This is a genomic window from Ignatzschineria sp. F8392, assembly GCF_002252045.1.
In the GTDB taxonomy this organism is placed as follows: Bacteria; Pseudomonadota; Gammaproteobacteria; order Cardiobacteriales; family Wohlfahrtiimonadaceae; genus Ignatzschineria.
Window position 1 is genome coordinate 57672 of sequence record NZ_NEFF01000006.1, and the last position, 41380, is coordinate 99051.

The 41380-nt window shown below is 42.3% G+C and carries 35 protein-coding genes, 2 tRNA genes, 2 pseudogenes and 2 riboswitches (1 of these 41 running past the window's edge); of the genes and pseudogenes, 20 read left to right on the top strand and 19 right to left on the bottom strand.

Going from position 1 to position 41380, the window contains the following annotated elements; all coding sequences use genetic code 11:
• Nucleotides 1-101 (top strand): annotated as a pseudogene (locus B9T19_RS10940) (ATP-binding protein) (its annotated part extends 283 nt beyond the left edge of the window); the annotation flags it as partial.
• Between the two features lie 665 nt (nt 102-766).
• On the opposite strand, the gene B9T19_RS10945 reads toward B9T19_RS10940, so the two are convergent.
• The 3 genes from B9T19_RS10945 to B9T19_RS09190 form a co-directional block, all read right to left on the bottom strand.
• Nucleotides 767-1261, bottom strand: coding sequence for a pentapeptide repeat-containing protein (locus tag B9T19_RS10945; RefSeq protein WP_369828094.1), 495 nt, complete (start codon nt 1259-1261; stop codon nt 767-769).
• Between the two features lie 537 nt (nt 1262-1798).
• The gene (gene metH / locus B9T19_RS09185) at nt 1799-5467 is read right to left on the bottom strand and encodes a methionine synthase (RefSeq protein ID WP_094568338.1); all 3669 of its coding nucleotides are present in this window, start codon (nt 5465-5467) and stop codon (nt 1799-1801) included.
• A gap of 356 nt (nt 5468-5823) precedes the next feature.
• Nucleotides 5824-6333 (bottom strand): hypothetical protein, encoded by a 510-nt coding sequence (locus B9T19_RS09190; protein ID WP_094568339.1) that lies wholly within the window; start codon nt 6331-6333, stop codon nt 5824-5826.
• 85 nt (nt 6334-6418) lie between these two features.
• Nucleotides 6419-6516: riboswitch (SAM riboswitch) on the bottom strand.
• Nucleotides 6517-6752: 236 nt separating this feature from the next.
• Nucleotides 6753-6862: riboswitch (SAM riboswitch) on the top strand.
• Nucleotides 6863-6985: 123 nt separating this feature from the next.
• Here B9T19_RS09190 and metF point away from each other — a divergent pair.
• On the top strand, nt 6986-7882 hold the full coding sequence (metF, locus tag B9T19_RS09195; RefSeq protein ID WP_094568340.1) for a methylenetetrahydrofolate reductase: 897 nt from the start codon (nt 6986-6988) through the stop codon (nt 7880-7882).
• 102 nt (nt 7883-7984) lie between these two features.
• On the opposite strand, the gene B9T19_RS09200 is transcribed toward metF, so the two are convergent.
• A complete protein-coding gene (locus B9T19_RS09200; protein ID WP_094568341.1) occupies nt 7985-9148 on the bottom strand; it encodes an alpha-hydroxy acid oxidase in 1164 nt (387 codons plus the stop codon).
• A 446-nt stretch (nt 9149-9594) separates the two neighbouring features.
• On the opposite strand from B9T19_RS09200, the gene B9T19_RS09205 reads away from it, so the two are divergent.
• Both B9T19_RS09205 and B9T19_RS09210 read left to right on the top strand, forming a co-directional pair.
• The gene (locus B9T19_RS09205; RefSeq protein WP_094568342.1) at nt 9595-10608 is read left to right on the top strand and encodes an isopenicillin N synthase family oxygenase; all 1014 of its coding nucleotides are present in this window, start codon (nt 9595-9597) and stop codon (nt 10606-10608) included.
• 291 nt (nt 10609-10899) lie between these two features.
• Nucleotides 10900-11802 (top strand): MetQ/NlpA family ABC transporter substrate-binding protein, encoded by a 903-nt coding sequence (locus B9T19_RS09210; protein WP_233146839.1) that lies wholly within the window; start codon nt 10900-10902, stop codon nt 11800-11802.
• Between the two features lie 263 nt (nt 11803-12065).
• Here the strand turns inward: B9T19_RS09210 and B9T19_RS09215 are convergent, their stop codons facing one another.
• Nucleotides 12066-12686 (bottom strand): hemolysin III family protein, encoded by a 621-nt coding sequence (locus B9T19_RS09215; protein ID WP_094568343.1) that lies wholly within the window; start codon nt 12684-12686, stop codon nt 12066-12068.
• 587 nt (nt 12687-13273) lie between these two features.
• On the opposite strand from B9T19_RS09215, the gene B9T19_RS09220 reads away from it, so the two are divergent.
• Nucleotides 13274-13927 carry a DUF1190 domain-containing protein gene (locus tag B9T19_RS09220; protein WP_094568344.1) on the top strand — a complete coding sequence of 218 codons (654 nt, stop codon included), beginning with the start codon at nt 13274-13276 and terminating at the stop codon, nt 13925-13927.
• 2 nt (nt 13928-13929) lie between these two features.
• On the top strand, nt 13930-15093 hold the full coding sequence (locus tag B9T19_RS09225; protein WP_094568345.1) for a glutathionylspermidine synthase family protein: 1164 nt from the start codon (nt 13930-13932) through the stop codon (nt 15091-15093).
• Between the two features lie 165 nt (nt 15094-15258).
• Here the strand turns inward: B9T19_RS09225 and B9T19_RS09230 are convergent, their stop codons facing one another.
• The gene (locus B9T19_RS09230; protein WP_094568346.1) at nt 15259-15699 is read right to left on the bottom strand and encodes an Rrf2 family transcriptional regulator; all 441 of its coding nucleotides are present in this window, start codon (nt 15697-15699) and stop codon (nt 15259-15261) included.
• Between the two features lie 183 nt (nt 15700-15882).
• Here B9T19_RS09230 and cysK point away from each other — a divergent pair, with 183 nt between their 5' ends.
• Nucleotides 15883-16818 carry a cysteine synthase A gene (cysK, locus tag B9T19_RS09235; protein ID WP_094568347.1) on the top strand — a complete coding sequence of 312 codons (936 nt, stop codon included), beginning with the start codon at nt 15883-15885 and terminating at the stop codon, nt 16816-16818.
• A gap of 416 nt (nt 16819-17234) precedes the next feature.
• On the opposite strand, the gene B9T19_RS09240 is transcribed toward cysK, so the two are convergent.
• The 4 genes from B9T19_RS09240 to B9T19_RS09255 all read right to left on the bottom strand — a co-directional run bounded on the left by B9T19_RS09240 (nt 17235) and on the right by B9T19_RS09255 (nt 21629).
• Entirely contained in the window at nt 17235-18269 is a 1035-nt protein-coding gene (locus tag B9T19_RS09240; RefSeq protein WP_094568348.1) for an ATP-binding protein, read from the bottom strand.
• An 11-nt stretch (nt 18270-18280) separates the two neighbouring features.
• A complete protein-coding gene (locus B9T19_RS09245; RefSeq protein ID WP_094568349.1) occupies nt 18281-18982 on the bottom strand; it encodes a response regulator in 702 nt (233 codons plus the stop codon).
• Nucleotides 18979-20697 (bottom strand): phosphoethanolamine transferase, encoded by a 1719-nt coding sequence (locus B9T19_RS09250; RefSeq protein ID WP_094568350.1) that lies wholly within the window; start codon nt 20695-20697, stop codon nt 18979-18981. Before B9T19_RS09250 ends, B9T19_RS09245 begins: the two co-directional genes overlap by 4 nt.
• Before the next feature lie 284 nt (nt 20698-20981).
• Nucleotides 20982-21629 (bottom strand): MarC family NAAT transporter, encoded by a 648-nt coding sequence (locus B9T19_RS09255; RefSeq protein WP_094568351.1) that lies wholly within the window; start codon nt 21627-21629, stop codon nt 20982-20984.
• 233 nt (nt 21630-21862) lie between these two features.
• On the opposite strand from B9T19_RS09255, the gene B9T19_RS09260 reads away from it, so the two are divergent.
• The 4 genes from B9T19_RS09260 to B9T19_RS09275 all read left to right on the top strand — a co-directional run bounded on the left by B9T19_RS09260 (nt 21863) and on the right by B9T19_RS09275 (nt 25345).
• On the top strand, nt 21863-22789 hold the full coding sequence (locus B9T19_RS09260; protein ID WP_158214394.1) for a tyrosine-protein phosphatase: 927 nt from the start codon (nt 21863-21865) through the stop codon (nt 22787-22789).
• A gap of 198 nt (nt 22790-22987) precedes the next feature.
• Complete coding sequence (modA, locus tag B9T19_RS09265; RefSeq protein WP_094568353.1) at nt 22988-23803, top strand: molybdate ABC transporter substrate-binding protein; 816 nt, start codon at nt 22988-22990, stop codon at nt 23801-23803.
• Between the two features lie 83 nt (nt 23804-23886).
• Nucleotides 23887-24660 (top strand): ABC transporter permease, encoded by a 774-nt coding sequence (locus B9T19_RS09270; RefSeq protein WP_233146840.1) that lies wholly within the window; start codon nt 23887-23889, stop codon nt 24658-24660.
• Nucleotides 24647-25345, top strand: a complete 699-nt coding sequence (locus B9T19_RS09275) for an ABC transporter ATP-binding protein (RefSeq protein ID WP_094568354.1) — start codon at nt 24647-24649, stop codon at nt 25343-25345. The genes B9T19_RS09270 and B9T19_RS09275 overlap by 14 nt, the downstream gene beginning before the upstream one ends.
• A gap of 337 nt (nt 25346-25682) precedes the next feature.
• On the opposite strand, the gene B9T19_RS10950 is transcribed toward B9T19_RS09275, so the two are convergent.
• Complete coding sequence (locus B9T19_RS10950) at nt 25683-25796, bottom strand: transposase (protein ID WP_094568372.1); 114 nt, start codon at nt 25794-25796, stop codon at nt 25683-25685.
• 300 nt (nt 25797-26096) lie between these two features.
• On the opposite strand from B9T19_RS10950, the gene B9T19_RS09285 reads away from it, so the two are divergent.
• Complete coding sequence (locus B9T19_RS09285) at nt 26097-26846, top strand: hypothetical protein (RefSeq protein ID WP_094568355.1); 750 nt, start codon at nt 26097-26099, stop codon at nt 26844-26846.
• 87 nt (nt 26847-26933) lie between these two features.
• On the opposite strand, the gene B9T19_RS09290 is transcribed toward B9T19_RS09285, so the two are convergent.
• The 3 genes from B9T19_RS09290 to B9T19_RS09300 all read right to left on the bottom strand — a co-directional run bounded on the left by B9T19_RS09290 (nt 26934) and on the right by B9T19_RS09300 (nt 28714).
• Nucleotides 26934-27386 (bottom strand): hypothetical protein, encoded by a 453-nt coding sequence (locus B9T19_RS09290; protein WP_094568356.1) that lies wholly within the window; start codon nt 27384-27386, stop codon nt 26934-26936.
• Between the two features lie 162 nt (nt 27387-27548).
• On the bottom strand, nt 27549-28493 hold the full coding sequence (locus B9T19_RS09295) for an NYN domain-containing protein (protein ID WP_094568357.1): 945 nt from the start codon (nt 28491-28493) through the stop codon (nt 27549-27551).
• Nucleotides 28494-28624: 131 nt separating this feature from the next.
• A tRNA-Ser gene (locus tag B9T19_RS09300) sits at nt 28625-28714 on the bottom strand.
• A gap of 252 nt (nt 28715-28966) precedes the next feature.
• On the opposite strand from B9T19_RS09300, the pseudogene B9T19_RS09305 reads away from it, so the two are divergent.
• Nucleotides 28967-29125 (top strand): annotated as a pseudogene (locus B9T19_RS09305) (restriction endonuclease subunit S); the annotation flags it as partial.
• A 70-nt stretch (nt 29126-29195) separates the two neighbouring features.
• On the opposite strand, the gene panD reads toward B9T19_RS09305, so the two are convergent.
• Complete coding sequence (panD, locus tag B9T19_RS09310) at nt 29196-29591, bottom strand: aspartate 1-decarboxylase (protein WP_094568359.1); 396 nt, start codon at nt 29589-29591, stop codon at nt 29196-29198.
• 446 nt (nt 29592-30037) lie between these two features.
• Between panD and B9T19_RS10640 the strand changes: the two genes are divergently transcribed.
• Nucleotides 30038-30184: a hypothetical protein gene (locus B9T19_RS10640; protein WP_157953516.1), complete on the top strand. Its 147-nt coding sequence runs from the start codon at nt 30038-30040 to the stop codon at nt 30182-30184.
• Nucleotides 30185-30266: 82 nt separating this feature from the next.
• Here the strand turns inward: B9T19_RS10640 and abaF are convergent, their stop codons facing one another.
• Nucleotides 30267-31574: a fosfomycin efflux MFS transporter AbaF gene (gene abaF, locus B9T19_RS09315; protein WP_094568360.1), complete on the bottom strand. Its 1308-nt coding sequence runs from the start codon at nt 31572-31574 to the stop codon at nt 30267-30269.
• A gap of 453 nt (nt 31575-32027) precedes the next feature.
• Here abaF and B9T19_RS10510 point away from each other — a divergent pair, with 453 nt between their 5' ends.
• On the top strand, nt 32028-32531 hold the full coding sequence (locus B9T19_RS10510) for a hypothetical protein (RefSeq protein WP_143436881.1): 504 nt from the start codon (nt 32028-32030) through the stop codon (nt 32529-32531).
• Nucleotides 32532-32705: 174 nt separating this feature from the next.
• Here the strand turns inward: B9T19_RS10510 and B9T19_RS09325 are convergent.
• Together B9T19_RS09325 and pyk are read right to left on the bottom strand one after the other, a co-directional pair.
• A tRNA-Ser gene (locus tag B9T19_RS09325) sits at nt 32706-32795 on the bottom strand.
• Between the two features lie 80 nt (nt 32796-32875).
• The gene (gene pyk, locus B9T19_RS09330) at nt 32876-34315 is read right to left on the bottom strand and encodes a pyruvate kinase (RefSeq protein WP_094568361.1); all 1440 of its coding nucleotides are present in this window, start codon (nt 34313-34315) and stop codon (nt 32876-32878) included.
• Between the two features lie 317 nt (nt 34316-34632).
• Here pyk and hemN point away from each other — a divergent pair, with 317 nt between their 5' ends.
• The 5 genes from hemN to nfo all read left to right on the top strand — a co-directional run bounded on the left by hemN (nt 34633) and on the right by nfo (nt 40696).
• A complete protein-coding gene (gene hemN / locus B9T19_RS09335; RefSeq protein WP_094568362.1) occupies nt 34633-36009 on the top strand; it encodes an oxygen-independent coproporphyrinogen III oxidase in 1377 nt (458 codons plus the stop codon).
• A 1090-nt stretch (nt 36010-37099) separates the two neighbouring features.
• Entirely contained in the window at nt 37100-37456 is a 357-nt protein-coding gene (locus B9T19_RS09340) for a DUF485 domain-containing protein (RefSeq protein WP_094568363.1), read from the top strand.
• Nucleotides 37440-39128: a cation acetate symporter gene (locus B9T19_RS09345; RefSeq protein ID WP_094568364.1), complete on the top strand. Its 1689-nt coding sequence runs from the start codon at nt 37440-37442 to the stop codon at nt 39126-39128. The genes B9T19_RS09340 and B9T19_RS09345 overlap by 17 nt, the downstream gene beginning before the upstream one ends.
• Nucleotides 39129-39262: 134 nt before the next feature.
• Complete coding sequence (locus tag B9T19_RS09350) at nt 39263-39772, top strand: GNAT family N-acetyltransferase (protein WP_094568365.1); 510 nt, start codon at nt 39263-39265, stop codon at nt 39770-39772.
• Nucleotides 39773-39850: 78 nt separating this feature from the next.
• Complete coding sequence (gene nfo / locus B9T19_RS09355) at nt 39851-40696, top strand: deoxyribonuclease IV (RefSeq protein WP_094568366.1); 846 nt, start codon at nt 39851-39853, stop codon at nt 40694-40696.
• A 217-nt stretch (nt 40697-40913) separates the two neighbouring features.
• On the opposite strand, the gene B9T19_RS10645 is transcribed toward nfo, so the two are convergent.
• Entirely contained in the window at nt 40914-41087 is a 174-nt protein-coding gene (locus B9T19_RS10645; RefSeq protein WP_158214395.1) for a hypothetical protein, read from the bottom strand.
• Nucleotides 41088-41380: the final 293 nt, after the last annotated feature.

Genomic DNA, 41380 nt, shown 5'->3' on the forward strand with positions numbered 1-41380 from the left:
TAGCCAATACCATTCAGGTATACACAAAAACAAAAAATAGTCAGGCCGTATATTTTCTAGAAATAACTAACGATGAACTATCCCAAACTGAAGACTTAAATGAACTTGAACTATCAGTCAAAGTAGCAGATATCGATTTCCCTTATGAAAGCGGAACGCTATATTATCTCTATGGTATAGACCTAGAAGCAATATCATATACAATGATTTACTACGATATAGCACCTATATTACAACCTTTTAAAAAATACCCTATAGATATTAAAATTCTTTATCCCAAATCAAGTAAAGAAATCATTATAAGAAATGATGAAAACTATCATTTAAATCATTTAAAACCTGAATTTTCAATCAATTATGCCCCTTTTTCTATAAAGGCAATATTTGAAAATGGTGAATTTCATGAAATAACATATAGTGTAAAACAAATTTATGATAAAGAGCACTTTATAGTCGATAGGGCTGCAACAAAAACTCAACTCGCTGATTTAAATGACAGAGTTCTTGAACAAGGTAAAAAACCTAGAGAAGGAATAAATCTAACTAAAGACGATTATAAAATTTTAAATAAAATTTATTTTAACTTTTATAATTACTATTTCTCAAAACAATTCATTGATAAAAAAGATAAAAAAAAGATACAGGATAACTTCTTAAATGCCTATACAGGTGTGAATATATATCGAGGTGGATTTAAGATTTATGGCCATGGCAGAGAAGATTGGTTAAATTTATCAGCCCAACAATCCCAACAAACAAAATTAATCTATAATGAAATAATCTTTGGCCTTGTAGAGCTCGACCCAAGCAGTAAAAACACATTAAGAGAAGTAAGTAGTAGAGAAAAACTATTTAATAATAATTCATATAAAGCTCTAAAAATAATAACAAATGAATTAGTTCGTTTTTTTGCTCTAGAAGTTAGAGAAAAGTATAAGAAAGATCTGCTTTCTAAAAAAGACTGGGAAGCCCAACAAAAAGTTAAAACTCTAACTGATACATCTTCGAGTGATACACCTTCGAGTGGTACGTCTTCGAGTGATACAGCTTCGAGTGATACATCTTCAAGTGATACAGCTTCAAGTGATACAGCTTCGAGTGATACAGCTTCGAGTGATACAGCTTCGAGTGATACAGCTTCAAGTGATACAGCTTCAAGTGGTACATCTTCGAATGATACATCTTCGAATGATGAGGCTTCACGTAGCGAAAGCTCTTCGAAAGGGGGGCTTCCTATTGATAGAAATGAAAATCTAATCAAACGATCTATTTTGAAAGATAATACTTCGATCTCTTCATCTAAGTACTGGAATAATTTAATAGAGCAAATTAATTACTTATCTCAATTAAAAAAAAAGGACTATACAGAACTAATTACTTCGGCAATACGCCAAGTCTTAGAGAGTTATATTCATCTAGTATATGACCATAGTAATTTTCCTTACGATCCTAGCAAACAGAATTCCCTCGAGAAAAAAGTTGAAAATATTTTTAAAGTATTAAGACAAAATGACAATGGTATTGTGACTCATATTGCAAAAAATAATGATTTAAAATCTGCATTTCGTTCTTTTAACTCTATAAGTAATCTATTAAGATCAGATTATACTGAAATAAACCTCGAAGCTCTTATTAACAAGACAAATATTACTGCCCACTCAGGCTCACAATTTACAAGCATTTCAGCAGAAGAATATCAAAAAATTTGCAATATATTAGACTTATTATATCTTTTTAAAATAAGTTACCAGTATACTAAAAAATAGAGCCCCCTCTACTTTTTATAAAATTTCGATTTCTACTCCTCCGGTTCATATCCCAAATTGGGTGCGAGCCATTTTTCTGCTTCTTTCAGATCCCAACCTTTGCGCGTAGCATAATCTTCAACCTGATCACGACCAATTTTGCCCACCCCAAAGTAGTGGGCTTCGGGATGAGCAAAGTACCACCCGGAAACAGCTGCTTGTGGATACATAGCAAAACTATCAGTAATTGCGAGACCGATACGCTGATCAGGATTGAGAAGGCGCCAGAGTGTAGCTTTCTCCGTATGTTCTGGACAGGCTGGATATCCCGGCGCCGGGCGAATGCCGCGATACTCTTCTCGAATCAGCGCTTCATTATCAAGCATTTCATCTTTCGCATATCCCCAATACTCTTTACGCACCCGTTTATGGAGATACTCCGCTAAGCTTTCGGCAAGACGATCGGCAAGCGCTTTGAGCATAATCGCACTATAATCATCATGATCAGCTTCAAATGCCTCAATATAGGGTTCAATGCCGATACCTGCCGTACAGGCAAATGCGCCGATATAATCCTCTTCACCGATAAAATCAGCAAGAGAGCGATTTGGCATCTCATTGGGTCGCTCTGTCTGTTGACGCAGATGATGCAAACGTGCAAGTTCTTCTGTACGAGTATCATCTGTAAATAAAACTGTACTTTCACCTGCATTTTTTGCAGGAAATAGTCCGACAACAGCTTTCGCTGTTAGCCACTTCTCCTCGATAATTTTTGCCAACATCTTCTCTGCGTCTTGATAGACTTTTGTCGCTTCTTCCCCAATAATTTCATCTTCTAATAATTTTGGGAACTTCCCACGCAACTGCCAGGAAGCGAAAAAGGGGGTCCAATCGATCGTCGCCAAAAGATCCTCGAGCGGCACTTCAAACTCATGAATCCCCATCTTCTCCGGTTTTACAATATGATCAAATCTTAATTTTAAACGGTTATTGACCGCCTCTTGAAAGGGGATCAGCTTAATATCGCGCTGTCTTTCGAGGTACGCTGTACGGCGCTTTGCATAATCCTCTTTCACATCCTGCATAAATTGATCGCGCAGCTCCGGGCTAATCAGAGATTGCGCTACCCCAACAGAGCGGGAAGCATCACGCACATGAACAACGGTATGGCTATATTGTGGTGCAATCCGAACTGCCGTATGCGCTAGCGAAGTTGTTGCCCCACCAATCATGATGGGAATATCTAAGCCGCGCCGCTCCATCTCTTTAGTAAAACCCACCATCTCCTCAAGCGAAGGCGTAATTAAACCGGAGAGTCCAATCACATCCACCTGCTCTTCAAGTGCTTTCGCAATAATCGCCGGGGTTGGAATCATCACCCCCATATCGATCACCTCAAAGTTATTACATTGCAATACAACACCGACAATATTCTTCCCAATATCGTGAACATCACCCTTTACTGTCGCCATCAAAATCTTGCCATTTGACTGACTCATATCGCCAAACTTTCTCTTCTCCTCCTCAATAAAGGGGATCAAGTAAGCTACCGCACGCTTCATCACTCGCGCTGATTTGACCACTTGGGGCAGGAACATCTTTCCTTCACCAAAAAGATCTCCCACCACATTCATACCGGTCATTAAGGGGCCTTCAATCACCTCAATCGGCCGTGAAAAACTTTGTCGTGCAAGTTCAGTATCCTCTTCAATATAGCTATCAACGCCATTGACTAAGGCATAGGTTAATCGCTCACCGACCGGCAACTCACGCCATTCGAGATTCTCCTCTTTACGAGTAGCGCCCTCCCCTTGATATTTCTGTGCTAGCTCTAAAAGGCGTTCGCTCGCTTCAGGATCTCGATCAAATAGCACATCTTCAATCCCTTCTCGTAACTCTTCGGGGATATCCTCATAGATCGCAAGCTGACCAGCATTAACAATCCCCATCGATAATCCCCGCGCAATTGCATGATAGAGAAAGACCGCATGAATCGCCTCACGTACTAGATTGTTCCCTCTAAAAGAGAAGGAGACATTAGAGATCCCCCCTGAGATATGGACATAGGGGAGATTTTTCCGAATCCATCCCGTCGCTTCCAAAAAATCTAACCCATAACGATTATGTTCTGAAATGCCCGTTGCAATCGCAAAGACATTGGGGTCGAAGATAATATCCTCTGCCGGAAAGTTGACCTCATTGACCAAAATATCATACGCTTTTGAGCAGATCTCAATCCGGCGTTCTAAATTATCCGCCTGCCCTGCCTCATCAAATGCCATCACCACAATGGCAGCGCCATATTTTTTCGCCAGTTTTGCCTGCGCAATAAATTGCGCAACCCCCTCTTTCATCGAGATTGAATTAACAATTCCTTTCCCTTGAATGCACTTAAGCCCCGCTTCTAAGATCTCCCACTTTGAGGAGTCGATCATAATGGGCACTTTAGAGATATCGGGCTCTGAAGCAATAAGATTGAGGAAGGTGACCATCTCCTTTTTAGAGTCGAGCATCCCCTCATCCATATTGATATCGATAATCTGCGCCCCATTTTCCACCTGGTCTCGCGCTACTTCTAACGCTTCTGCATAATTCTTCTCTTTAATTAAGCGCTTAAAGCGGAGAGAACCTGTAATATTTGTACGCTCCCCCACATTAGCAAAGAGCGATTCCCCAATCGTTAAATTACACGCCTCAAGTCCTGATAATCGTAACGATTTAGGTTTCTCTTTTACAATGCGAGGCGCTACATTCTTCATCTTTTCAGCAATCTTAGCGATATGTTCCGGCGTTGTTCCACAGCAACCCCCAACAATATTGAGAAATCCAGAAGAAGCCCACTCGGCCATCTCTTCCGCCATCGCATCAGCACCGAGATCATACTCACCAAAAGCATTGGGAAGACCGGCATTTGCATGGGCTGAGAGGTAAAATTCAGAAATTTGGGAGAGCTCTGCAACATAGTTACGCAAGAGATCAGGCCCTAGCGCGCAGTTGAGTCCGATCGAAAAGGGACGAACATGACGTAAGGAGTTGTAGAAAGCTTCAGTTGTCTGTCCGGAGAGCGTTCGACCGGAGGCATCGGTGATTGTGCCGGAGATCATTACCGGAAGGCGGATCCCCGCCTCTTCAAAGAAAGTCTCAATGGCAAAGAGCGCCGCTTTAGCGTTGAGGGTATCGAAGATGGTCTCCACCATCAAAATATCAGCACCACCGGCGACCAATCCCGAGATCGCTTCTAAATATCCTGTAACTAATTGATCGAAAGAGGTATTTCGAAAGCCAGGATCATTCACATCAGGAGAGATCGAAGCAGTCTTACTCGTAGGGCCTAATACTCCGACGACAAAACGGGGCTTTTCTGCCGTGCTATAACGTTCACAAGCTCGTTTGGCTAACTTAGCTGCTTCATAATTGATCTCATAAACAAAAGCTTCCATCCCATAATCTGCCATCGACATTTTAGTAGCATTGAAGGTATTGGTCTCAATAAGATCGGCACCCGCGGCTAAATAAGCTTCATGAATCTCAAGAATCATATCGGGTTGCGTGAGGACTAGGAGATCATTATTCCCCTTAAGGTCTCGCTCCCAATCGGCAAAACGTTCCCCACGAAAATCATGCTCCTCCAATTGCCGCTTCTGAATCATCGTTCCCATTGCCCCATCTAAAATTAAGATCCGTTGCTGGGCGATTTTCTGAAGTTGCTGTTCGATAGCCATAAAATAGATACTCCTCTCTACCGGCAGACACAATCGCTGCCGTCATCAATAGTGGTTACTTCGGTGACTGTAACTCTTGAAGCGATCTTAACTTGTAGCGCACTTAAAAAAACGCCATTCTAATCGCATCTTGAGTCGGTCTAATAATCGTTCTAATTGTCGTTCTGATAGAGAGAGGAAGGAGGAGAAAAATAGAATCGACCATAATAGAATCGGCCATAAAAAAGCGCTAACCGCAGACCGAATCTGCCATTAGCACTTCTCTATTAAGATAAGCCTATACGAGATCAACCGCTATAGCGCAACAGATCAAGCACCATAGCGGATAGAATCAACGATTAGATAGCAATCACACATTAATCAGGAATATCGATCTTTCCAGAGATAGCGGGCTTCACAGCCTTACTATCGATAATTAATGTGGGCTGTAATGATGGGTTAGCAGGATAATTTGATCCGCCCCACTTCATCACGACCTGCCCTTTCCCTTTACTATAAACGGAGAGATCAGACCAACCATTTGAACGTGCTTCTAAGACATAGATCGGGGCATTCGCAACGGTCGATTTTGATGCTAATTTGTAACGACCATCCGCTAAACCTTCAAAGACAAGCAGTGTACAGCCTCCTGTTCCACACCACTCTTCCCCCTCAAGGAGGACTAAACCATCATCGATGCCATCTTGGTTAAGATCAGCATAAGCGACAGCATAGCTCGGCGCAGCCTCATTCGTGAATTTTTTGATAGCTGCTTCTAACTGCGGTGTTGCCACAACCTCTTCTAACTCAATAGAGCTCCCTGCTGTTTGACATCCGGCTAAAAAAAGAGCGGAAAGTGCTACGGTTAATAGACCTTTTTTCATCATAGTGACTCCCTTTGTTGTCCTGAGACTTCTGGTATAAAAAAAGCTCTTCCTGGGTACAAGAAGAGCATCATTAACTGATTAATGCTTCTTATCTGCCAGACTCATCGATCTGTTGGACTTAGCACAAAAAGATTGGTGCTGAGACTTCATTGGGCCAATTCCCTCCATCTCTCTTAATAAGAACTACTCTTTCACTATATCACTCAAAATTTAGAAATAGCAAAACAAAAACTTAAAATAGTGAAAAAAGAGGGATATAAAACGCCAGATTTCCACCATAAAATTAAGAAAATATTAAGATCTTGTTAAAAATTTATTAGAAACTTATTGAAAACTTACTTTTAAATTTGCTTTTTATCGATCAATTCCTCTATAGTGATGAGAACACGGTAATAGAAGCAACCATCTTCAATACCGAGATCTTATCAAGAGTGGCGGAGGGAAAGGCCCTGTGATGCCCGGCAACCTGATGAAAATTAAGGTGCCAATTCCTTCGACCTATCTAGGGATAGTGATCGAAAGATAAGTTTGCGTAATGCCAACACTTGATGAGAACGAGTGCTGGCTTTTTTTATGCCAGTTCGAAAATGGAAAGACCATTCAGTCACCGAATCACCCCCCCAATCACCATTAATCGACAGAGGATAAATAGATGAGTGCGCAATATGTTGAGCTATTAAACCAGAGCCTTTCTGAACTTCAGAATGATGTCAATGTCTCTTTTGAGTTCTTTCCCCCCAATAGCGAACAGATGGTAACCACCCTTTGGAACTCCATTGAGCGCCTTAAAGTCTTAAAACCCCAATTTGTCTCCGTCACTTACGGTGCGAATGCATCAACACGGGATCGAACGCACCGAGTGATTGAAGATATTGTCCATAAAACTGATCTCACCGCCGTTCCCCATCTCACCTGTGTGGATACCACCGAAGCGGAGCTTCACCAGATTGCCGACAACTATTGGGATCTTGGCATTCGCCATATATTGGCACTGCGCGGAGATCTCCCTAAGGGTACAGAAAACCCAGGTATCTATGCCGATCACTTAGTGAAGCTTCTAAAAAAACGACACGATTTTGAGATCTCTGTCGCCGCCTACCCTGAGATTCACCCCGAAGCTAAAAATGCCCAGGCAGATCTTCTTCATCTCAAACGAAAGATCGATGCCGGCGCCAATTTAGCGATTACCCAGTTCTTCTTCGATATCGATGCCTTTCTTCGATTTCGTGATCGTTGCGTTGCTGTGGGAATTGAAGCGGAGATTGTTCCCGGCATTCTTCCTGTCTCCAATTACGATTCTCTTGTGAAATTCGCCGGCCCACTCAATGTCAAAATCCCCTCCTGGCTCCATAAACGCTATGAAGGCTTAGAGAATGATCCCACCACTCGAAGCCTTGTGGGTGCGAGTATCGCCATCGATATGGTGAGAGTTCTCCGAAAAGAGGGGATTCAAGACTTCCACTTCTATACGCTCAATCGTTCTGAGCTGACCTATGCCATCTGCCACACCTTGGGATTACGCCCCGATCCGGCAATCGGGGTAGCGTAATCTTAAGCGCTCTTGTTAGTTGCTCTTTACTGGATTGAGACGATTTACGACTCCTGACCGATTGAGTTTCATGTGAAACATTAAAAGAGAGGCTACAGAGATTTAACGAAAAGGATCTGGGATCGTGGAAGGAACCAAAATATGGCGACCGACATGATCTACATCGGTTTCGCCACAAAAAGCCATACTGGTCTCAAACTCATTGCGGATCAGCTCCAATGCCTTTGTGACCCCAGCTTCCCCCATAGCGCCTAAACCATAGAGATAAGCGCGACCAATCATTCCGGCATTCGCCCCTAATGCAACTGCTTTGAGGAGATCTTGTCCGGAACGAATACCACTATCGAGAATAATCTCGGTAGAAGTGCCGGCAAGCGCTTCAACAATAGAAGGGAGAACCGCAATGGAAGAGAGCGCACCATCTAACTGGCGCCCGCCATGATTACTTACAACAATGGCATCGGCACCCACTTGATGCGCCATCTTGGCATCTTCAGCATCTAAGATCCCTTTTAGGATAATTTTTCCGCCCCACATCTCTTTGATCCAGGCGATATCATCCCAATTGAGGGTTGGGTCAAATTGCTGATTAGTCCAAGAAGCAAGAGAACTTGGATCATCGATCCCATCCACATGCCCGACAATATTGCCGAATTGACGCCGTTTTGTCTTCAACATATTCCAACACCAGCGCTGTTTAGTGAGGAGGTTTAACCAGTTTCGAAGAGTCGGTTTAGGTGGAACCGAAAGACCATTTTTAAGATCTTTATGACGCTGACCGATCATCTGCAGATCGAGAGTAATCACTAAAGCATCACACCCTGCTCGTTTTGCACGATCGATAAGGCGCTGCATAAAGTCACGATCACGCATCACATAGAGCTGAAACCAAAATGGCTCACCCACCTCATTTTTAATATCTTCTAAGGAGGCAATACTCATTGTTGATAATGTATAACGAATACCAAATCGCGAAGCGGCTCGTGCTGCAAGAATCTCCCCATCGGGATGGACCATGCCCACAAGTCCGGTAGGAGCAATAGCGAGCGGCATCGACATCGGAATACCAAGAACTCTCCGCTCTAACGATCGATTCTCCATATTCCGTGCCACTTTCTGCACTAGCTTGATCTTCTGAAAATCAGATGTATTTGCGCGATAGGTGGATTCTGTCCAAGAACCTGAGTCGACATAATCATAAAACATTTTGGGTACACGTCGTTTGGCGAGCAGACGAAGGTCTTCGACATTGGTAATCGTTGTCATACTTAAAAATTGAACCTCATAACATAATCTAAATTAATAATCTGAATTAAAAAGAACTCAAACTGAGCCTAAATAGCCTCAAAACACTATACTGCTCGCACGAAAGAGTGACAACGATTTATTGAGAATTTTATCTATAGCTCTCTAGTTTCGACCCTAGTTACAATCCTACTTACAACCCCTATTTAAAATCACATTTGCCATTCTATCTACAAAATTTATTTGCACTTCTCATTAATGTAGTCTATACATATATGTAATGCCGATTTGATAACAGCTTGCGGGCATAACCAGCTAAAGCGTCCCTCTCAAAAAGAGATTCTCCCCCTAAAATACCTTGTGGAGAGCAGGCAAATCAGATCGCAATTGAGATCACTCAATGAAATCTAATCGATCAAGACGATTAGAACCTGACAAACCTGACAATCATCACAAGGAGAAAATGTATGTCATCAGAGAATCCTCAACTTCCCATCCTCGATTATCATCAATTTCTTGCAGGAGGCGATGAGCGAGAAGCTTTCCTAGAATCGCTCCGCTATGCCGCCCATGAGATCGGCTTCTTCTACCTTAAAAATCATAATATCCCCCAATCATTGATCGAAAAGGCGCAAAGATTAGCGAAAGAATTTTTTGCGCTACCATTAGAGGAGAAGTTAGCGATCCATATGTCGAATTCACCTCACTTTCGTGGCTACACCAATATTCATGATGAGATTACACGAGAGAAGCCCGATAGCCGTGAGCAGTTCGATTTTATGCCGGAGTATGAAGCGATTCCCCTCGATCAGATCCCTCATGATCAACCTTGGCTTCGCCTTCAAGGTCCTAATCAGTGGCCCAACTCGCTTCCGGAGTTACGCCCCACCTTTATTGAACTTCAAGAGCGTCAGACAGAATTAGCAAAGTCGATGCTCACCGCTTTTGCTTTAGCCTTAGGGCAGGATGAGGAGATCTTCGCCCCCACCTACGCGCATAAACCCTCTGTTCTCTCCAAAGCGATCCACTATCCCGGCGTCGATGGCGAGCAAGGGGTCGGACCTCATAAAGATTCTGGCTATATCACCTTTGTTCAGCAGGAGGATCAAGCGGGATTAGAGGTCTTAAAAGATGATGAGTGGGTCTTAGCAGAGCCGATCGAGGGAACCTTTGTTGTCAATATTGGTGAACTCCTTGAGATCGCCTCACAAGGATATCTCAAAGCGACCCTTCATCGGGTACTTCCTTCCCCTGTTGGGCAGGATCGCTACTCTCTCGCCTACTTTTTAACTTCACAGCTCGATGCGACCGTGCCACTTTTAACATTGCCGAAAGCGCTACAGGGGAAAAGCTTCTCAATCACCCAAGATCCTAAAAACCCGCTCTTTACGCAGATTGGCAAAAACTTCTTAAAAGGACGTTTACGCTCCCATCCTGATGTCGCCGCTCGTTTCTATGCTGATATTTCAATTGATGAGTAGATGTATAGATATGTAGATGTGTAGATGAATAGATAGAGAGAAAGAGAGAAGTAATAATAAATAGTGGTTGTTATTGGTAACTAGCAACGACCAATAACGACTAACAGAGCACTCATCCCCATCGCTATTCATAACACAATCACCCAACCACACAATGACGATTAACTGATTAACAATTAACAATTAATAACTAACAATTAACGATCCACAACAACAGAATGCCGATTTAGAAAAGCTTGCGGGCAGAACAGCTAAGCGAATCTCCTTTTCGGCACCTACTAGGAGAATAAGATGAAAATCAACACCCCATTCCTCACCCCCACTTTATCATTAAGCGATAAAAAACCTTCCCTTTGGCAATCTCTTAAACGAGGCATGAAACTGCTTCTATTAGCAATGCCACTACTCTTAACGGCATGTTCAGAGGATGCTTCAACCGCACAAGCGAGCGAAAACAGAATTAAAATTGGCACCTCTCCCGGGGATTTTGCCGATATTGTGCGGGAGTATCTTGCACCAGAATTACAAAAATCGGGTTATCAAGTAGAACTCACCGAGATCACCGATATTGTGATCCCTAATGTCAGCGTTGAAGAGGGTACACTCCATCTCAATATCTTTCAACATCGCCCCTATATGGAGGAGTTTAATCGTGTTCGCGATGGCCACCTTGCCCCGTTAGTTCAAGTTCCAACTGCACCTTATGGCCTCTATGCCGGCAAGAAGAGATCGCTCGATGAGATCGAAAAAGGAGCAACGGTCGGGATTCCCTCCAATGTCACCAACTTTTCCCGCGGGCTCTGGATCTTAGAGAACTTAGGTTGGATTGAACTCCGTGATGATATTGCCGATCCTTTCCGTATTGAGAAGCGTGATATCACGAAGAACCCCTACCAATTGGAGATTAAAGAGATTGAAGCGGCCCAGATGACTCGAGCACGTGATGATCTCGATTACGCCATCATTAATGGTAACTTTGCCCTCGATGCCGGCATTCACTTTACCGAAGCGCTCACCATTGAGCCGAGTAAATACTTTGTTAACTGGGTCGTCGTCCACGAGAAGAACCTCAACGCGCCTTGGGCTACAGAGATTGTGAAGATTATCAATTCTGATGGTTTTAAAGCGTATAGCCAAGAGCGATTCCCTGGTTATAATCTCCCCTTAGCGTGGGAAGAAGAGAGTGATCAATAGCACAACATGATTTCAACACGATTTAAGATAGATCAGCGAAGCGGTGGAGATCCATCGCCCGCTGATGATCATAAAAGTATCGATCATTACTAGCAATTGAGAGATCGCTTCTTGCCGGCACGCAATTTATGGAAGAACGCAACGGTGATATCCGGCAACTCATCAGCTCCAATTAGCTCAATGAATAAGAAAACTCCTCGAGCCGCGGGAGCCAACGATTGCACTCTTTTCACCACTGCATGCCCGTAGATTGATGACTTCGACTACTCAACATAGAAGAGGATACTAAAGTACTGACAGGCACTTCCGCCGATCACAAAGAGGTGCCAAATTCCATGAGCATGCTTCACCTTTTCATCTAACAGAAAGAAGATCACCCCAAGGGTATAGACGACCCCACCGGCAATTAGCCAGAAGAGCCCTTCTGATGAGAGCGCTATAGAGAGCGGTTTTGCCGCAATCACAATCAACCAGCCCATCACAAGATAGATCGTTAATGAGAAGATCTGTGTTCGACGACCAATTAAGATCTCCTGAATAATCCCGATCGCCGCTAATCCCCATGAGACACCAAATAATGACCAACCCCAACCGCCACCTAAAGTCACCAAAGTATAAGGGGTATAACTCGCTGCAATTAAGAGATAGATCGCACAGTGATCTAATACCTGAAAGAGATCTTTCCTTGGACCGGGCTGAAGAAGATGGTAGATCGTTGAGGTGAGATAGAGTAAAACAAGCGCCGCGCCATAGATCGAAACACTCACAATCTTCCACGCATCATTATAGAGGCTGGCATAGACAATAATAAATGACATTCCCCCTAATGCGAGTAAGGTCCCGATTAAATGGCTATAGATATTAAATTTTTCACCTTGAGGCATCTTATATAACTCCTTACACTCATTGCTGTGTTGACGCATTGCACGACTTAAGTGCTTAGTGTAGCACTCCTCAGGACCACTTTATCAACCAAAATAAGAAAATCTGTAGAGCCACAGAAATCGACTATCACACACTTTTCACCACTGCATGCCCGCAGGTCGGCATTCTCAATGCCGAGATTAATATCATTGAACTATCCATAATTGCTGGCGATTGAAAATCGCCACTCGCCGGCGCGAAATATATGGAAATACGCAATAGTAAGATCCGGCGGTCGTTCAGCTTTTTTGTTTCAATATGTTTCAATAAATAAGATCATCAGCAAAGCCACAGGAATCGACTATCACACACTTTTCACCTCTCTATGCCCGCAAGTCGGCATCAATGATGCCGAAGAAGTTATCACAGTGATGATCAGACAATTACACATTTTGATTCCCATTATTATGAAAAATCGCTATATATCGAGTTATTCCCTCTAAAATTGGGTAAAATAGAAACGGTATACATAAAAAGTTGAATAGATATTCAACAGATAGATATTCAATCATTGAGTTATCTCAACAACTAGATTTTAGGAGCAAAAATGCGTAAACGTACTACAACCGTTAATCTTGATCGATTCCGTAAGAAACGATCACTTCGCCTCAAACCGCTTGCAGTCATTGTCGCCTCTGCGCTCTTCCTTGCTGCATGTAATGATAATAGCGCACAGCAGGAAGAGGTCTCCATGTATCGCAACGTTGAAGAGTGTGTGCGTTACAATCCCGATGCAAAATCGCTCTGTGAAACAACCTTTGCACAAGCACAACAAGAAGCGATCGATACCGCACCTCGCTTTGCGACAAGAGAGGATTGTATTGCTGAATTTGGGGAAGCAGGTTGTCAAGTTGCACCACTCAATCAAGAACAGAATAGCGCACAATCGAGCGGAAGCTTCTGGATGCCCCTTATGGCAGGCTTCCTCTTTGGTAAAATGATGGGTGGATTTAATGCCCATAAGCCCCTCTACTCGCCTCAAGCAGGTCCGAATAAAGGGCAGTTCTTCGATTCTAGTGGCAAAAACTTTGGCAATGTCAAACCAGGAACAAAGTTTAAAGTCAATCCGACAGATTTAAGACCCGGAAAAGCAGGACAGACACTGCGCCGTGGTGGTTTTGGACAGATGGTCTCTAAACAGAATATGGCGCCGGCAAAATCGGCTTCGGGAAGCAATACTCGTCGCAGTGTAGGTGGCTAGCGATGAAACGCATCCCTATTACCGAACGCCCCCATTGGCAACAACAAGCTGAAGAGTATGGCTTTAACTTCCATACTATGTATGGCGAGCGCTACTGGTGTGAAGATTTCTACTATCAATTTGGCCTTAAAGAGATTGAACTGATTGAATCGGCCACAGAAGAGCTTCACCAGATGGCGCTTCAAGCGGTTGAGAGAGTGGTTAAGAGCGAACAACTGCTGGAAAGATTTCAGATTCCGCCTCAAAGCTGGCGCTTTATTCGAGATTCTTGGGAGCAGAAAGCCCCATCACTCTATGGCCGTTTTGACTTTGCCTACGATGGTGCCGGACGCCTTAAACTCTTAGAATATAATGCGGATACCCCCACTTCTCTCTATGAGAGCGCCTTCTTCCAATGGCTCTGGTTAGAAGATCAGATCGAAGCGAAGAACCTCCCTATGGTAGCGGATCAATTCAATAGTATTCAGGAGCAATTGATCTCGCGCTTTTCAGAATTACGCGCCTATCATCAAGTTGAATTACTTCACTTTAGCTGCTGTCAAGATTCAGATGAAGATCGAGGAACGGTAGAGTATCTGGAAGATTGTGCTCAAGAAGCGGGTTTAGCGACTCAGTTTCTCTATATCGAAGAGATTGGTATCAATAGCGAATTGGAGTATACCGACCTCGATGATGATCCGATCAAAGCGATCTTTAAGCTCTACCCATGGGAGTTTATGTTAGGGGAAGATTTCGCGAGTTATCTCGATATGAACAAAACGCTCTGGCTTGAACCAGGTTGGAAAGCGATTCTCTCTAACAAAGCGCTTCTCCCCCTCTTATGGGAGATGTTTCCTAACCATCAATATCTTCTGCCCACCTATTTTGCCGATGATCCTAAAGCAAAAACACTCACTGATTATGTGAAGAAACCACTCTTCTCTCGAGAAGGGGCAAATGTTGAAATCATCACAGAAGGTCAAGTCTTAGAGAGTGCAGATGGCCCTTACGGCATTGAAGGCTCCATTATTCAAGCCTATGAACCTCTACCTGTTTTTGATGGTAATCATGTTGTCGTAGGAAGTTGGATTGTTGGCGATACCGCTTGTGGGCTCAATATTCGTGAAGATCACTCTCGGATTACCCAAGATCTTTCGCGCTTCTATCCTCATGCGATTATTGGCTAATCAATTTGAAAGAATCATTAAAAGAGAAATGCGCCTTACCGGGCGCATTTTTTATGAATAACCTCTAAGAAAGTTAGCGGAGCCTCGGGAGCGACTATCGCATGCTTATATCGACTGCATGCTTACAAATCGACATTTTTAATACCGAAAGTTAGAGATAAAAAGTTAGAGATAATACATATAGTTGCCCTCTTCCTCTTGTGCTTCTAAGGCAATGTCGGACAACTTAATATTGGTTAAAATCTTCATCAATCCTTCACTCATAGGGCGATAGACCTGTTCAAGCAGAGCCCGCTCAATATTGTGGGCGGTCTCTTCCACCGTGGCATCATTCTCGGTAAAGAGCGCTGGCTCAACACTACTTAAAATGTCATAGAGCGTAATCTCTTTAGGTGCTCGCATGAGATAATATCCTCCTTGAGCCCCTTTGATCGAACCGACAACTTCTCCCCGACGCAGTTCTGAGAAGATTCTCTCTAAATAGATTTTAGAAATCTCTAAATCTTCGGCAATCTCTAAAACTGTAGTGACAGGCTGAGACTCATGGACTAATGCCATCTTCACAAGCGATGCTAATGCATAACGAGATTTTGCGGATAACTTCATAGAAACTCCTCAGTGAATATTAATTGACAACTATTTCCAGATCCTGATACTCTACACTATATAGAGTAAACATATAATAATGGTATGCTTATCATTCGTCAATAGCGGTTTTCTTTTATAAGCGCGATCTGCATCTACAAGCACCTTATAAGCAACCATTGATTGTCTCAAGGAGAAGAGAAGATGACAAAAATTTATGAAAGTTTAACCGATCTTATCGGCCATACCCCCCTTTTAGCACTCAATCGCTTTTCAAAATCGAAAGGCATTAAAGCGCCACTCATTGGAAAACTAGAGTATCTCAATCCTGCCGGAAGCGTTAAAGATCGTATCGCTTATGCTATGATCGACACCGCAGAAAAAGCGGGCATCTTGAAACCCGGATCAGTGATTATTGAACCCACCAGCGGAAATACCGGCATTGGACTCGCTTCTGTTGCCGCAGCTAAAGGGTATCGTATCATCTTAACAATGCCGGAAACAATGAGTATTGAGCGTCGCAATCTTCTAAAGGCTTATGGTGCTGAATTGGTGTTAACGGAAGGTGTTAAAGGAATGAAGGGCGCCATTGCCAAAGCAGATGAGCTTGCAGAAGAGATTGAGGGCGGTGTAATCTTAGGGCAATTTGTCAACCCAGCAAATCCACAAGTTCACGAAGAGACAACCGGCCCTGAAATTTGGAACGATACCGATGGCCAAGTCGATATTGTCATTGCCGGTATCGGCACGGGCGGAACAATCACCGGTCTTGGACGCTATCTTAAAAAGCAGAATCCCGCGATTCAAGTGATTGCCGTAGAACCAGAATCTTCTCCTGTTCTCTCTAAAGGGGAAGCAGGTCCTCATAAAATCCAAGGTATTGGTGCCGGCTTTATCCCTGAAACTCTCGATACCGCAATCTATGATGAGGTGATCACAATCTCCGATAGCGGTGCTTTTGAATTAGCAAAAGAGGTCGCCGCGACAGAAGGTCTATTGATCGGAATTTCAGCAAGTGCCGCTATTAAAGCAGCGGTAGAAGTCGCAAATCGCCCAGAAAATGAGGGTAAAAAGATTGTAGTGATTCTTCCCGATAGCGGTGAAAAATATCTTTCAACACCGCTCTTTGAAAAGGAATAATCATCCCCATATTAGAATCACGGTATTTTATTCCTCCTTTAAATACCTACTTACTTTCGCCTAGTCAGATGACTAGGCTTTTTTTATTTCAAAAATTATTTCAGAAATTGTTTCAAAAAAGCAGTTATACAATCAGAAAATCAGCAGAGCCGCGGGAACGGACGACCGCACTCTTTTCGCCTCTGCATGCCCGAAGAATGGCATTTTCAATGCCGAAAAGTGATATCGATATAGTACCGTAGTACCGACTGTTAATAACAACCATTAATAAATGGCTATTACCGGCGATAGGAAATCGCCAATTGCCGGCACGCAATTGATGAAAGTGCGCGATAGTCAGATCCGGCAATCGTTCAGCCCTGTTCTTTCAAAAAATAAGATGATCAGCAGAGCCGCGAGAGTCGACTATTTCATACTTATTGCGGAAAAAGGATAGAGATCTGCAAACCTGATAACTGATCATCTCGCGCTGAAAAATGGATCTCCCCATGATGCGCTAAGACGATCTTCTCTACAATATGGAGACCTAAACCAAATCCCCGACGCGATCGATCCGCTCTATGAAAACGCGCCTTTAACTCAGCTATCTGCGCAGATGGAATGCCGGCACCCCGATCACGAATCACCAGACGAATGCCACCAGCCTCATGCTTTGCTACAATCTCGCTATACGCCCCTTCTGCCGCATAAAAACGAATATTATCGAGAAGATTTTTAAGGAGAAGATAGAGTAGACTCGCATCCCCCCGCATCTTTAACTCAACGGGGATATCCACCCGTAAAGGATGGGGAAATTGAGGCTGATACTCCATTAATAAGGGCTCAATCACCTCCTGTAGTAGATCGAACTCCCGAACATTTTCAAAGTGAAGCTGATAACTTGCACGCGAAAATTGGAGTAATCGTTCAATAGTGACTAAGAGATCATCGATTCGATTGAGCAGTAACTCTCGCTCCGGCAGAGCCTCCATCAACTCTAAGGTTAAACGCATACCGGCAAGGGGCGTTCGCAACTCATGGGCAACATCTGCCGTAAACGCCTTCTCATACTCAATCCGTTGCCCAATATTGTGCAATAATTGATTCACCTTCAAGACCATCATCTCCACCTCTTTTGAGGGACTCGGCAATAAGATCGGCGTTAAATTGAGCGAGCTTCGAAGTGCTAACTCCTCACTCAACCGCTCAAAAGGAATTAAGAGACGCTGCGTAACATAGCGAATCGACAAAAAAGCGCCGATCAAAATCAGAATAATAAAGAGCGTCAGCGCAATGAGGATCTCTTTTGCTTCATGCCGCATCGCACTCACCTTCTCTGCATCACTCAATACTTGATCTGTTAAGATATCGATCTGCTCACTAATCTCATAAGCGATCAAGGCAATAATGATGATGCCTGATATCAGAATAATCCCGGTTAAAGCTAAGAGTAACCGTCGCTGAATACCCATCGTTTCGTCCCTTACTTGCTGACATTCTGATGCTGTTGTGTCTGATCGATCTCATCGATCAACTGATAACCAAAACCACGAACTGTCTCTATACGCTCTTTACCGATCTTCTGCCGTAATCGATGAATGTAGACCTCTAAGGTATTCGATCCCAATTGATCTTGCCAAGAGTAGAGATCTTGCTGTAAAAACTCTCGAGCAACAACCTGCCCATATTTGAGTAGAAGACGGGAGAGAATCAGATACTCACGAACGGTAAGTTCGAGCAATTTCCCCTTAAGATGAATCTCTTTCTGGTTCAGGTCAAGCGCAAAATCAGCAATCTCTAACTGATTATTAGCAACACCACAGTGACGCCGAATAATCGCTCGTAAACGGGCATAGAGCTCGGCAATTGCAAAAGGTTTTAATAGATAATCATCCGCACCGGCATCTAACCCCATCACCCGATCATCCACCGTATCTCGCGCCGTAATAATGAGTACCGGCACACTATTTTCCGCCTGCCGAAGATAGGAGAGAAGTCTTAACCCATCACCATCAGGAAGCCCAAGATCTAATAAAACCGCACTATAGTGACTATTCTCAACCGTTAAAAAAGCGATCGCTTCCTTCACTGTCTCCGCAGAGTCAACCACATAATCCTCTTGAATAAGCGCTCGCTCTAAGCCTCTTCTTAAAAGAAGATCATCTTCCACGATCAATAATTTCATAATGTTTGACACGCCTTAAATAAATTCATCGATTCATCATAGACCGCACTCTCTACCGAGAGCAAGCCGAGAAGTGAGTGGAAGAGATTATCTTGAGATAGTGCCGCCTCCTCAGCCATTTGCAAGAGGCAACTCTCTGATAATTTTCGGTTTTGATAAAAATCGGGATCTGCCCAAAAGATCATCGGCACCTGCTTTTGCTCTTCAGGGGCAATCGCATAAGGTGCGCCATGCAGATAGAAGCGATTCTCACCCAACGACTCACCATGATCTGAAATATAGAGCATTGCAGTCTCATACTCGCCGGAGAAACGCTTTAAAAGCCCAATCGTCTCTGCTAAAACATAATCGGTATAGAGAATCGTATTATCATAGACATTCGCTAACGCCTCTTGATCACAAGTTTCGATCTTATTAGTATCACAACTTGGAGTAAATTGACGAAACGCTTCAGGGTAGCGCTGATAATAGGTAGGGCCATGACTTCCATTCATATGAAGGACTATCACAAGATTCTCATTTTGTGGATCAATCTTCGCCGCGGCACTCTTTTCAGCAATATAATCCGCCAAGCCTGTTAAGAGATATTGATCATAATAGAAACCGGTGATCGACTTTGGCTGATCGAGATACTCCTCTACATATTGCGTCGGCACCCGATCACATACCCCTTTACAACCATTATCATTCTCCCGCCATAAAACCTGATAGCCAACACGTTGTAAAATATCGAGTAAATTATCCTCTTTACTCGCGCGCACCTTATCGAAGGTCTCTCGCGTTAAACGGGAGAACATACAAGGAACAGAGATCGCCGTCGCCGTCCCACAAGAGGAGACCGATTTAAAACTCACTAAGTTCTGCTCTTGAGCTAAGCGTGGATTCGTCTCCTTTTCATAACCATTAAGAGAGAAGTTTTTACTCCGCGCAGTCTCGCCAACAACCAGGATAAAGAGACGCTTCTTCTCTCCGAGCCCATCTTGATTGAGATAAGCATCTTCTCCGATCTGCTGATAAGGGAGATTATCTGCATAAAGCTTACGAGTATAAGAGAGTCCACTCGAGATATAACTAAAAGGCATTGTAAGCTTCAAAAGCGGACGGTTATTGCGAAAATAGGAGGCATAATCTTTATAAAAGAGTGTCGCAACGCCCAATAGTAGAAGCAGTGATCCCACAATTAAGAGAAGTCGCTGTAGTAGCGAAAAGCCTATTTTTGTCTGACGAATGGGGATCTTCATCACGATCAAAAGCGGCAGACCCACGCCGATCAAGAGCCAAAGAAAGAGCTTCAATGTGATTAAATTCACCACTTCGCCGCTATTAGTCTCAATAATATTGATGAGCATATCTCGATCCATATAGATCTGATAGTAGTAGGAGTAGTAGTTAAAGAGTGTCGAAAGAAAAAAGAGCAATGCGACAACGGGTAGCCGTAACTTCCCCCATAAAAGTAGAGTAAAGAGAATAATCGAAAGCAACCACAGCGTGATAAAAAGCGAGATGAAAAAGAGATAACTCCAACCAGAATCAAAGAGAAAGCTCTCACTAACACCGCGCCAAAAGACAATATTTTGCGTTAAAGTAGAGAGCAGTGCGATCAAGATGATCCCCATAAAGAGAGGGATGCCACGATGATGACTTCGCACAACTCCATCTATTTTGGTAGCTGATCGCTCTTCTGCCTTGATGCCACCAATATTCCCGATACTCATAAAAAAACTCCTCTAATAGTGAGGGAATGAGTATAGAAATTGAAGCTTAATAAAACATTAAAAAGGAATTAAACGACAAGTAAACGAAAGATAAACAGAGAATACATAAAGAAAAATAGAGGTGGAAAATAGAGATAGAAAAGTGCGTGCAAAAAAATGGGGCGAAAATCAAATGATCTCTGCCCCCGCAACCATGATTCTAATGATCTAGTCGAGTCTCTCATAAGAACTCTCCTATGACCTCTCTTCCTCTTACGATCTTCTCTGCGATTGCTTACGCTCTATCACCCCTGATATTGATGAATAATCGCCAAAATACCATTAATCACAAATTGCACACCCATACAGACAAGAAGGAAGCCCATCAATCGCGAGATCGCCTCAATCCCTTTCTCCCCTAATACGCGCATAATGGTCGATGCACTACGAAGGCCGATCCAGAGAAGCGCTGCAATCAATACCCCTACAATCGGAGGGGCTACCAAATAGACAAACTCAGAGATATGGCTACTTGTATGGAAGGTAGAGCCAGTGCTGATCACTAAAGCGATGGTGCCAGGTCCTGCCGTTGCCGGCATCGCTAGTGGCACAAAACTGATGCTACTACTCTTACCTGCTGACTCTACCGTTTCATCACTCTGTTTAGCTGGAGGGAAGAGCATCATAAAGCCGATAAAGGCAACAATCATACCGCCGGCAATCTGCAAGCCGGGGATCGAAATTCCAAACACACTCATAATAAAGTGCCCAAGATACCAAGTAGTCAGAAGAATCACTAAAGTATAAAAAGCACTCTGAGAAGCGGTCTTCTTCCGCTCTTCAATCGACATTCGACTCGATAACCCAAGGTACATCGCAATAGCGGTGAGGGGATTTGCAAGAGGAAGTAGCATCATTACCCCAATAGAGACCACTTTGATCAACTCAATCATATAACTCCTTCATACTCTTTAAAAAAATCGATCAGAAAATTTGATCTAACGCTCTTTAATCTGCCTCAAGGATACCATCTCGCTCCTGAAGAAAAGAAAAAGTTATGCTTAAATAGATGCTTAAATTATTAGCGAAAATAGTTTTTATCACAAATTTTCCCGCTGCTGTTAAGAAGTTGTCATCTACTCTCCCTATAATTTGCGCATCCCAAACTTCAAATAAGGAGAAACAAATGAAAACTCACAGCGAGAGACAAATCCGACGCCATCAATGGTTAACACTCCTGCTACTTCAGACAGCATTAAGTATCCCACTCTCTCTTCAAGCGGCAGAAAATAGCACAACCCCAAGGGAGGAGATAATGCAGAAACAAGATTCCCATTCAAATGTTCATTCAAGCGCTATCCATTTTCAAAAGGTGGATAATTTTCGTGATGTCGCCGGCAATCTTCAGCCTTATCAAAATAATCATGGTGAAACACTCCAACAGGGGCGACTCTATCGCACCAATGCCCTTCTTCTCTCCCCGGAAGAAGCAGAAAAATTGGCATCGCTCAATATCACCCATATCTACGATCTTCGCACTCCCGGCGAGATTGCCCTCCATCCCGATAGTGAGATTCCCGGCTCAACATGGCACAACATCAATCTATTAGGTTGGGATGATATCGAACCTGTCCGTGTGGGCTTTACCCAAAAACCAGAGATCACAATTGCCGGCGCTGAAGAGATCTATCTCAACTTTGTGAATGATCCAATAACACGCGCACAGATCGGCACGCTCTTAACATCAATTGCCCAAAATGAAGGAAATCAGCTCTTTCACTGCTCTGGTGGCAAGGATCGCACCGGTTGGGTTTCTGCCCTCTTACAATATATTGCCGGCGTACCACAAGAGACTATTGTTGCGGATTTTCTCGCATCGAATGAGTACTCTCGCGGATCTATCACCCAAAGTTTCAATAAGATGGCAAATGAAAAGGGCGTTGCCGCTGCGATCGCCTTCTCCCCTTTCTTGGGCGTTCAAGATGATTGGCTCTTGATGGCTTTTTCTGAAGCAGAGAACCAATATGGCTCCATCGATAACTATCTTCTCGAAGGCTTAGCCATCACGCCGGAAACACAAACAGCTTTGAGAAATAGACTCTTAATGCCATAGTTCAAAGATAAGAAGAGCGCTCAAGTTTCCTCTCAAGATGCGAATTTTTCGCGCTCTACCTCTTTAGGCTAATAGTGCTTCTATTAGCCTCTTTCTATAATAACGGGGGAATTTTTAACATTTAACTGTGCTAGATATTTTAGATCAAGGATTGATCCATCATCTATGCACACGACCTATTATAGAAAGGGAACTAAGATGAATTTATTAAAGAGAGCACTAACCGTTACACTCCTCTCGCTTCTAAGCATTACCGCTTTTGCCGCTGAGTCGATCTTTGTCTACTCTGGCGCGGGTTTAAAAAAGCCGATGGAGGAGATTGCGACACTCTTTGAAAAGGAGCATGATGCCACGGTTGAATTTAACTTTGCCGGCTCTGGGCAGCTTCTTGCACAATTAGAGACAACGCGCAAAGGCGATGCATTTATTGTAGGATCTGATGCAACCTATCTTGTGGCCCATAAAAAAGGTTTAGTAGGCGATGCTTACGCGATTTCACATCACACTCCGGCGATTGTGGTACTTAAAGGAAACCCGAAAGGGATTGAGGTTTTAGAAGATCTCGCGAAGCCAGGGATGAAGATTATTTTAGGAGATGCAAAAGCCAATGCGATCGGAAAGACCGCGCAAAATATCCTTCAGAAAAATCAGCTCGAGAAGATCAATGAAAATGTCGTCTCAACTGCAAATACAATCAATGAGATGGTCATGCAGATGGCACTTGGAAATGCTGATGCCACAATTGCGACCGTTGATGCCGTCTTTATGAATGATAATGTTGAAGTGATCGCAATCGATCCTGCCAAAAATATCGATCAGATCGTGACCGGCGCGGTAATCACATCGAGCAAACAGCCACAATTAGCAAAAGCTTTTATGGATCTTGCCGCTTCTAATGAAGGAAAAGCGATCTTTGCTAAATATGGTTTCGCACCGGTAGAAGAGATGCCGGTAGAAGAGATCTCTGTTGAGATTACATCAGAAGCGGATCAACCCGAATCGACCCAAAACTAATCCCCATCACGCTAATCGACCGATCACACTAGAAAGATTGAGATTATGGAAAAAATCATGATGAGATCGATAGGATCACCATTGTGCGACAGCTAATTTTCTATCTCATCGTCGCACTGATCACCCTCTTTATCGCAGCACCACTCTTTATGCTCGTTAAAGAGGGTTTTATTCAATTGCCTACGGCCTTAAAATCGCGCGAAGTGCAATTTGCTATCAAGATGAGTCTGATGACATCGATCACCTCAACTTTGATCTGCCTGCTACTTGCCGGACCTGTGGCCTATTTTCTCTCCCGCTCCTCACTGCGGCACTTCTTAATGCCGATTCTCTACCTCCCCTTAGCACTGCCCCATATTGTCTCTGGCGTTGCGCTTTTGCTTTTCTTCGGTTTTATGGGGATCGGAACCTGGCTCGATGAGTGGTTTAATCTCTCCTTTATCTTTACTAAAGAGGGGATTATTTTAGCGCAAGTTTTTGTTAATCTTCCCTTTGCGATTCGTCTTATTGTTTTAGGTTTAGCAAATTTAAATGAGAAGCAGCTCTTTGTCGCAAGAACCTTAGGTGCATCAAGATGGCAATGTTTTCGCTATGTCACGCTACCTCTTTTAAAACCGACCCTTCTCTCAGTCATTGTGCTGACCTGGTCGCGGGCATTAGGGGAGTTTGGAGCGGTCATGATGGTTGCCGGTTCTACACGCCTTAAGACAGAGATTCTCCCTACCTCTATTATGCTCAATATCTCCACCGGCGATCTCGACCTTGCGCTTGCGATTGCTCTGATATTGATGATTATCTCGCTCCTCTGCTCTACTATCTTTGAGTATCTTCTAAAATCGAAATATGTTCACCATTAATCATCTTCATCTCGCGCTCTTTCAATTTGCGCTTCACGATATCTCCCTGACGCTAAAAAAGGGAGATTACTGTATTCTCCTAGGGCGCTCAGGCTCGGGAAAGACACTCTTATTAGAGTCGATCGCCGGCCGTTATCCACAAGCAACCGGGGAGATCATCTTCAAGCAACAACGGATCGATCAATTGCCGCCGGAGAAGCGCAATATCGGCTTTGTCTATCAACACTATGAACTATTCGCCCATCTCTCAGTGTGGGAGAATATCGCCTTCCCTCTCAAAATGCGGGGCAAATCACCAGAAGAGAGTGCAAAATTGATCGATGAGATCTTAACGCTCTTAGGGATCACTTATCTTAAAAATCATGGCGTAGAAACCTTAAGTGGTGGTGAAAAGCAGCGAGTCGCCCTTGCAAGAGCCTTAATCGCCGAACCCAATATTCTACTGCTCGATGAACCGACTAGCGCACTCGATTATGTAACGCGCCACGAAATGCGCGATGTGCTAAAAATGATCCATCAGCGATATGCGCCGATCATCCTCCACGTCACCCACGATATTAGCGAAGCCCTCGCACTCGCCACCCATATCGGCATTATGAAAAATGGGGAGCTGAAACATTATCTTCCCACTGATCAACTCAATAGGGAGAGTGCTAAACGGGAATTGTTTGAGATTTTGAAGTAGTTGAAAATATCAGCGTAAACCTACCGTTAAGCGCACTATTCATAGCTAGAGACTTTTTCGGTTAATTGTTTTTTAAATTCACCGGGAGGTAAATTTCCCAGTGATTCATAGGGTCTTAAGTTACTCTAAAACTCTCATGACTCCAGAGGCAGGGTGAGGTATGGAAAGTAATCCTTGACATACCAAATATTAAGTCGCTTCTCTGCATCGTTCCGGCATTACAGCTTTCCCAATAAATCCTTAATTGCCGCATTTTCTAAATGCTAACTCTACATACATTTTTTGAGCTTGGCATTTTTAACTTCAATTTCCCGTAATCGCTTCAAATCAGAGACTTCTAAGCTTCATACTTACTTTTCCACTGATAGCACACAGCACTGCTAATGCCATGTTCTCGGCAGATATCAGTCACTTTAACGTCCTTTTCTGCCAGCTTTAAAATGTTTACGATTTATTTTTCTGTAAATTTTGATCGTTTCATGATTTCCTCTATCTTAAATAATGATGACAGAAATCTCTAGTTTTTGCTGGTGCCTTTTTAGGGTAAGTTTACGCTTTGCCATCTTCCCCTCAATCATCCCAAAAGGGTATTAGAGCGCCTCATCCGCCCGCTGACAAGCAATATTTTGATCCCCTAGCGGCGTAAGATCCTCCCGAAGTGTTATGATGGCAAGCGGGATGCTCTGTTACTTCGTCCCTCAATATTCTCCCGCCCCAACCTCTGCACTCAACTCGATAAAAGGAGATCGATATGGGCCTCAATCATCAATTAGAACAGCTCTACCGAGCCCATTTAGGGTCCCTCTCTACGGCAATTATAGAGCGGAAGATCAACTGCACTTCCCCCTTGCTGATTCAGGTCGATGAGTCGCGCTGGCAAGCAGATACCTTTAAAGTGATGATTTTTGGTCAGGAGGTTCGAGGTTGGAAATTGGATTCCTATCAGGCAGTTGAGCAGCAGTTAGCTAATGGCGGCATAGAGCGCTATCTCGAGGAGCTATTGGCGGCCTACTCCCGCTACTTCTACCATAAAGAGAGTCAAAAGGCGCGCTCCCGCTCCATCTTTATGAAGGCCTTCTCCCGCATTAAGAAAGTATTAAAGCAACAGCCCTCCCTTCAGGGGAGAAAGATCCACCTTCTTTGGAATAATATCAATAAGATCGCCCGCGATAAGCGGCGCTCGGGGATGACTCAAACCTTGCGAGATCTTGAGGCGCAACACTTTCTAATCGCCGAGCAGGAGATTGAGATCTTAAAGCCCGATCTTATCCTCTTTTTAACGGGCCCCTCACGAGTTCGCGATATTAAGAGCCACTTTAAAGGAGTCGAGGTTAAGCGCAAAGGCCTGTCCAATCCCAAAAAGAAGCGGCCGCGAAATATGTGGTATGCTCAGTTGCAACATCCCATCTTAGGCCGATCGCTCATCCTCTACCATCCACGCTATTATGCCGGCTTTACAAATCACTATTTAAAAGAGACCCTCTCTGAGCTGCTCTCTTAAGAGAACAAAGAGCCCTCGCCAGGGCTTACTCATAAAACCTTAATCCAATCTATCAAAGAAGCGGTTGCAGCCGATGCTCTGCCCCCATTAATCTCGGCTAAACATATTGATCACCAATCCAAAACTGATCATAATAAAAAAGTAGAGGATCATCAGATAGATCCCTAAATAGGCGAATATCGGCAATAAGGTAAATTGCAATGCTGTGCCGATCGTACCATAAAGCCAATCCGTCTCCTTATAATTCACTATTGCCGCGAAAAGATACAAAATAATAGCGAGGCCCATCACCACAAGACCATTCAAAGTCTCCCGATTAACCTCTAACCCTAAAAATTCACTTCCCGTCCCGGTCAATGATGATTGATACCATTTCAATCCACCATAAAATATAGCCGCACCAATTCCCAAAAATCCCGTCGCACCCACGGTCAAAAACTGGTAACCAAACTTATCTTCACAATGTTGATTAAAGAGATAGATCGCCCCCATAAAGAGCAAGATTCCTGAAATTACACCTAAAACAATTAATACCGTCATTATATTTTTACAAGTATGCTTTAAATAAATTAAAAATTGATTAACTAAAATTTCACAATTAAATATCTTATTTTATCTATCTAAAAATTCAACAATGAAATAGCACAAGTGCCTTTTAGCCAAAACGAAAAGGCATAGCAACCCTATCAAAAAATAACATTATTACCAACTTGCTATTTTTTTCAAAAAAGAGGTTAAAGACCCACAACCAAATGCCTCTTTATAATGGACTCCTCTATCTTTAAATGCTTGACCTATTAGGTTTTTATCCAACAACTCCCCATCTTTTCCATCGTGACTATATTTTTTGATAACTTCTCGCACTTCTTTAAGTTCACTTTTAGGTAATTTACAAGCAATATGGAGTATATTTTTTTGTCGATCCAGTCTAAATAGAGCTATCGCTTCAATCAATTCTGATAATTTGGAATAACCGTAGTTTCGGGCATCAAATTCAGGATCAATTTTATTAATATAAGATCCTACAACGCCTAAGGAGACCCATCCTGTATCTTGATCATGTTCTTTAATAGCATTACGAATCAACTTCAATAATGATAAATCTGACCTAAGAGAGATTTGATCCCAGACCTCTTTTTGACCTGTCTGAACCGAATTATTTTCACTATCTACGGGGCTCACAATACACTTAGTTGATGCTTCATCTCTAACCAGCAAATTATCAATAAATATATATTTATCACACGATCTACGAAATGCTTCTGGCGCTGACTGTTTACCAATCCCATAGACTTGAATACCATTTTTACGAATACGAGAAACTAGGCCAGTAAAATCACTATCGCTCGAAACAATACAAAATATATCAAATTGCTGACTATGTAATAGATCCATAGCATCGATCACCATCGCAATATCTGTCGCATTTTTACTAGGGGTATAAGCAAACTGCTGAACGGCCACTAATCCATGACTCAAACATTTCTCTTTCCAACTTTTAAGTGCTGGGGAACTCCAATCACCATAGACTTGCTTAACGTAAGCTGTCCCATATTTGGCAACCTCTTCTAAAATAGCTCCCATCAATGTGTGAGACGTATTATCTGCATCGATTAATACAACAATATTTGGAGAATGCGCTGTCATAAATATGTTTAATCCCTTATATGAATACAACTCTTATTCTCCTAGTAAATAGAAGATAAAGTTAAGTGAATTTTAAAGACAACAAAAAAACCCTTGCAACTCAAAGAGTTAAACAAGGGCTTTGACATATCTGGCGGAGGTGGTGGGATTCGAACTCACGAACGGTTTAACCCGTTGCCGGTTTTCAAGACCGGTGCCTTCAACCACTCGGCCACACCTCCATTTATGTAAGAGTGCTATTATAATGAAAACTTTAAACTCTGCAACTATTTTTCAAAAAAGTGGCTTAGGTTATAAAGAGCCTCATAACGCGAGCAAGGTTGAGTAAGGTTTTTCGTTGCCTATATAAGATCAAGAACAGATCAAGAACAGATCAAGAACGAAATCTCATAAAAAAATAAAAAGTATTGTGCACTCGCCTCTTTAATTGCAGTAAAGCCATTAATGCAAAATAAAGATTGACAATCTTTAGGATCCCCCCTCTTGCCGAACAAGAGAAAATCGCCGAACTGCTCTCCACTGCGGATCAGGAAATTGAGTTACTCCAAGAGAACCTCGAATACCTCAAAGCTGAGAAAATAGCATTGATGCAACAACTCCTCACCGGCAAATGCCGAGTGAAGGTAACGTAAGATGGTAAGAGCTGCCAAAGGGCCGCTCTTTTTCCCAAGATCGATCTTCTTATAGCGATAGCATCAGAGCCTATATATCCATATCCTCTAAGCGCCCATGCTTCTCATATTGGGAAATTTTATGGACTCTATTATTCTCATCTACAAAGACCACTTGCGGCTTATGCTCTTTTAGCTCTTCTTCACTATAGCCGGAATAAGCCATAATAATGACCTTATCCCCCACCTCAACACAGCGAGCAGCGGCGCCATTTAAGCAGATCACACCGCTATCTCTCGGCCCGGCAATGGTGTAGGTCTCAAATCGCTGACCATTATCGATATCCACAATCTGAACCTTTTGGTACTCCCTGATTCCTGAAGCTTCTAAGAGCGCTTCATCGATTGTAATACTGCCTACATAATTTAACTCTGCTTGTGTAACCGTTGCCCTATGTATCTTTGCTTGTAACATTTCTAAAATCATAATTTCCCTTTCTCTCTTTTTAATATAAAACAGGCACCCTATATTTAGGTAGGTATCTTAGATAAGTATCTTTTGAATGATCTGTTATATATTTGAAATAAAATAAATAGAGTAGCGCAAAATACCATGGCTAAAAGAGATCATTCCCTCAATCTTCTCCACCTAATATTGTGAACATTATCTTTTTTAGATTAAAGAATTTAAGACGTAAAAAAGACCCGTACCCTCTCATAACACCGCTAATTATACAATCAGAAGTTCGAGAGCACGAGTCTATACAAAAATACAGTACATAAAAAAAATAAATTTTAAACTTTTAGTAAGTTTCCTAAAAGACTCATCCCGATAAAATTGTGACTTAGCCGACTATCTCTTTGTTTAGGAGTCATTATCATAGGATTGTTTTCAAGATAAATAATAATTGAGAGAAAAGAACAAGAGAAATATTGTGCCAAAATTATAAAGAGACCATAGCACAGCTCTCAAGTCTGCGGCAGACCGTACAACAAGATGCCGGCGAGAAGATTAAAAATGAAACCGATATTATCAAAACCGATAAAGCAGCGATCGATTTTGTAATCATTTTCATCTAAAAAAAATGGGGATAAAACAGTCCCCATGAGTATTTATTATCAATATTCTAAAAAGTATCCATATTATTAGATCATCTCCTTTCTACTTATCACCAAAACTGAGGGATTTCCCTTTTGTCTCCTTAATTAACGAGATTGAAACAATAGAGATCAAACTCGCACAGACAAGATAGATCGATATCGGCACCGAGCTATGAAAGTGATCTAGTAACGCTAATGAGATAAGTGGCGCCCATGAGCCTGCTAATATTGGTGCAATCTGATAGCAGAGCGAAAGTGCTGTATAACGCACATGGGTTGGGAATAACTCGGTCATTAAAGCGGAGTATGGAGAGTAGGTCATCGATTGGAAGAAGAGTCCGATAATAATCGCTAACATAATAATGCCATCATGCCCGGTATCCATCATTGGGAATGCGAAGAATCCCCACGTTGCCGTTAAAATGGCACCGATCATAAAAATAGGTTTTCGCCCATAAACATCGCTTAAATGCCCCATCAGCGGGATAAAGAAGACATGAATAAGATGCGCACCAAACATCATCACCAAGATCTCTGTTGTATCTTTATGGACGACTAACTTGAGATAACTGATCGAGAAAGTTACCACCATGTAATAGAGAATATTCTCAACAAAACGAGTTCCAATACCGGCTGCAATCGCTTTTTTATGATATTTCAATACCTCGACAATACCGAGTTGTTTCTCTGCCTTTAATGCTTGCTGTCGCTGAGCCTCTTTAAATACCGGGGCATCATCAACACTTTTACGAATCCATAAACCGATCAAGACCACAACAGCGGAGAACCAGAAGGCAACGCGCCAACCCCAATCTAAAAATTGCTCTTGGGTTAATAATGTAGATAAGAGCAGAAGAATAATGGTCGCCACAAGGTTTCCTAAAGGAACGCCTGCTTGAGGCCAACTTGCCCAGAAACCTCTTCGATCCGGAGGACTATGCTCAGAGACTAAAATCACGGCACCGCCCCACTCACCACCAAAAGCAAAACCTTGAATTAAACGGAGAGATACAAGTAATACCGGCGCCCAATAGCCAATGCTATCAAACCCTGGGATTGTCCCCATCAAAAAGGTGGTAATCCCCACCATGATCAGACTAATTTGCAGGAGCTTTTTCCGCCCATACTTATCCCCAAAGTGCCCAAATACAATGCCTCCAAGTGGTCGAGCTAAAAAGCCGACTGCATAGAGGGCAAATGCAGCTAATATTCCATCAATCGCATTCCCTGTCTGTTTAAAAAATACCTGACCAAATACTAAAGCGGATGCCGTACCATAGAGAAAAAATTCATACCATTCCGCCACGGAGCCCACGGTTGATGCCGCGACCGCTAGCTTCAACTCTTTTGAAGCCTTCTTTTTTGCCATATCTATCTCCTTATTATCTTTATTATTATTTTCAATGTGGATACTTTTTAATCTCACATCTCTATCTAGAGTCTAAGATTTAGCATTTTTATTCTTGATGAAAAAAGCGGTAAAAGATGCTGATTTTGGCATAGGAGCAGATAGAAAAAATAACTTTGTTGAGTAGATAAATAGGTGTATTACATCTTAAAAATGACCCTATTCTACCTATATTTTTTGCTATAAAAAAAACAAATAATAGCAACCCATTGATTAAAAATGTTATTTTCTAACATCCTTATATTTTTGATGCGCAATCGATATTTTTGGCTATAAAATAAGATCCCTTTTTTAGATGTGAAAGATTATAAGTCGTTAGTGATTATCATCTATAGGAAAAAGATCGCTACTACTTCACTTCAGAAACATCATCACACTATTGCAAAACAGACATTGAAAAATAGATATCAGATAATGAAAAATAGAGCTTTAACTTATCTCTCATTAGCCGCCACTTTCTCTTTACTCCTAAGTGCTTGTGGCACATTTCCACAACAATCTTATGGGATCTATAATGCGCCGATGCCATCAACCGAGATCTCATTCCCTACGGAAGAGCGGACAATTACAATCTACGATACGCCGGCAATCATTATGCCTACAGGTAATTATGGGGAAGTACATACAACCAAATCGAGTAAAACCTCCGGCGATAGTCAAACTCAAACAGAAGGGGGATGCATCACCAATGAATCTCACGATTTTCACACAAATGGGGTCAGTACTACGCGCAAAAGCAACTGCAATAGTAGCTCTCAAACACGGAGTAATAGCAAGACACGCTCTACATCAAGTAGCGTAGGTTTTAATGTCGGCGGCCCCGTCGGTGCCGCATTGGGCATGATTCGTCAAATGGAGGAGATCAACAATATCCAAGAACAGAATGCCAATGAGATGTTTAAAGCTTTTGGATTTTAAAGTTATAGATTTAAAATTATAGACTTAGAGTTAAGAAAGTACCTTTTCGATAATATCATTTCAAATATTAACTAATCTTGGGTCATCCGCAATGAATCATTTCAGAGGATGATCCTAGCCAATGATTTATTGCAGATATAAAAAACCCTTAGCATTCGCTAAGGGTTTCTAATATGGCGGAGGCGGTGGGATTCGAACTCACGAACGGTTTAACCCGTTGCCGGTTTTCAAGACCGGTGCCTTCAACCACTCGGCCACGCCTCCATAGGTAAGAATGGATATTATAATGCAAAGTTGTTACTTCGCAACCTATTTTTCATTCTTACAGATACTTTGACTGCTATTTAATCAATTGTAACAATTCGTAAGCAGTTCGTTCCACCTTGCTGGAAATTGAAAGAACCGAAGGTGACTAAAATACGATCCCCTGGTTCAACTGCATTTTCCGCTTTTAAGACACTCACCACTTGACGTTGAATCTCATCATCGGGAGAAGGTTTAAAATCATAGAAAATTGGGGTTACACCACGGCAAATCGTCAAACGTCCACATGTATCTTGATTACGGGTAATACCATAGATCGGTAGATCAGTTGTAATACGACTCATCAAGAGTGCCGTAGTCCCTGTCTCTGTTAAACATGCTACCGCTTTGATATCGAAGTGATTCGCTAAAACGATTGATGACATGGCAATCGCCTCATCAGTGCGCTCAAACTTAAATGGCTCTTCACGTAATGAGTAACCGCCTTGTAGCCCCTGAGCATATTCAACCTCACTCTCGGCACCACGACAGATCTCTGACATTGCACGCACCGTTCTTACAGGATATTTTCCAACCGCTGTTTCAGCAGAGAGCATCACTGCATCTGTCCCATCGAGTACTGAGTTTGCAACGTCCATAACTTCCGCTCGCGTCGGCGATTGATGCTCAATCATCGATTCCATCATCTGTGTTGCAGTAATCACGGCTTTGTCGAGCTGACGAGCACGTTTAATAAAACGTTTTTGCACACCGACAAGTTTCGCATCCCCAATCTCAACCCCAAGGTCACCACGGGCAATCATAATGGCATCAGAAGCTTCAATAATCTCATCAATGTTCTCTAATGCTTCTGTTCGCTCAATCTTTGCCACAATCCCCGCTTTGGAATTAGCAGCTTTTAAAAGCTCACGCGCTTCTAAGATATCAGCTGCAGTTTTAGGGAAAGAGACGGCAATAAAGTCGGTATTAAAGCCAGCTGCACAGATCAGATCTTCCTTATCTTTCTCTGTTAATGCCGCAGCAGAGAGACCGCCCCCTTTTAAGTTAACCCCTTTTCGGTTTGAAAGAGGGCCTGCAACAACTACTTTTGTCTGAATCTCTGTCTCTGTCACACCGGTTACATCCACAATGATATTGCCATCATCTAAGAGGAGTGTATCGCCAATTTTGACATCATTGACCAACTCTTTATAAGCGATACCAACACGCTCATTATTGCCGGCATCTTCATCTAATTGGGTATCGAGTACAAAGACCTGTCCCTCTTCGAGCTCAACCTTCCCTTCAACAAAATTCTCAATACGAATTTTAGGTCCTTGAAGATCCGATAAGATCCCCACACGAACACCTAATTTATCAGCGATTTCTCGTACCGCTTCGGCTCGTGCCTTATGTTCTTCATGCTCACCATGAGAGAAGTTGAGACGAACAATGTTAACCCCTGCTTTAATAATTCCCTCAAGAACTCCAGGTTTATCCGTTGCAGGACCTAATGTAGCTACAATTTTGGTACGGCGCATCTTAATGACTCCTCTTATGACCATAAAAAACAGATTGATACAGGGAGAGACTCCCTAATAAAAGTATACCGCTAATTAGATCACTTCGCTCAAGAAATCGGGAGAAAAGCATCATCATCCGCTCCTTTACGTTATAATGAAGCTAAAATTAGTCGTTAAATTTGCAAAAGTATCTTCAAAACCTTAATAAACAACACAACTAGCAGGTGAAATATAGAGGCAATAGCTGAACTGATCATCAGTTCGAATTAATCGCCCCCGTTTCACCCTTCTTACATCTTCGAGCAGAAGCTTATCATTAGAGTATATAGAGCATTATGACAAATAAAATATTTAATGAAGCCCTCATCGCGAAATACGATAAAGCGGGTCCTCGCTACACCTCTTACCCTACTGCGGTTCAATTTACCGAAGAGTTTGGGAGCAAAGAGTATCAACAGGCGGCAGCTGAATCTAATGCTAGAAAAAATCCGCTCTCTCTCTACTTCCATATCCCCTTTTGTGCAACAATCTGTTTCTACTGCGGATGTAATAAGATTATCACCAATAATCGTAAGCGCTCACAACCCTATCTCGATCGTCTCTTTAAGGAGATGGAGATGCAAGGAGAGCTCTTTAGTAATCGTGCACCCGTAAAACAACTCCATTGGGGCGGTGGTACACCGACATTCCTCTCTCACGATGAGATGCGTTCACTGATGGAGAAGACTAGAGAAAAGTTTAATCTTCTCTCTGATGATGAAGCAGAGATCTCCATTGAAGTGGATCCTCGTGAAGCTGATGCTGATACCGTTCGCTTCTTGCGCTCTATCGGTTTTAATCGCTTAAGTATGGGAGTACAAGATTTTGATGAGAAGGTTCAGGTCGCGGTCAACCGTATTCAACCGAAAGAGATTACGATAGAAACTTTAACCGCCGCACGCGAGTCAGGTTTTAATTCAATCTCTCTCGATCTCATCTATGGATTACCTTTCCAAACGGTCGATAGTTTCAATCGGACACTCGAAGAGGTGATTGAACTTTCACCCGATAGACTCTCTGTCTTCAACTATGCCCACATGCCGCATCTCTTTAAGACACAAAAGCAGATGAATCCTGAAGATATGCCCTCGCCCCAAGAGAAATTACTCATCTTAAAACAGGTGATTGAGCGCTTAACGGATGCAGGATATGTCTATATCGGTATGGATCACTTTGCCAAACCAACTGATCAATTAGCCATTGCCCAAAAAGAGGGGTTACTCTACCGTAACTTCCAAGGTTACAGTACCCATTCAGATTGTGATCTTGTTGGAATGGGTATCTCTTCGATCTCTCAAATTGGAGATATCTATGCGCAAAATGCCAAAATTATGCCGCAATATGAAGCAATGATCGATCGTGGTGAGCTTCCTATTATGCGTGGAGTAAAACTGACGAAAGATGATCTGATTCGTCGCCATGTGATTACAGAGATTATGTGTAACCTTAAACTAGATCTCGATAAGGTCAGTGAAGATTTAGGTATTGATGCACGAGAATACTTCAAAGATGATCTTCCTGAACTCAATGCAATGCAGGAAGATGGGCTAATTATTATCGACAATGATCGCTACTATGTACAGGATGCAGGTCGTCTCTTAATCCGTAACATCGGAATGGTTTTTGATGCTTATCTTCGTAAAAATGATAATCGTTTCTCAAGAGTTATCTAAAATAGTACAAAACATTCCTCAATAGAGGAATAAAAATAAAAATCATTTAGAGTCAATAACTTAAATAATATTTAATCGGGCGTTAGTTTCTCTCTAGTTGAGAAGTTAACGCCCGATTTTTATTTCTGAGTTGCTATAAAAAAAGAGCTGTGATAGTTTTAAGCTATCCACTCTAGGAGAACAAATGTGCGCATAGAGATCCAAAAAGGACGGAGTCGCACAAGTAGGAGGCGGTATATAGGTGGTTAGCAAGGGGTGTGGGGGGTCGATAAACGATTCTCCCACCGCTCTGCTAACTCTCAATATCGCTCTCTTCAAGTAATCGAAATACTTACATATCAACTTGCTATCTAGAAAGGAGACCATATCGAATGACGTAAGAGTGATATTGGCATCTCCCCCTCACTCCCTGCATAGGCGCTTGAGGAAAAATAAGAGACGTTAGCAAGAATGTAAAAAGCCACCGCTTTACTCAAAATGTACTAGCAGTTATCAATAGTCACTAATAGTCCTTGTTGAGGAGTAGAGCAGAAGAGTTATGGCTTGAAACGATTACAAAGAGGAGACACTCCTCTAAAACGTAGTAAACCCAAATTGTTCCTTTACAGATTTCAGATAATTAATGGCAGAGATTAGATCAATGATCTAAGACTCACCTTTAATGGATCATGGAGTACTGATAAAAGCAGAGATTAAGATTGAGATATTAAAAAAATTGAAAGATTAAAAGATTAAAAGATTAAAAAAATAGAGAGATAAAGGATTAACAACGTTGATCAATATGCAATTGAAGTTTGATCAATACTTAGAACATCATTAGAACGCTATTAGAACAAACACTCAATTTTACGAATCACTATCTTAGATAAATCAATCCATTGATAAATCAGATAGCAAAAACAGATGGATAAAGGTGGAGCACAACTTTAAGAAGATCGATCGAAGATTTCACCATTTTTATTACCTGTTTAATCTTTTATTTTTAATTCAGTTTTTCGTTTTTATTTCGGTTTTATTTCAGTTTTATTTCGATTTCAGTTTGCAGTAACTTTTTTAATACCATCACTATCTAAAATACGAGGAGGATATTATGTCCAATTCAAATCAGGAGAATACGCAACGCGATTATGATGCAATGACAATCGCGATTAGCAAAAATCCTAAATTCTATGACGTTGTCAGAAGAAAGCAGACCTTTAGCTTAACGCTGCTCGCACTCACTTTAGGACTCTATATCCTATTGATGTTAGCGGTAGCATTTGCGCCAAACCTAGTTGGTATGCCGATCTCTAAAGATTCGGTAACAACTTGGGGGATTCCAGCAGGTTTCTTCCTTATTATCTGGACAACTATTTTAACGGCACTCTATATCAGCCGTACTAATAAAGTCTATGACCCGATGACTGAAAACTTAATTAAGGAGGCGGCAGATGAAACGCTTAAATAGATCATTAACCGCAAGCGCGATTCTCTTATCGCCGCTTCTAACGAGTGCATTTGCACAGCAGGCAGGTGAGAAGAACTGGACTGCTATCATTATGTTCTTTGTCTTTGTTATTGCAACGCTCTGGATCACCTTCTGGGCTGCGAACAAGACAAAGTCTGCCTCTGACTTCTACACCGCAGGGGGTGGACTCTCAGGATTCCAAAATGGATTAGCAATCGCCGGGGATTACCTCTCATCAGCATCTTTCCTTGGAATCTCGGCAATGGTATTTACCTCAGGATATGATGGTTTGATCTACTCCTTTGGATTCTTTATCGGCTGGCCGGTGATTCTCTTCCTTATGGCAGAGAGATTCCGTAACCTAGGTCGCTTTACCTTTGCTGACGTTACGGCATATCGCCTTAAACAGCGTCCTATCCGTATTCTTGCAGCTTTCTCAACAATGGCAATCGTTCTCCTCTATCTCATTGCGCAGATGGTGGGTGCCGGTAAGTTAATTGAGTTACTCTTTGGTTTAAGCTACGGTTTTGCGGTAATGATCGTTGGTGTCTTAATGGTGATGTATGTTCTCTTTGGAGGAATGCTTGCAACCACTTGGGTACAGATGATCAAAGCGGTATTGATTCTCTTTGGTGCAACTGTTATGTCTGTTGTTGTTCTCTACTGGTCTGGATTTGACCTTGGAACACTCTTTAAACATGCTGTTGAAAAGAGTCCAAATGGTATTGATATTATGAAGCCAGGTCTTCAATTCCCTAATCCTATTGATGCTATCTCATTAGGAATCGGTCTTATGTTTGGTACCGCAGGGCTTCCTCATATCTTAATGCGCTTTTTCACCGTTAAAGATGCAAAAGAAGCACGTAAATCTGTTCTCTATGCGACAACCTTTATCGGTTACTTCTATCTTTTAATGTTTATCATCGGCTTTGGTGCAATCGTCTATGTTATGGGTGTTCCTGAGTATATGAGTGGTGACTCCTTAATTGGTGGAAATAACATGGCGGCAATCCATCTTTCACATGCGGTAGGTGGTAACCTCTTCTTAGGATTTATGTCTGCTGTTACCTTTGCGACCTTAGTTGCAGTTGTCGCGGGATTGACCTTATCGGGTGCATCAGCAATTAGCCATGATATCTATGCAAATGTCATCATGAAGGGTAAACCTGTAATGAAGACTGAGTTGAAGATCTCTCGCTATACCACGATTGCATTAGGTATTATCGCAATCTTATTAGGGATCCTCTTTGAGAACCAAAACGTTGCTTTCGTCGTAGGGCTTGCATTCTCAATCGGAGCTTCAGCAAACTTCCCTCTCCTATTCCTTTCTATGTATTGGAAGAAACTTTCAACGCGTGGAGCTGTTATCGGGGGTGCTGCAGGTTTAGCATCAGCGGTGATCATCATTATCTTAGGTCCTGAAGTTTGGGGTAAAGTCTTAGGAAATGGCGATGGCATTATTCCTTACAACAACCCTGCACTCTTCTCTATTCCAATTGCCTTTATTGTCACAATGATCGTATCGATTAATGATAATTCTGCAGAGGCAAAAGCAGAAAGAGCAGTTTTCAGTACACAATATGTTCGTTCACAAGTGGGCGGAGAAGGTATTGCTGAAGCAATTCAACAGTATCGTCAAGTAAACCACCCTGATTTTAATAAAAAATTATAACAATAAGAACTCTCTAGTAAAGGAGTCATCTTGCGAGTAAAATAGAATTCGTTCGACCTTACTCGACTCTCATAGAAGCACTTCGAAAGAGGTGCTTTTTTTTATCTCATTTATAAACAACAGGAAGAGGACTGATGTCTACAGATACAAAACCGACCGCCGACATAATCGAGCCTACAGAGATGAATCGGATCGATCCTAACTCTATTCTGATTCGCCCCTTAAGTCGCCCTGAAGATTTCCACTCTCTTATTCAGATTTGGTTAGATGCCTCTATTGAGGCTCATCACTTTATTCCAGAATCTTACTGGCGCTCTAAAGCGAAGGATGTCTGCAATATTTATCTCCCTGCTGCAGATACCTACATGGCGATTATTGAGCGTGAAATTGTCGGGTTTTATGCCTACTATCAACATCGATTAGCGGCACTATTTGTTGAGCCTAAAATGCAACATCGAGGCATTGGTTCAATCCTACTTGAAGATGCTAAAAATCGATTCTCTCCTCTAGAAGCGCGAGTCTATAAGAGAAATAGTGATGCCGTTCAATTTTATCTTCACCATGGTTTTTTAATCCAAAAAGAGGAGATAGATACTGAAACTAAAGAACCGGAACTGATCATTACCTATAATCCTAGGGATTGAGGAATTAAATCGGGCAAATACCCCTTTTCGGCTCATTTTTTCGTACAATAGAGAAGAATTTTTAGAAGAGGATTAAGTATGACATATTATATTGGAGCACATGTCAGTGCTGCCGGAGGCGTTCAAAATAGCGTCAAAAATGCTCATGAAATTGGTGCAAATGCTTTTGCCCTTTTTACAAAAAATAATCGCCGCTGGGAAGGTCCCCCACTCAAAAAAGGGGATATCGACAACTATAAACGTTTTCTAGAAGTCTACCACTACTCACCTAAACATATATTGCCCCATGCGAGTTACCTGATTAATCCGGGGCACCATGATCCTGAGCAACTTGAAAAGTCACGAAATGCTCTCTTAGATGAATTCCAACGTTGTGAACAATTAGGAATTGAGCTCATTAACTTTCATCCTGGAAGTCATCTTAATAAGATGAGCGAGAAGGAGTGTTTAGCCACTATCGCCGAGTCGATCAATATCATCCTCGATCAAACAACGGGGGTTACAGCTGTAATTGAGAATACGGCAGGACAAGGAACAAACTTAGGTTTTGATTTTGAACATATTGCTCAAATTATTGAAGGTATCGAGGATAAGAGTCGAGTCGGCGTCTGTATCGATACATGCCATGCCTTTGCCGCAGGCTATGAGCTTCGTACTGAAGAAGGATGTGATGAGACCTTCACTCAGTTTGATAAAATTATTGGTTTCGATTATCTAAGAGCACTCCACCTCAATGATTCAAAAGGAGCCTTTGCAAGCCGTGTTGACCGACATCATAGTTTAGGCCAAGGAGAGATAGGAGAAATCCCTTTCCGCTATATCATGCAAGATGATCGCTTTCGTAATATGCCACTCATTTTAGAAACCATCGAGCCGGCAATCTGGAAAGAAGAGATTGCATGGTTAAGATCATTGGAAAAATAGATCAAAGTGCTACGAAAAAGTCTCTAAATAAAATTCGTTAACTATAATGCATTCACTTCAAAACCTACATCGGATCATTCCCATGTAGGTTTTTTTACTACCTACACAAAGCAAGGCACTCATCAAAGAGCATCAAAGATACCGACCGGCGTGCACACACCGGCAAAAATAACGATACAGTCGGCTCCCACCGATCCACAGATCTTCTTAAGAATCATCAAAATGATTCATTAAAACAACAGAAGCTGATGAGTTGCCGGGAATCACTATCACGCTCTTCTCCAAGTTGCGTGCCGGCAAGGGGCATCGAAGATGCTAAACTGCGGGCATGCAAAGTTAGAAGAATGAAATAGTCGGTTCCCGCAGCTCCACGAATTTTCTTAAGAATCATAAAGATGATTAGTTGAAATAACAGAGGCTAATGAGTTGCCGGGTCTTACGATCGCGTTCTTCCAGAAATCTCGTGCCGGCAAATATCGCTACATTAACAATTAATCATACTGAAAAAAAATGGACTGACGAGTTGCCGGGTCTTACTATCGCGTTCTTCCCCAAATTGCGTGCCGGCAAGGGACATCGAAGATGCCGATCGGCGGGCATGCACTGGTTAAAAGAATGAAATAGTGGGTTCCCGCAGCTCCAGGAGCTTTCTTAAGGAGAAAATATCCTGGATTGTTGGTAGCA

Coding starts and splice junctions, on each gene's coding strand:
- B9T19_RS09275 (WP_094568354.1), top strand. CDS start 24,647: ATGTTCACCATTAATCATCTTCATCTCGCGCTCTTTCAATTTGCGCTT.
- metH (WP_094568338.1), bottom strand. CDS start 5,467: ATGGCTATCGAACAGCAACTTCAGAAAATCGCCCAGCAACGGATCTTA.
- B9T19_RS09350 (WP_094568365.1), top strand. CDS start 39,263: ATGTCTACAGATACAAAACCGACCGCCGACATAATCGAGCCTACAGAG.
- nfo (WP_094568366.1), top strand. CDS start 39,851: ATGACATATTATATTGGAGCACATGTCAGTGCTGCCGGAGGCGTTCAA.
- pyk (WP_094568361.1), bottom strand. CDS start 34,315: ATGCGCCGTACCAAAATTGTAGCTACATTAGGTCCTGCAACGGATAAA.
- B9T19_RS09345 (WP_094568364.1), top strand. CDS start 37,440: ATGAAACGCTTAAATAGATCATTAACCGCAAGCGCGATTCTCTTATCG.
- B9T19_RS09215 (WP_094568343.1), bottom strand. CDS start 12,686: ATGCCTCAAGGTGAAAAATTTAATATCTATAGCCATTTAATCGGGACC.
- cysK (WP_094568347.1), top strand. CDS start 15,883: ATGACAAAAATTTATGAAAGTTTAACCGATCTTATCGGCCATACCCCC.
- panD (WP_094568359.1), bottom strand. CDS start 29,591: ATGATTTTAGAAATGTTACAAGCAAAGATACATAGGGCAACGGTTACA.
- hemN (WP_094568362.1), top strand. CDS start 34,633: ATGACAAATAAAATATTTAATGAAGCCCTCATCGCGAAATACGATAAA.
- B9T19_RS09200 (WP_094568341.1), bottom strand. CDS start 9,148: ATGACAACGATTACCAATGTCGAAGACCTTCGTCTGCTCGCCAAACGA.
- B9T19_RS09290 (WP_094568356.1), bottom strand. CDS start 27,386: ATGACGGTATTAATTGTTTTAGGTGTAATTTCAGGAATCTTGCTCTTT.
- abaF (WP_094568360.1), bottom strand. CDS start 31,574: ATGGCAAAAAAGAAGGCTTCAAAAGAGTTGAAGCTAGCGGTCGCGGCA.
- B9T19_RS09190 (WP_094568339.1), bottom strand. CDS start 6,333: ATGATGAAAAAAGGTCTATTAACCGTAGCACTTTCCGCTCTTTTTTTA.
- B9T19_RS09230 (WP_094568346.1), bottom strand. CDS start 15,699: ATGAAGTTATCCGCAAAATCTCGTTATGCATTAGCATCGCTTGTGAAG.
- B9T19_RS09260 (WP_158214394.1), top strand. CDS start 21,863: ATGAAAACTCACAGCGAGAGACAAATCCGACGCCATCAATGGTTAACA.
- B9T19_RS09240 (WP_094568348.1), bottom strand. CDS start 18,269: ATGGGTATTCAGCGACGGTTACTCTTAGCTTTAACCGGGATTATTCTG.
- B9T19_RS10510 (WP_143436881.1), top strand. CDS start 32,028: ATGAAAAATAGAGCTTTAACTTATCTCTCATTAGCCGCCACTTTCTCT.
- B9T19_RS09295 (WP_094568357.1), bottom strand. CDS start 28,493: ATGACAGCGCATTCTCCAAATATTGTTGTATTAATCGATGCAGATAAT.
- B9T19_RS09225 (WP_094568345.1), top strand. CDS start 13,930: ATGAAACGCATCCCTATTACCGAACGCCCCCATTGGCAACAACAAGCT.
- B9T19_RS09255 (WP_094568351.1), bottom strand. CDS start 21,629: ATGATTGAGTTGATCAAAGTGGTCTCTATTGGGGTAATGATGCTACTT.
- B9T19_RS09205 (WP_094568342.1), top strand. CDS start 9,595: ATGTCATCAGAGAATCCTCAACTTCCCATCCTCGATTATCATCAATTT.
- metF (WP_094568340.1), top strand. CDS start 6,986: ATGAGTGCGCAATATGTTGAGCTATTAAACCAGAGCCTTTCTGAACTT.
- B9T19_RS09250 (WP_094568350.1), bottom strand. CDS start 20,697: ATGAGTATCGGGAATATTGGTGGCATCAAGGCAGAAGAGCGATCAGCT.
- B9T19_RS09245 (WP_094568349.1), bottom strand. CDS start 18,982: ATGAAATTATTGATCGTGGAAGATGATCTTCTTTTAAGAAGAGGCTTA.
- B9T19_RS09220 (WP_094568344.1), top strand. CDS start 13,274: ATGCGTAAACGTACTACAACCGTTAATCTTGATCGATTCCGTAAGAAA.
- B9T19_RS10645 (WP_158214395.1), bottom strand. CDS start 41,087: ATGATTCTTAAGAAAATTCGTGGAGCTGCGGGAACCGACTATTTCATT.
- B9T19_RS09285 (WP_094568355.1), top strand. CDS start 26,097: ATGGGCCTCAATCATCAATTAGAACAGCTCTACCGAGCCCATTTAGGG.
- B9T19_RS09210 (WP_233146839.1), top strand. CDS start 10,900: ATGAAAATCAACACCCCATTCCTCACCCCCACTTTATCATTAAGCGAT.
- B9T19_RS09340 (WP_094568363.1), top strand. CDS start 37,100: ATGTCCAATTCAAATCAGGAGAATACGCAACGCGATTATGATGCAATG.
- modA (WP_094568353.1), top strand. CDS start 22,988: ATGAATTTATTAAAGAGAGCACTAACCGTTACACTCCTCTCGCTTCTA.